Genomic DNA, 57,065 nt, shown 5'->3' with positions numbered 1-57,065 from the left:
TTGCGGCTCTTCGAGGGCTCGGTGCGGGACAACCTGACGCTGTGGAACCCGGCCGCCGACGAGGACGCCCTGCACCGCGCGCTGGACGACGCCCAGGCCGCCGAACTCGTGCGCAACCGGGGCGGACTGGACACCGGGCGGATCGAGGAGGACGCCCGCAACCTCTCCGGCGGTGAGCGCCAGCGACTCGAACTCGCCCGTGCACTCGCCCTCGACCCGGTGCTGCTGGTGCTGGACGAGGCGACCTCGGCGCTCGACGCGCACACCGAGGCGGTCTTCAACGCGAACCTGCGGCGCCGCGGCACGACCTGCCTGGTGCTGGCGCACCGGTTGAGCACCATCCAGGCCGCGGACCGGGTGGTGGTGCTCGCGGACGGCCGGATCGTCCAGCAGGGCGCGCCGGCCGAACTCGCGGCAGTCCAGGGCCCGTACCGCACGCTGCTCGCCGACCGCGCGGCCGCCGTCGGCACCGCCGTCCCAAGCGCAGGCGCAGGCGCCATTGCCACCGCCACCGAGGAGGAGGCATGACCCCCACGGCCACGGCCGCCCCCGTCACCGTCCCTGACGCCGTCACCGTCCTTGACGCCGTCACCACCCCCGACGCCGTCACCACCACGAACCGGCCCACCCCGGCCGACACCGCTGCCGCGAACCGCGTCGCCCTGGCTTCCGTCGTCGGCGAACTCCAGCACGGCCGCCCCGGCGGCCCCCGCCGTCGTGGTGCGGTACGGCCCGATCCGGCCACGCCGGCCGACCGGGCCCGTGCGGTGCTGGCCGCGCTCGGGGTGGAGCTGTCCGCGGAGCTGCCGTCCGCGGTGCGGACCGCCTGTGACCCGCTGACCGTGCTGCTGCGGTCGGCGGGGATCCGGCACCGCCCGGTCACCCTGCCGGACGGCGACCCGTCCGGAACGGCCGGGCCGATGGTCGGGTTCGCCGCGGACGACGGCCGTCCGGTGGCGCTGGTGCCGCGTCCGGCGGGCGGCCACCGCCGGGTCGATCCCGGGGGCCCGCCGGGGGCCCGCCGGGGCCCCGTCCTGCAGTCGCGCGCGCTGCTGCTGTACGCGCCGCTGCCGGCGGGGGAGCTCGGCCCGGCCGCGCTGGCCCGGTTCGTGCTGGCCGTGCCGGGGGCGCGCCGCGATCTGGCGCGGCTGACCGCGGCGGGTCTGGTGGCGGCGCTGCTGGGCCTGCTGGTGCCGTTGAGCACGGGTGTGCTGCTGCCGCAGCTGCTGGCGGCGGACCGGCACCCGGTGCGGTGGCTGGCGCTGCTGCTGGCGTCGGCGGTGGTGGCGTCGTGGCTGCTGGTCCTCGTCCGCAACACGGCAGCCGTCAGGCTGACCGGGCGGGTGCAGAGCGCGTTGGAGCCCGCCGTCTGGGACCGTCTGCTCGGTCACGACGCGCGTTTCTTCCGCGATTTCACGACCGGTGACCTCGTGCACCGGGCGAACGCGGTGGCGCAGGCGCGGCAGGCGCTGTCCGAGGTGCTGGTGGGGGCGGTGCTGGGGGCGGTGTTCGCGACCTCCGGGCTGACGGTGCTGCTGCTGGTCGACCCGTGGCTCGGCGGGCTGCTGCTGCTCGCCGTGCTGGCCGTGACGGGGCTGCTGCTGGCCCTGGGGCGGCGCCGGCAGCGGCACGAGAGCACGGTGTTCGAGTTGCACGGGCGGCTGCACGGCGTGCTGTACGGGCTGCTGCTCGGCATCGACAAGGTGCAGACGGCGGGCCGTGAGGTGCAGGCGTTCGCCCGGTGGGCGGTGCCGTTCGCGGCGCAGAAGCGGGCCGACGCGGCCGCGCAGCGGGCGGACGGCGCGGCCGCGGCGCTGACGGCGGCCCTGCAGCCGATGCTGCTGGCGGTGCTGCTGGCGGGGGCGACGGCGGCGGGTGACACCCCGTCGGGGCACCTGATGGCGGCCGGTGTGGCGGCGGGCCAGGTGGCGCTGGCGCTCGGCCAGGTCACGCATGCGGCGGCGAGCGCGTACGGCATCGCACCGGTGCTGGACAGGCTGCGGCCGATCCTGGCGGACCCGCGGCCGCAGGACCGTCCGGAGGTGCTGGCGGATCCCGGTCCGCTGCGCGGCGGGCTGGCGCTCGACGCGGTGTCGTTCCGCTATCCGGGCACGGCCGCGCCCGCCCTGGAGTCCGTGTCGCTGCACGCGGCGCCGGGGGAGATGGTGGCGGTCGTGGGGCCGTCCGGGGCCGGCAAGTCGACGCTCGTCCGGCTGCTGCTCGGGTTCGAGCAGCCGTCGTCGGGCGCCGTCCGGTACGACGGCCGGGACCTCGCGACCCTGGACGCCCGGCTGGTGCGCCGCCAGCTGGGTGCCGTCCTCCAGCACGGCCGCATGCTGCGCGGCTCGCTGCTGGAGAACCTCGCCGGCACCGACACGGAGGTCACGGAGGAGCAGGTCTGGGCGGCCGCCGGGCTGGCCGGGATCGCCGACGACCTGCGGCGGCTGCCGCTGGGCCTCGGCACCCGGATCGGCGAGGACGCCCAGGGCTTCTCCGGGGGCCAGGTGCAGCGCCTGCTGCTGGCGCGCGCCCTGGTCCGCCGTCCCGCCGTGCTGCTGCTGGACGAGGCGACGTCCGCGCTCGACAACGCCACCCAGCGCCGGGTCGCCGAGGCCGTCGCGGGTCTCGACACCACCCGGGTCGTGATCGCCCACCGACTGAGCACCATCCGCACGGCCGACCGCATCCTCGTGCTCTCCGGCGGCCGGGTCGCGGCCACCGGCACCTACGACGAACTTCTCGGCACCGACCCGTTGTTCACCCGCCTCGCCCGACTCCAGGAGATGTGAGATGTCGCTCGACCTGCAGACCTGGCTCCTCCCCGCCGACCCCGACGGCGACGGCGCCTCCGCCGATGCCACCGCCGGCGGCACCGCCCGGCTGCTCCCCGGCACCCCGCGGGGCGACGAGCGCCTGCGCGCCCTGGTGGCCGCCGCCGCGTCGTTCGACGACCGGGCCGCCGCCCGCCCGGACGGCAGTACGGTCTTCGCCCCCGATCCGGAGGAGGACCGGCGCGGCCGGGCCGCCGCCGTCGACACCTGGCTGCGCCGGGCCGCCGGCGAGCACGGCGGTGCCGGCGTGCTGCTGGAGCACCTCGCGGAGACCGGCCGTCCGCTCGGCGACGGGCTGCGCCCGGTGGTGCTGGCCGACCCGGCGAAGCTGCCGCCGTGGGCGCTGGCCCTGGTGGCGTTCCTGCGGACGCTGCCGGCCGCCCCCACCCCGGAGTCGGCCGCTCCCGGCGCGCTCACCGCGGCCTTCGCGGCCTCCGCGACGGCCCTGCTCCCGGACGGCCCCGGCGGCATCCTGGGCGTGCCGGTGACGGACCGGGCCCGGGCGGACCTGGCGGGCACGCTCGTCGCGCGGCTCACCGAGGCGTGCAACCTGTCGCTCTGCCACGAGCTGCAGGCGACGACCGGGCGCCCCCGGGCGACCGACTGGGACGCCGCCGGCGGCCTGGACACCTCCGCGGACGGCTGGCTGGCCCGGCTGGAGCGGCTGCCCGCGCTGGCGTACCTGGTCGGCACGGTGTGCCGGCAGTGGCAGCACGTGCAGACGGAGATGTTCGCCCGGCTGGCGGCCGACCGCACGCTGCTCGTGGACCGGCTGTGGGACGGCGTCGACCCCGGCCCGCTGGAGGAGGTGCGCGGCGACGCCGGCGACCGGCACGCGGGCGGCCGTTCGGTGTCGCTGCTGCACTTCGCGGGCGGGCAGGCCGTGGTCTACAAGCCGAAGGACATGCGCCACGCGACGGCCTACCTCGACCTGGTGGCCCGGCTCAACGAGGAGCTGTCGCTCGACCTCCCGCTGCGCACCGTGCTGCTCCGCAGCGACCGCGGCGACGACGGCCACGCGGCCTCGCTCGCGGCCGACTGCGAGAGCGACTACGGCTGGGAGGAGCTGGTGCCGCACCGTCCGTGCGCGGACCGCGGCGGCTTCGCCCGCTTCTACCGCCGGCTCGGCATGACGATCCGGCTGGTGCAGCTGCTGGAGGGCCGCGACCTGTGGGCGGACAACCTCCTCGCGGACGGCGAGCACCCGGCGCTGATCGACCTGGAGTGCCTGCTGTACCCGCGGGTGCAGGCGCCGCCGGTGATCAGCGCCGAGCAGCACGGACTGCTGGACGACCTGGAGTCGACGGTCGTGCGCACCGCGATGGCCTTCCAGGCGTGGACGCCGGCCAAGCACAGCGGCGCCCTCGACATCGGCTGCCTCTCGCGGATCGGCGGCCTGGAGGCCGCACCGGGCGTGCCCGCCCTGCCGCTGCCGCCGTACCGGCCGGTGCACGACGGGGAGACCGCGGACCCGTGGCAGTACACGGACGAGCTGACCGCGGGCTACCGCGAGATGCACGCCGTGCTGCACGCGCTGCGCGGCGAACTCGCCGCCGCGGAGGGCCCGCTGGCGCCGTTCCGGGGCATCTGGGTGCGCTACATCTGGCGGCACACCTGGGACGGCTACAAGATCCTGCGGGCCTCCACGAGCCCGCTCGCCCTCGACGACGGCGCCACCCGGGAGACGGTCATCGCGGGCGCCCTGCACGGGGCGGTCACGGCCCGCGCGGGCGACCCCGGCCGCGGCGACCTGCTGGAGGTCGTGCTCGCCGAGCTCGACTCGTACCGCGTGATGGACATCCCGTTCTTCCGCTCGCTCACCACCTCCTCGTCGGTGTTCACCGCGGACGGCCGGGAGATCCCCGGCCACTTCCAGGGCACCGGCTGGCAGCGACTCCAGCACCGGGTCGCCGAACTGGACGGCTTCGACCTGGACGCGCACCTGGCCGTGCTCACCGGCTGCATCGACGCGGCCCGGGCGGGCACCGAGCGGCCGCTGCCCGCGTCCGCCACGGACCGTCCGCGCAGCTCCGCCGCGCCCGCCGCCGGGGAGCTCCTCGGCCACGCCGTGCGGATCGGCGACCGCATCCTCGCCGACCGGCGCGGCCGGGGCTGGCTCGGCCAGAGCTGGTACCCGGGCACCGGCCTGCGACAGGTGGAGGTGCTGGGCCTCGACCTGGTCACCGGCACCCCCGGCATCGCCCTGCTGCTCGCCGAACTCTGGGCCGCCACCGGCGAACCCCGCTTCCACCGGGCCGCGCTGCAGACCCTCACCGCCGCCGCCGACCTCATCGACCCGGACGCCCCGCGCGGGTTCGCCTTCGCCGCCGACAGCCGCCTCGCGGCCGGGGCACCCGTGCCCGGCGGCATGGCCGGCCCCGGTTCGTTGATCCACGCCCTGGCCCGGGCCGGGGTGCTGCTCGGCGAGCCCGCCCTGCTGGGCCGCGCCCAGGCGCTGGTGCCTGGCGCCCTCGCGGTGGCGACCCCGGCGCCGGCCCGGCCCGGACGCCCGGTGCGCGCCCCGCAGTCCGACACCCCGCTCGGCTCGGCCGGCCTGCTGCTCAACCTGCTGCGGCTGCGCCGTGCGACCGGCGCCGGCCACGCGCCGACCGAGGACGGCATCCGGGCGCTGGCCGCGGCCGCCGTCGAAGCCCTCGGCGCCGCGCCCGACGAGGACGCCGCCGACAACGGCTTCCTCGACCTCGTGCCGGCCGGGCCGGACGCGATCGCCGCGGCCCTCGCCCGGACGGTCGCCGAGGCGCCGGGCCTGCTCGCCGCGCCCGACACCGTCCGCGAGCGGCTGCGCGGCCACCGCTTCACCACCGCCACCCGGGCGGGCCGGCTCGCCTGCCTCGACACCGCCGTGTCGCTCGGCGCGGGCGCCGTGGACCCGGCCGAACTCGGCGCCCTCACCCCGCCGGTGGGCGCCCGGCAGATCACCGGCCGCACCACCCGTGACCTCGTGGCGACCGCGGGCGAGGCCCTCACCGCCGCCGAGGCCGGCCTGCTGCACACCCTGCCGGAGTCCTCCGACGCGCTGCTCGCCGGGCCGTTCTACGACGGCCGGGAGGCCGCCGGGCTGCTCGTCGGCGAGCTGCTCGCCCGGCACGCCGCCACCGGCCGCTGGTACCCGGACCGGGCCGCCGACGACCGCGTCAACCTCGGCGCCCTCGACGGCACCGCCGCCGTCGGCCTGCTGCTGCTGCGCCTGCTCGACCCCGCCACCGCCCCGCTCGCGACCCTGCGCTGACCGCCCCGACCACCTGAGGACCTGCCATGTCCGACTCTCCCGCGATCGGCTTCAAACGCCACTACACCCCGTACGTCGTCGACGGCGAGGCCGTCTACCTGGTCTCCGAGCGCGGTGTCTCCGTCGTCGACGGCGGGCTCGCCCAGGCGCTCGCCCCGCTGCTGGACGGCACCCGGACCGCCGAGCAGATCGGCGCCGAACTCAGCGGCACCGTGCCGGTGGAGAAGGTCATCGGCGCCGTCGACCGGCTGCGCGCCGGCGGCTACCTGGCCGCCGCGGGCCCGGTCGACGACCGGGCGGGGGCCGCCTACCTGGAGATGGCCGGCCTGGACGGCGCGGCCGCCACCGCGGCGCTGCGCACCGCACGCACCCGGGTCGAGGTGCACGGCGACGTCGACCCGCAGCCGTTCCTCGCGGCGCTGGCCGCGGCGGGCGTCACCGCCGACGACGAGGCCGAGTTCACGGTCGTCCTCACGGACGACTACCTGCACCCGGGGCTGGCCGAGCGCGACCGCCTCGCCCGGGAGAGCGGCCGCCCCTGGCTGCTGGCCCGGCCGGTCGGCTCGATCGTGTGGGTCGGCCCGGTCTTCGTGCCCGACCCGGCGGGGCACACCGGCGGCCCGGCGGAGGGCGCCACCGGCTGCTGGGAGTGCCTGGCCCACCGGCTGTCGGCCAACCGCCAGTCGCTGAGCTACCTGCGGCACCGGCTCGGCCAGGACGGGCCGATCCCGACGTCCGGCGCGCACCTCGCGCCGAGCCTCGGTGCCGGTGCGCAGCTGGCGGCCCTGGAGGCCGTCAAGTGGCTGGCCGGGGTGCGGCCCCCGGAGCCGGTGGTGCTGACGCTGGACACCGTGCTGCTGGAGACCGAGCGGCACCGCCTGGTGCGGCGCCCGCAGTGCCCGGCGTGCGGCGACGCGGGCCTGATGGCGGAGCGGCAGTCGGCGCCGGTGCGGTTCGAGAGCCGGCCGAAGGCGTTCACGGCGGACGGCGGCCACCGCTCGGCCTCGCCGGAGGACATGCTGGAGCGCTACCGTCCGCAGCTGTCGCCGGTCACGGGCGTGGTGACCTCGCTGGTGCCCGCCGCCCGCACCCCCACCGGCCTGCGGGTCTACGTGTCGGGGCAGAACCTCTCCCGGCAGAGCGGCGACCTGCGCCAGCTCCGCAACGGGCTGCGGTCGGTGAGCTGCGGCAAGGGCCGCACCGACGTGCAGGCCAGGGCCAGTGCGCTCGGTGAGGCGATGGAGCGGTACTCCGGGGTCTTCCAGGGGGACGAGGCCCGCCGCCGGGCGAGCTTCGCCGAGCTGGGCGACGCGGCGATCCACCCGGCGACGACGCTGCTCTACAGCGACCGGCAGTTCGAGGAGCGGGCCCGCTGGAACGCCCGCCGTTCGATGTTCAACACCGTGCCCGAGCGGTTCCGCGAGGACGAGCGGATCGAGTGGTCGCCCGCCTGGTCGCTGACCCAGCAGCGCACCCGCTGGCTGCCCACCATGTCGCTGTACTACGGCTACCGGCACCGCGACGGCTTCTTCGCCGCGGGCGACTCCAACGGCTGCGCGGCCGGCACGTCCTTCGAGGACGCCGCGCTCCAGGGTTTCCTGGAGCTCGTCGAGCGCGACGCCGTCGCCCTCTGGTGGTACAACCGGGTGCAGCGGCCCGCGATCGACCTCGACGCCTTCGGCGACCCGTACATCGACCGGCTGCGCGACGTGTACCGGGGCCTGCGCCGCGAGATCTGGGCGCTGGACCTCACCGCGGACCTCGGCATCCCGGTGGTCGGGGCGTTCTCGCGGCGCACCGACAAGCCGGCCGAGGACGTGCTGATCGCCTTCGGCGCGCACCTCGACCCGCACATCGCGCTGACCCGGGCGCTCACCGAGATGAACCAGTTCCTCGGCCCGGTCGCGGGCGACGCCGAGGGCCGGGTCACCTACGCGGGCGCCGACCCCGAGCAGAAGGCCTGGTGGACGTCGGCGACCGTCGCCAACCAGCCCCACCTGCTGCCCGACCCCGCGGCCCGTCCGTCCGGACCCGCCCGCTGGCCGGTGCTCGCCGGCGACGACCTCGCCGACGACCTGGCGCTCGCCCGGGGCCTGGTGGAGGCCCGGGGCCTGGAGTTCCTCGTGCTCGACCAGACCCGGCCGGACGTCGGCCTGCCGGTCGCCAAGGTGATCGTGCCCGGCATGCGGCACTTCTGGGCCCGGTTCGCCCCCGGCCGGCTGTACGACGTGCCGGTGGAGCTCGGCTGGCTCGACCGGCCGACGCCGGAGGAGGAGCTCAACCCCGTCCCGATCTTCATCTGACGACGCGCGGGCCGTCGCTGCTGCTGCGGCGGCCCGCCCAGCCCGGAAGAGGTACCTCGTATGACCGTGATCGACCAGCTGCCGCCCGACCTCGCGACCGCGGGCGGGCCCCTGCGCCGGATGCTGCGGCTGCGGCCCGAGGTCGTCGTCACCGCCCAGGGCGACGACCTGGAGATGAGCCACCCCTGGGGCCGCCAGCGGGTGCACGCCCTCGGCGCCGAGACCGTCGCGCTGCTCGACGAACTCACCCGCACCGAGATCGACGTCGACGACCTGCCGGCCGGCGGCCGGCTGATGCACCTGCTGCACCGCTTCCCGTACCTCGTCACCACCACGCTCGCGGACCCGTTCGGGGTGCCGCTGGCCACGGCGGTGCCGATCGCCCGGTCGGCGACGCTGCCGGGCCTGGCCCGGCCGACGGGCACGGCGGTGCTGTCGCGGTTCGCCTACCTGCGCCGGCTGCCGGAGGAGCACGCGGGGGCGTGCGTGCTGGAGTCGCCGGTGGCGCCGTTCCGGCTGACGCTGCACCGGCCGGCGGCCGGCGCGTTCGTCGCGGCGGTGACGGCGTCCCGTTCGGTGGCGGAGGCCTCGCTGCTGGCCGGGCTGAGCACCTCGGCGGGGGAGGCGCTGGCGGGGCTGCTCGCCGGGGCGGGCTTCCTCGACGAGGGCGCGCAGGGCGAGCCGCCGCTGTGGGACTTCCACGACCTGCTGTTCCACGCGCGCAGCAGGCCCGGCCGGCACGACTACCCGAGCGGCGGCATCTTCGCCCACCCGGAGGTCGCCCAGCTGCCGGCGATCCCCGGCACGGGGCCGCGCGAGGAGGGCGTCGGCATCGACCTGCCGGTGCCCGACTGGGACGAGGTGCTGGCCCGCGACCCCGCCCTGAGCGAGGTGCTGGAGGGCCGCCGCTCGGTGCGCGCGTACGCGGACACCCCGGTGACGCTCGACCAGCTCGGCGAGCTGCTCTACCGGGTGGCCCGGGTGCGCCGGGTGATCCCCGGCGATCCGGCCGACCCGCACGGCTACGACATCGTCGACCGCCCCTACCCCGCGGGCGGTGCCACCGGTGAGCTGGAGGTCTACCTGTCGGTGGTGCGCTGCGACGGCCTGGTGCCGGGCGTGTACCGCTACGACGCGGCGGCGCACCGGCTGCGGCCGCGGCCGTTCTCCGGGCCGGGTGACGAGGCGGCGTTCCGGGAGCTGATGACCTCGGCGTGGCGGGCGACCGGCTGCACGGTCGACCCGCAGGTGCTGCTGACCGTCACCTCGCGGTTCGGCCGGCTGTCGTGGAAGTACAGCCAGATCGCGTACGCGCTGACGCTGAAGCACGTGGGCGTCGTCTACCAGACGCTCTACCTGGTGGCGACGGCGATGGGCCTGGCGCCGTGCGGGCTCGGCTCGGGCGACACGGACGCGGCGGCGCGGGCCCTCGGCCTCGACTGGACGGCGGAGTCGTCGGTCGGGGAGTTCCTCATCGGCAGCCGTCCGGCGGGTGTGCCGCGCACGGCGCGCGGCTTCGCCGACATGGTCGCGCAGGCGAGGGGGGAGTAACGGCGGCGGCGGGAGCACACGCGGGTGCCCCGCCGCAGGGGCGGGGCACCGGGGTGGGGGCGGGTCAGAGCCAGCCGCGCTCGCGGGCGATGCGTATGGCGTCGCAGCGGTTGCGGGCGCGGGTCTTGGCGATGGCCGCCGACACGTAGTTGCGCACCGTGCCGGGGGAGAGCGACAGGGCCGCCGCGACCTCGTTGATGCTGGAGCCGTCGGCGACGTGCCCGAGCACGGTGAGCTCGCGCGGGGTGAGCGGCACGCCGCCGCTGCGCACCACGTCGACGACCAGCCGCGGGTCGTACACCCGTCCGCCGCGGGCGAGTTCGCGGACGGCCGCGATGAGGGCGGCCGGCGGCACGTCCTTGAGCAGCACGCCCGGCACGCCGTCGGCGACGGCCCGCTGCAGGTCGGCGGTGCGCGGCTGCCCGGTGAGCAGGAGGACGGCGGCGGCCGGGGCCCGGTCCCGGATGAGGGCCGCGGCGGCGGGCCCGCCCGGCCCGGGCAGGTCGGGGTCGAGGACGACGACGGCGGGCCGGGTGCGGGCGGCCTCGGCGGCGGCCTCCTCGGCGGTGGGCGACTCGGCGACCACGGCGAGGTCGCTCTCCCGGTCGAGCAGGGCGCCGAGGCCGGAGCGGAACAGGTGGTGTCCGTCGGCGAGCAGGACGCGTACGGCGGCGGTGGCGCCGTCGGCGGCCGTGGCCGCGGGGCGCAGCGGGCTTTCCAGGACGGTGGTCATCCGGCTACCTCGGTGGCGTCGACGTCTCGGTGGGGGCTCGGAGGTCCGCGGGCCGGTTCAGCCCCAGCCCCAGGTGTCCTGGTGGCCGGTGGGCAGCGGGGGCAGCGGGGTGGCGGTGGAGGCCGGGGCGGGGGTGCCGGGCGCGGTCGGCGCGGTGGTGGGGGCGCCGTCGGCCGTCAGGACGGTTGCCGGCCCGGTGCTGCCCGTCTGCGCGGTGGCGGCGACGCCGGTCAGAACACCGAGACCAAGAGCGACAATCGTGATGAAACGGACCTTCTGCGACATGGGGATGCCCGATCCTCTCGCGTTCGGCTGCGCCCCGGGCTGCTTCCGGGGCCTGTGGTGTGCCGTGGCGGTGGCGCCGACCGGTGCCCGGGCCCCGTGGGGGCTGCTGTCCCGGTCGTCCGGCCGGTCGTTTCCGCCGACACCATGAGAGTGGCGGCCGGGGGTGGTCCGTGTCAGTACGCGGAGCTGGCACCAGAGTGCCGTGACACCCTGAGGCCAGCTCGGTCATCGCGCCGCGCCGCGCGGGGGCGGGCCGCGGTGCGGCCGGCGGATGCGGTCAGGGCCGGGTGGGCAGTCCGTGCAGGCCGAGGGCGATCCAGGTGTCGGCCTCGCAGGTGTGCAGTTCCCAGCCGCTCAGCGTGCCGCCCTCGCCGGTGAGTTCGCCGCAGGCGTCGCGGAGCCCGTCCTCGGCCTCCAGCAGGGAGCGGGCCGCGACGAACACCACGGCGTCGAGCTCGCCGGCGCTCTGCCGGATGCGGGCGTGGCCGATCCGGGCGGGCGCCCGGAGCCCGCGCTCCAGGCCGGCCCGCACGGCGGGCGCCGCCGGGGGGCGGAGCGGGCGACCGCCCCGCGCCTGCAGGCGGACACGGATCGCATACACGTGACCAGCCTGACGGATCGACAACGCGCCCGGTGCCGGGGGCCGGTGTCAGATCAGCGCCAGGCACCAACATGCCACCCGGTTCCCCGGCGATCCGCGGTCCGTTACGGTGGGCGGCGCGCGACAGGGGCGCGTCCTTCACCGTTCATCCACGGGACCGCCTCGCTTGTCCGCAAAAGTGTTCTACCTTCGGGCGAGTGACGATATGCTCACGCCCTGTCGGATCCGCCGGTCAACTCCGGTCACAGGAGGGTGTGATGGTGTCCGCACTGCTGGTGACGTGCTGGTGAGCGGGATCCCGCCGATCGGTCTCGACCCGTTCGGGGAAGCGGTCTACCGGACGATGCTCCTGCACCCCGAGCTCGACACCGGCGGCATCGCCGAGCGCCTGGAGTCCGCCGAGGCCGACGTCCGGGCGGCGCTCGACCGCCTCGCCGACCTCGCCCTTACCCGGCCGACCGGCTCCTCGGACCGCTGGCGCGCCGTCAACCCCGAACTCGGCCTCGCCACGTTACTCGCCCGCCAGGAGGCCGAGGCCGTCCGGCGCCAGCAGGAGATCGAGCGCAGCCGGGCCGCGATGGCCGGCCTGATCGCCGAGTACGCCAGCGTCCACGCGCCCGCGAACCAGCCCGGCATCGAGCTCATCAGCAACCTCGACGAGGTGCGCGACCGGCTCGTCCAGCTGGCGTCCGACGCCGCCGCCGAGGTGCTCTCCTTCGCCCCCGGCGGCCCGCAGCCGCCGCAGGTCATGGAGGCCAGCCGCACCCTCGACCAGCAGACCCTGGAGCGCGGCGTCCGGATGCGCACCGTCTACCAGGACAGCGTCCGCAACGACCCCGCCACGGTGCAGTACGCCCGCTGGCTGCACGGGCTCGGCGGCGCCGTCCGCACCGTTCCGACCCTGCCGCTGCGCATGATCCTCGTCGACAACGCCACCGCCATCGTCCCGATCGACCCGGAGGACGCGCGCAAGGGCGCCGTCCTGCTGCGCAGCCCCGGGGTGATCGCCGCCCTGCGCGCGCTCTTCGAGCAGGTGTGGGAGCAGGCCAGGCCGCTCGGCGAGGGGGTGACGCGCGGCCCGCACGGACTGACCGCGCAGGAGCGCGAGCTCCTGCGGCTGCTCGCCGAGGGGCTCACCGACGAGCGGGCCGGCCAGCGGCTGGGCGTCTCGCTGCGCACGGTGCGCCGCATGATGGCCGACCTCATGGTGCGGATGGACGCCCGCAGCCGGTTCCAGGCGGGCATCCAGGTCGCGGCGCTCGGCTGGATCGGCGAGACGACGGCCCGCTGAGCCGTCCGGGCGCCTCGCCCGGGTCGCGCGGTCACGTGAGCAGGCGGGAGAGCCTGCGGTCGGCCAGGGTGCGCCCGCCCGTCTGGCAGGTCGGGCAGTACTGCAGCGAGGAGTCGGCGAAGTTCACCGACCGCACGGTGTCGCCGCAGACCGGGCAGGTCTCGCCGGCCCGCCCGTGCACCGCGAGGCCGGCCCGCTTCTCCGTCTTCAGCCCGTCCGCGGGGACGGCCCGGGCGTGCTCCAGGGCCTCGCCGAGCACCGCCCGCACCGCCGCGTGCAGGGCGGTGAGCTGCTCCTCGCCGAGCGAGGCGGCGAGCGCGTACGGCGAGAGGCGGGCCCGGTGCAGGATCTCGTCGGAGTAGGCGTTGCCGACACCGGCGAGCGCGGCCTGGTCGGTGAGGAAGGTCTTCAGCCGCTGCCGGGCACCGGCGGCCAGGGCGGCCAGCCGCTCCGGGGTGAGGGCCAGGGCGTCCGGGCCGAGACGGGCGACGCCGGGCACCCGCGCGGGGTCGGCGACGACGTATGCGGCCAGCCGCTTGGTGGTGCCCTGCTCGGTGACGTCGAAGCCGGAGCCGTCGTCGAGGACGAGCCGCAGGGCGAGCGGCCCGCGCCGGCCCGGCGGCTTCGCCGGGAACGACGCCCGCCGGTGCACCCACCCGGCGCGGGCGAGGTGCATCACCAGGTGCGGGCCGTCGCCGGTGGCGAGGTCGAGGAACTTGCCGTGCCGGCCGACACCGGTGACGCCGCGGCCGTGCAGGGCCTGCGGCGGCGGGTCGAAGGTCTTCAGGACCTGTACGGAGAGCACGTCGAGGCGTTCCACCGCGCGGCCCGCGCAGGCCTCCGTCATGCGCTCGGCGAGCGCCTGCACCTCAGGGAGTTCGGGCACGTCCCCAGTCTCGCCGGGCGGCGCCCGGGGGTCCATCGGACGGCGGCGGGATGCCCGGGGCTGCTGGCCGGGACCCGGCGCCGGTATCGTACGGGCGTCATCGCATCACCCAGAAGGAGCAGCTCCCAGATGGAAATCGACAAGGCCAAGGCGTCGTTCGACCGCTTCGACGTGAACGGCGACGGCTACATCACGCCCGAGGAGTACTCCAGGGTCATGGCCGAGATGGGCGACCCGTACGTCACCGTCCCGATGGCCCAGGCGCTCATCGCCAAGGCCGACACCAGCAAGGACGGCCAGCTGAGCTGGGACGAGTTCTGGACGGTCCAGCAGGGCTGACCCCGGCCCGTCGGGCCCGGCCCGCCGAGGGGTGACCCGGCGGGCCGGGCCCGACGCGTACGGCGGCGCGGGCCGGGCCGCGTCTCAGCCGTCGCGCAGCAGCCGGCCGAGGCCCTCCCTCGTCGCGGCGACCACCACCAGGTCGCCCGCGCTGAGCACCCGGTCGGCGGGCGGGTTCCAGCGCAGCTCCGGACGGACGGTGTACGGGAACGCCAGGTCGCGGGAGCGCTCGTCCGGCGAGACGGTGTCCAGCGCCAGCACCTGCCAGGCGCCGGGGCGCTGCGCCGCGGCGACGGTGCGCCCGACGAGCTCCGGGTGGTCGCCGACGTCGACGGCCGCGACGAGCAGCACCTGCCGGCCGACGGCGATCGCCCCGAGCACCTGCCGGCCCATCATCGCGGTGGCGAAGGCCGGCGCGGAGAGGAACGAGACGCTGTGGCTGCGAGTCTCGGCGTGCGGGTAGGAGTCGCGGAGCGCCCGGTAGACGTCGCCGGCGAAGTCGTCGTCGAACAGGCCCATGACCACGCGCAGGTCGGGGTTGCACTCGCGGGCCGACAGCGCCGCCTCCAGGTTGGTGGAGTCGTTGCTGGTGAGGGCGAGCATGGCCCGGGCCCGGCCGACCTTGGCGGCCTCCAGCACGCCTTCCTGGGTGGCGTCGCCGAGCACCACGGGCACGCCGTACGCGCGCGCCCGGGCGACTCCGCGGGCGGTCGGGTCGCTCTCGACGCAGACCACGGGCAGGTCGAGTTCGCGCAGCCGGTCGAGCACGCGGCCGCCGACCCGGCCGAGGCCGAGCACGACGACGTGCCCGGAGATGCCGCGAGGCGGCCTGCGGAGCGCCGAGGCGGCCCGGAAGGTGCCGAGCGCCTCCAGCGCGAGTGCGGTGAGCAGCGGCATCAGCAGCAGGCCGCTCAGGGCGGTGAGGATCTGCAGGACCTTGCGCGCGGGGGTGTCGGCGGTGGCCGGGTCGGCGATGGCGATGACGTCGAGCACGGCGAGGTAGGCGGTGTGCAGCGGGTTCTCGCCGGTGAGCGCCGAGGTGAGCCCCGCGAAGACGGCGAGCAGGGCGGCCAGCGAGCCCAGGGCGATCCGCAGCCGGGGCGAGAAGAGGGCGGCCAGCGGGAGGCCGGACAGGCCGGGCAGCCGTCGGCGCCGGCGGTTCTCCTCGGGGTGGCCGAGGAGTTCGAGCACGAGGCGGCGGCCGCCGTCGCCCGGTGCGTCGTCCGGTCCGGGCAGCAGCACGGCGGGCCGGGTGCGGTCGGTGCCGGGCAGGTGGGCGAGGGTGGCCAGCTCGGTGCCCTGGGCGCGGCCGCCCGGGGCGAGTTCGGCGGCGCGCAGCAGCCGGCCGTCCACGTGCACCACGGCGGGGTGGCCGGAGACGGCGGCGGAGACCAGGGCGGGGGCGGCGGTCGCCGAGGTGGAGAGCACGGTGGTGGAGGCCTCGGCGCCGGGGGTGCCGGGTGCGCTGCGGGCGGCCGCGGCCCGGTCGAGCAGCTGTCCGACGCGCTCGCCGAGCCGCCGGTTGTAGACCCGCAGCACCAGGCGCACGCCGGGGTTGAGCCGGCGGGCGCGGAGTGCGGCCTGCACGTTGGCCTGGTCGTCGGAGCCGGTGAGGGCGAGCGCGGCGGCCTGCCGCACCCCGGCCTCCACGAGGACGGCGGTGGTGGCCTCGGGGGCCTCCACCACGCGGACGGGCAGGCGCCGCTCGGCGGCGAGGGCGGCGATCTGCGGGCCGTGGCCCTCGCGCAGGGAGCGCACCACGACGGTGACCGGCCGCCCGTAGAGCGTGGTCAGTTCGACGGCCAGCCGGTAGGCGAGGGTGTCCTGGCCGCAGACGATCATGTGGCCGCCGGTGTCGGGCCCGTCCTCCGGTGCACCGCCGGGCGCCTCCTCGGCCCGCGGGGGGCCGGGGGCGGGCTGGGTCGGCAGGGCGGGAACGGGCCCGGTGGCGGTGGACATGCCGCCATCCTGCCGTGCGGGCCGGCGGCGCCGCGATCTTCGTCCGGCATCGTTGATGTTTCGTCACGTTCGCCGCGCCGCCCGGCGATCCGGCCGCGGCGGGGCCGGACCGGGTGCCTCAGACCGTCCCGGCGAGGGCGGCGGCGAGCCGTTCGGCGGCCACGACGAGCCGGTCGGTGCCCTCCGCGGCGCCGAAGCCCACCCGCAGGTGCGGGGCGGGCGGCTCGGCGGTGAAGTAGGCCCGGCCGGGGGTGACCGCGACGCCGGCACGCAGGGCGGCCGCCGCCACCGCGTGCGGATCGGTGCCGTCCGGGAGGCGCAGCCAGAGGTGCTGCCCGCCCGCGGGGAGCGTCGCGGGCAGCAGTTCGGGACGGAGCCGCCGCAGGGTGCCGGCGAGGGCGCGGCGGCGGTCCTGGAGGGCACCGGAGAGCGCACGCAGGTGGTGGGCCCAGGCGGGGGCGCCGACGAGTTCGAGGGCGGCCTCCTGGAGCGGGCGGGGCACGAAGAAGCTGTCGACGGCCTGCACGGCGCGGAGCCGTTCGAGGGCCGGGCCGCGGGCGGCGAGGGCGGCGACCCGGAGGTTCGGCGAGGTCGGCTTGGTCAGCGAGCGCACGTGCACCACGACGCCGTCCGGATCGTCGGCCGCCAGCGGCGGCGGCGGGGGCGCCGCGTCGGCGTGCACGAGGCGCCGGGCGAAGTCGTCCTCGACGACGAACGCCCCGGCCGCGCGGGCGATGCGCAGCACCTCGGCCCGGCGTGCGGGGGAGAGCACCGCACCGGTCGGGTTCTGGAAGAGCGGCTGGCAGGCCAGCACCCGGGCCCCGGTGGCCGCGAAGGCGTCGGCGAGCAGGTCGGTGCGCAGGCCGGCGGCGTCCACCGGCACGGGTACGGGCCGCAGCCCGGCGGCCCGGGCGACGGCCAGCAGGCCGGGGTAGGTGGGCGACTCGACGAGCACGGGGGCGCCGGGGGCGGCGAGCGAGCGCAGCGCGGTGGTGAGGGCGCTCTGGCCGCCGGCGGTCACCAGCACGTCGGCGGCGCCGATCGTGCCGCCGATGTCGCGGGCGAACCAGGCGCGGAGCTCCGGCAGGCCCTCCAGTGGCGGGCGGCTCCAGGCGCCGGGACGGCGGCCGGCACGGGCGAGGGCGGCGGACAGGGCGCGTTCGGGCTGGAGCGAGGGGTGCAGGTAGCCGCCGTTGAGGTCGACGACCTCGGCGGGCTGCAGGGCGAGCGCGCCGAACACGCCGGTGGCGTCGGCGGAGCGGGCCGGGGGCACGCCGGCCTCGGCGCTCAGCGCGACCTCCTGCCAGCTGGTGTCGCCTGCGGCCGGGACGGCGGGCTGCGGCGCCGCACGGAAGACCCCGGCGCCCGGCCGCGACACGACGAGGCCGTCGGCGGCGAGCAGGGCGATCGCCCGGGCGACGGTCACCGGGCTCACCCGGTGGCGTTCCATCAGCGCCCGGCTCGACGGCAGGCGGCCGCCGACCGGGTAGCGGTCCAGATCCTGGCGGAGGATGCTGGCGAGATCGGCCTCACTGCTACGCTCGTGCATGACGGCACACGATAGCGCTATCCTCTCCCGCCCGGTAGCGGTCGGCGGCACCGCCCTCGCGGCCCTGGGCGTCCTCTGCTTCTCCTTCAGCTTCCCCGCCACCGCGTGGGCCCTGACCGGCTTCGGCCCGTGGACGGCCGCCGGCCTGCGCGGCGTCCTGGCGGCCGCGGTCGCCGCCGCGGTGCTGCTGGCGGCCCGCGCCCCGCTCCCGGACCGCCGCTCCTGGCCGGGCCTGCTGACCGTGGCGGCCGGCTGCGTGGTGGGCTTCCCGCTGCTGACCACCCTGGCCCTGCAGACCTCCTCGACCGCGCACTCGGCGGTGGTGATCGGGCTGCTGCCGCTCGCGACGGCGGTCTTCGCCGCGCTGCGCACCGGGGCGCGGCCGTCCCGCACGTTCTGGTGGGCAGCGCTGGCCGGCGCGGCGGCGGTGGGCGCGTTCACCGTGCAGCAGAGCGGCGGCGCGGTCGGCCGCGCCGACGTCTACCTGCTCGCCGCGCTCCTGGTGTGCGCCGCGGGGTACGCGGAGGGCGGCCGGCTGGCCCGCGTGATGCCGGGCCGGCTGGTGATCGCCTGGGCGGTGGTGGCGGCGCTGCCCGTGTCGGCGCTGACCGCGTGGGTGGCGCTCGCCGCCGAACCGGTGCACGTGGGGCCGCGGGCGCTCGCCGGCCTCGCCTACACGGCCGCCGTCTCGCAGGTCGGCGGCTTCGTGGTCTGGTACCGGGGGATGGCCCGCATCGGCGTGCCGAAGGCCAGCCAGCTGCAGCTCGCGCAGCCGCTGCTCACGCTGGGCTGGGCGGTGCTGGTGCTGGGGGAGCGGCTCTCGCCGGCGGCGCCGGTGGCGGCGCTGGCGGTGCTGGCCTGCATCGCGGCCACCCAGCGGGCGCGCGGCTGAGGCGGGCCCGCCGGGCGGCGGCGGGTGGAGCGGGCCCGCCCGGCCGCCGGGGCGGGCGGGCCGGGCGGGGGCCGACGGCCGGGGTGGGCGGCCGTCGGCGGGGGGAGCGGTCTCAGTTGACCGTGATGCCGTTCGCCGTGCACGCCTCGACGAACTCGGGGGTGCAGACCTCGGAGGCCTTGTAGAGGTTGCCCGCGATGACCGTCGTGGCGACCTTCTCCTTGGTCACGACGATCGGGCTGAGCAGCATCGAGGGGATCTGCAGGCCGTTGCTCTCGGTCATGGCGCTCGCGACCGAGGTGATGTCGAGGCCCTTGACCAGGTAGACGGCCATGGTGGCGGCGGCGTCGGCCTCGGGCTTGTACGGCTTGTAGATCGTGTAGGCCTGGTCGCCGGCGAGGATGCGCTGGATGGCGTCGAGCGTGGCGTCCTGGCCGCCGACCGGCACCTTCATGCCGGCCGCCTTGAGGGCGGCGATGACGGAGGTGGCCATGCCGTCGTTGGCCGAGTAGACGGCCTGGATGCCGGACTTGCCGAAGTGCGAGATGGCCTCGTTGACCTTGGTCGCCGCGAGCTCCGGGCGCCATTCGCCGCTCTGCTCGTAGACGATCCGCTTGACCTTCTCGTCGAGGACCTTGTGCGCGCCCTTCTTGAACTGCCCGGCGTTCGGGTCGGAGCCGGCGCCGTTGATCATGACGACGTTGGCGCTCGACGCCTTGTTGCCGAGGGCGTCCAGGAGGGCCTGGCCCTGCAGTTCGCCGGTACGTTCGTTGTCGAAGGATATGTAGGCGGCGACGTTTCCGGCGGCCAGCCGGTCGTACGCGATGACCTTGGTGCCCTTCTTGGCGGCGGCTGCGACCCACGGCGCGGTGGCGCTCGAGTTGACCGGGTCGAGCAGGATCACCTTCACGCCCTTCGCGAGGAGCGCGTCGAACTGCTCCTTCTGCGCGGCCTCGTCGCCGTCGGCGTTGGCGTAGTCGACGGTGCACCGGGTGCACAGGGCCGCCACCGAGGCCTCGATCAGCGGCTTGTCGAAGCTCTCGTAGCGCGTGGACGAGGACTTCTCCGGGAGCAGCAGACCGATGGTCTTGTTCCCGGAGGAGGAGCCCGCGTCGGTGGACGAGCCGCAAGCGGCCAGTGACAGCGCCGCCGACACAGCAGCCGTGCCGGCGAGGATGCGACGCGTCAATGCGTTCATGGTGGGTGGTGCCTCCCTGACAGCGCCGCGACGTGCGGCGATCAGGAAGTCAATCCGTAACACACAGCGCCCGTCAACAAGTAAAACATTTACGCAGACTTCTCGATCACATTGTTATCTTGTTGAATTCAAGATCGCGGTGTGACCGTGCACAACCAAGTTCGACCGACAACTTCTCAACTCGGCTTCCCTGACCGGCATGCCGCGCCGCGGTCACCGCTCGGTGCGCACCACCAGGCCCACCCCGGCGACCACGATCCCGCCGCCGAGTACGATGGGCCAGGTCAGCGCCTCGGAGAGCACCAGCCACCCGAGCAGCACCGCCACCACCGGGTTGACGTACGCGTACGTCGCCACCAGCGGCAGCGGTGCGCGCTGCAGCAGCCACGCGTACGCGCTGAACGCCACGATCGAGCCGAACACGACGAGGTACGCCAGCCCCGCCCAGGACGACGCCGAGACCGCCCCCGGATCGAAGCCCCGCGGTTCCTGCCGGACGCACGCCAGCACCAGCGCGCCCGCACCGCCCGCGAGCATCTCGTACGCGCTCGCCGCCAGCGGATTCGCCGGCATCGGCAGCCGGCCGGCCAGCACCGAGCCGCACGCCCACAGCAGCGCCCCCGTCACCAGCGCCACCAGGCCCGCCGGCCGGACGTCGCCGGTGATGCCCGGCGCGCTCAGCACCACCAGGCCCAGCAGCCCGACCAGCACGCCCCCGAGCGTCGCCCCCGACGTCCGCACCCCCGTCGCCCGGCGCACCACCACGACCCACAGCGGCACGCTCGCCACCATCAGCGCGGCCAGCCCGGACGGCACCGACCGCTCCGCCAGCACCACCATGCCGTTCCCGCCGACCAGCAGCAGCGCGCCGACCAGTGCCGCCGAGGCCAGCTCCCGCGGCGCCACCCGCAGCGCGGCCGGCCCCTGCCGCCACGCCAGCAGCCCGGCCAGCAGCACACCGGCCGCCACGAACCGCGCCGCCGCGGAGAGGAACGGCGGCATGGTCTCCACCACCACCCGGATCGCCAGGTAGGTCGACCCCCACACCACGTAGACCACGGCGAGGGCGCCCCACACGGCGCCCGTGATCCGCGGCCGGGCACCGGCGCCGCCCGGACCGGCGGCACCGGCCGGGGCGGGCGCGGCGTCTGCCGGCGCGGCGTCGACCGAGGTGGCGGGGGTGACGGCGGGGGTGGCGGCGGGCTCCCTGGCGGGCCGGTGCGAAGCCGATGTCATGTGTGTCTCCCTGGTTCGCTACTGAACGTTCGTATGACACCACATCCGGGCCGCCCGGCGGGAGCCGTCGCCGGGCCTGCGCCTTCCGGATGAAGTCACGGGCCGGGCGTCCCCCCTCGGCCGTCCGGGTGCCCCGGCGGTGGTAGTCATGGACCGTCCGAGCGCCGACGGCCCCGACCCCGGGAGAGCACACGCGGTGGAGTGGTTCGCAGCACCCGAGTACTGGCTCGCCCGTGAGGTCTTCCAGCGGCTGCTCGCCCTCCTCTACACCCTCGGCTTCGTCGCCGCAGCCCGGCAGTTCCGCGCCCTGATCGGCGAGCACGGCATGACACCCGTGCCCCGCTTCACCGCCACCGTGCCGTTCCGCCGCTCGCCGAGCCTCTTCCACCTCCACTACGACGACCGCACCTTCGCCGCCACCGCCTGGACGGGAGCGGCCCTCGCCGCCGCCCTGGCCGCCGGCGCCGGCGACGCCCTCCCGCTGTGGGCCGCCATGCTCGCCTGGGCGGTGCTCTGGGCGCTCTACCTCTCCGTCGTCAACGTCGGCCAGACCTGGTACGCCTTCGGCTGGGAGTCGCTCCTGCTGGAAGCCGGCACCCTCGCCGCGCTCCTCGGCAACGGCACCGTCGCCCCGCCCGTCACCGTGCTCTGGCTGCTGCGCTGGCTGCTCTTCCGCGTCGAGTTCGGCGCCGGGATGATCAAGTGGCGGGGCGACCCCTGCTGGCGCGACCTCACCTGCCTCTACCACCATCACGAGACCCAGCCGATGCCCGGACCCCTCAGCTGGTTCTTCCACCACCTGCCCCGCCCGCTCCACCGGGTCGAGGCGGCCGCCAACCACGTCGTCCAGCTGCTCGTCCCGTTCGCCCTCTTCCTCCCGCAGCCGGCCGCGAGCACCGCCGCCGCCCTGATGGCCCTCACCCAGCTCTGGCTCGTGCTCTCCGGCAACTTCGCCTGGCTGAACTGGCTCACCATCGCCCTCACCCTCACCGTCGTCGACGCCCGCACCGCCGACCGGCTGCTCCCGCTGCCCGCCACCCCCCGCCCCGCCGGCGCCCCGCTCTGGTACGAGGTGCTCGTGCTCGCCGCCACGGCCGGCATCCTCGCCCTCGGCGTCCGCCCCGCCCGCAACCTCCTCTCCCGCCGCCAGGTGATGAACCGCTCCTTCGACCGGCTCCACCTCGTCAACAGCTACGGCGCCTTCGGCTCCGTCACCCGCATCCGGCACGAGATCGTCCTCGAAGGCACCGACACCGAACGGCCCGGACCCGACACCCGCTGGCACGCCTACGAATTCCGGGGCAAACCGGGCGAACTCCGTCGAATGCCGCGGCAGATCGCGCCGTACCACCTCCGCCTCGACTGGCTCATGTGGTTCGCCGCCATCTCACCGTCCTACGCGCGGCCCTGGTTCACGCCGTTCGTCGCCCGGCTCCTCGTCAACGACCCCGACACCCTCCGGCTGCTCCGCCGCAACCCCTTCCCGGACACCCCGCCCGCCTGTGTCCGAGCCCGCCTCTACCGTTACCGGTACAGCAGTTGGCGCCGACTCAGGTCGACCGGCGAATGGTGGCGGCGCGAACCGCTCCGCGACTTCCTGCCGCCCGTCACGCTCAGCGACGTGCGCCACCTGGCGCCGCGACGCGGGCCGTGACACGGCACAGCTCCGCAACAACCCGCCCGGTGCGTGCGCACGTCGAACGGGCACCCGTATTCTGGCCCTCCGCGCCGCAACCCGCCGAGCCGCACCAGGCGCCTTCTCCGCAAACCCCCTCCCGTCACCCGCCACGGAACCGGACTTCCACATGACAGTGCGCTACCTGAACGACGCCGACGCCTCGGTGCCGGCCCCGGCTGCCACTCCGGACGGCGAAGCCGGCCCGGACACCCGCGAGGAGCTCGGCCGCTACGCAGACCAGGGCGGATTCAGCCTCACCGCCGACGCCAACCCGTGGCTCGCCGCCACCGACACCGTCACCGGCCCCGAGGACGCCCGCGGAGCCTCGACGGTGCTCGCCGAACTCCGCAGCCTGGAGATCCGCGCCGTCGGCGCAGCCGTCACCGGCATCGCCGCCAAGGCCGAACTCGACGTCCCCGACACCCTGCTCGGCCTCGGCACCCTGCTCGACGTCCTGCAGCGCGTCCACACCGCCGGATCGACCCTCGGCGCCGGAGCCTTCGGCGCCGACCTCGACTCCCTCACCGCCGCCACCGGCAGCCGCCGCTGGCGCGCCGAGCAGGGCGTCAAGCTCTCCTGGAGCAAGCGCCGCGCCCTGCGCGCCGAGGCCCGCGGCCTCGTCACCGGCAAGAAGCCCAACCGCGTCGAGCTGCACGCCGCCCTCGTCGCCGCAGCCGCCGCCCGTACCGACTGGGCCGCCCTCGCCACCGGCAACGGCAGCCCCGCGGTACCCGCCGACGGCGCCCTGCTCGCCGAGACCGCCCAGGCCATCGACGCGCTCGGCACCGCCGTCCGCGCCCTCGGTCGCCTCCTCCCCGGCCAGGACCCCGAGCAGCTCCAGCTCGCCGACCTCGCCGACCTCGTCGACCGGCTCGCCGCCGACGAGGGCACCCTCTACCGCCTCCCGGCCCTCGCCTCCCTGCGCACCGCCCTCGCCGCCCAGGGCCTGGACGGGCTCCTGGACGAGCTGACGGAGCGTCAGGCAGACCGCGAAGCGGCACTCGCCGCGTACGACCGCCGCACCGCCGCCGCCGAGGACACCACCGAGGCCGAGGAGGCCGCCCGCCAGGCGCTCGCCGCAGGCCCGCGCGAGAGCGGCGAGCAGACCACGGAGGCCGAGGCGGAGGTCGAGACGGAGGCTGCCACTGAGGTCGAGCCGGTCGTCGAGGCTGAGCCGGTCGTCGAGACCGTGGCTGAGGTCGAGCCCGTCGTTGAGGCCGAGCCTGTGGCTGAGGTCGAGCCGGTTGCCGAGCCCATCGCTGAGGTCGAGCCGGTCGTCGAGGCCGAGCCTGTGGCTGAGGTCGAGCCGGTTGTCGAGGAGACCGTGGCTGAGGCCGAGCCCGTCGTCGAGGAGGCCGTTGAGGTCGAGCCGGTTGCCGAGCCGGTCGTCGAGGCCGAGCCTGTGGCTGAGGTCGAGCCGGTCGTCGAGGTCGAGCCGGTTGCCGAGCCCGTCGCCGAGGCCGAGCCGGTTGCCGAGCCCGTGGCTGAGGTCGAGCCCGTCGCCGAGGCCGAGGCCGTCGAGGCTGAGCCCGTGGCCGTCGAGGCCGAGCCCGTGGCCGTCGTCGAGCCGGTCGTCGAGCCCGAGCCGGTCGTCGAGCCCGAGCCCGTGGCCGAGGTCGTCGCCGAGCCCGTCGTCGAGGAGGCGCCCGCCGCCGCTCCCGCCGCCGCTCCGGCTGCCGCCCGTCGGCCGGCGAAGCCGAAGGTCGTCGCGGGCAAGGCGGTCACCGCGTACACCCCTGCCGAGCTGGCCGCGCTGGTGGGCTGGCTGGACGGTGACGGCACCACCCGCAGTGACGACGAGCTGCTGCGTGCCGCGATGAAGGAGCTGGGCTTCGCCCGGCTCGGTCCCCGTATCAAGGAGGCGCTGGGCGCCGCCGTGACGGAGGTCCGCGGCTGACGCCGTTCCGTAGGAGTGCCCGTGCCCGCCGGCGGATCACCGCCGGCGGGCACGGGTGTGTCGGGGGCGGGTTCAGCCGACGGTGATGGCGTCGAGTTTGGCCCGCAGGTAGTCGGTGGAGTCGACGGGGTCGTGGGCGACGCGTCCGAGCGGGGCGGGGAGCGGGGCGACCGTCGTGTGCGGGTCGCACTCGTAGAAGTACACGAGCGACACGAGCTCCTCGTCGGGGGCGTCGGGGGAGGGCGGCAGCACCCGGTGCCGGCCGGAGCGCCACCGGTCGCCGGTCCAGCGGGCCATCAGGTCGCCGATGTTGACGGTGAGCGCGGCGGGGTCGTACGGGGCGTCGGCCCAGCCCTGTTCCTCCGTCCAGACCTGGAGGCCGCCGCGGCCCTGCTGGCGGTCGAGCAGGGTGACGGTGCCGAAGTCGGTGTGGGGTCCGATCCGGTACTGGCCGGGCAGGGGGTCGCCGACGGTCTCGGACGCCGGGTACCAGTTGATGTTGCAGGTGAAGGTCGGGGCGCCGGTGTGGCGGGTGAAGAAGTCCTCGGGGCGGCCGAGGGCGGCGGCGAGCAGGCGCAGGGTCTCGTCGGCGATGGTCCGCATGCGTGCCATGTACGCCTCGACGAGTCGTTGCAGGCCGGGGGCGTCGGTGTCGGGCCAGACGTTGCGCCGGAACCAGAACGCGTCGAGTTCGGCGTCGCCGGTGGCGTTCTCGGCGCCGGCGGTCCACGACTCCTTGAGGTCGGGGGGTGTCTCGGTGCCTTCGGAGTAGCCGTTGGCCTCGGCGCCGGGGCCGAGCCAGCCGCGGCCGCCGACGGGGACGGCGTAGCGCCGCTTGACCGCGTCGGGCAGGGCGAAGAAGGCGCGGGCGGTGGCCCTGACCTCGGCGCGTTCGTCCTCCGTCACACCGTGGCCGGTGATCAGCAGGAAGCCGGCCCGGCCGAGGGCCTCGTCGACGCTGCGGGCGATGCGGGCGCGTTCGGCGTCCGTCCCGGTGGTCCACGCGCCGAGGTCGACGGTGGGAATGCGTACCTCTGCCATGCGTCTGCTCCTATTCGCCGATGTCCTCGAACCACAGCTCCGGTCGGGCTGCGATGAAGTCCGTCATCAACCGCACGCAGACGGGGTCGTCGACGACCGTGATGCCGACGCCGTGCTCGGCCAGCCAGTCGTGGCCGCCGCTGAAGGTGCGGGCCTCGCCGATCACCACCCGGCCGATCCCGAACTGCCGTACCAGGCCCGAGCAGTACCAGCACGGTGACAGGGTCGTCACCATGGTGGTGCGCCCGTAGCCGCGCAGCCGTCCGGCGGCCCGGAAGGCCGCCGTCTCCGCGTGCATCGACGGATCGCCGTCCTGTACGCGGCGGTTGTGGCCGCGTCCGAGGAGTTCGCCGTGTTCGTCGAAGAGTGCGGCGCCGATCGGCACCCCGCCCTCCGCGAGCCCGGCCCGGGCCTCCTCGACCGCGACCGCGAGCATGTGTCCGAGATCCACCGTCTCCACCTCCGTCTGCGAAACACCACGGCAACGAATGCTGCGTACCCTCCCTGGCGCCGCATCCCTCGGACCGACGCGCCAGGTTTTCCTCTCCCCCGTCCTGCTTCCAGCGCCACCGCACCGCCCACCCTCAGCCGCACCAGACCTGCCGGGAGATCGACATGCCCGTTCTCACCGTCCGCGAGATCCTCGCCCTCGACGTCCTCGGCCCGGCCTCCCCGCTCCTGCTGGCGGGCCGCACCTCCCTCGACCGGCCCGTCCGCTGGGTGCACTCCAGCGAGGTCTACGAGGGCTGCAACTTCCTCTACGGGGGCGAACTGCTCCTGACCAACGGCTACGGCCTGGCGCGGGCGTCCGCCGACCGGCAGCGCGCGTACGTCCGCGAGCTCGCCTCGCGGGCCGCGGCGGCGCTCTTCGTCGAGATCGGCCGCGCCCTGCCGGAGATGCCGGAGGCGGTGACCGCCGAGGCCGAGCGGCTGGGCCTGCCGCTGGTGGCGCTGCGCCGGGTCGTGCCGTTCGTCCGGATCGCCGAGGTGGTCAACACCGCGATCGTGTCGCTGTCGCTGGCCGCGCGAGCCACCCGCCGCTTCCGGGACTCCCCGCACACCGTGCCGGGCGGTGCCGACCAGGCGCGCGCCCTGCTCGCCGACCTGCTGGACGGTGTGCCGATCGGCCACGCGGAGGCGGGGGCCCGGGCCGAACTCGCCGGCTTCCGCGTGCCGGAGGGCCACCGGCTGCTGGGGCTCGCCGCCCGCGGCCTGCCCACCACGGCTCCGGGGCGGGTGGCGGCCCCCGAGCCGGGCCGGGTCGGCGGCGCGGCCATGGCGGCCGAACTCGACGGCGGGCTGCTCGCGCTGCTGGCCGTCCCGGCCTCGCCCGACCCCGTGCGGGCCGTGCGGGCCGCGCTGGAGGCGGTCGCGCCGCCCGGCGCCGTGGTGGGCCTTGGGTCCGCCGTACCGGCCGGTGCCGGCTGGCAGCGGTGCGGCGAGAGCCTGCGGGAGGCGGCCGCCACCCTCGAACTCGCCGTCACCGTGCCGCCCGCCGAGCCGCGCCGCCCCGGTCCGGACGAGCCGTACGTCGCCACCGCCCGGGCCTTCGCCCTGGAGCGCGAACTCTCCCGGTCGGGCGGGCGCGAGCGCTGGACGCGGCTCGCCGAGGACGCCCTCGGGCCACTGCTGGCCTGGGAGTCCCGGCACCCGAGCGACCTCGTCCGGACGCTGGAGGTGCACCTGCGCAACGGCTGCTCGCCGACCCGCACCGCCGGACTGCTGCACATCGGCCGGCAGTCGCTGTACCAGCGGCTGGAGCGGATCGAGCGGCTGCTCGGGCTCGCGGTCGCCGACCCCGAGCTGCAGGCCGAACTACTGCTCGCCGCCTGCGCGCACCGGCTGCTGCAGGCCGGAGCCGCGGACCGTCCGACGGCGCGGCGCACCGTGCCGCCCGCGCCGCCCGCTCAGCGGGTCGGCGCGAGTCCCGGCACCCGGCGCAGTGCCGCGTACAGCGCGGCCGTGAGCACGAACCCGGCGACGCAGGTGAGGTCGCCGATCGCGGGTTCCGCGCGGACGAGGTAGCCGCTGAAGTCCTCCTGGTTGGAGAAGAGCAGCACCGACACGACGGTGCCCACCAGCATGGCGACCGGGCCCGCCCACACCTCGTAGCCGCTGTCCGCCATCCGGGCCGAGGTGTCGGCGTCGCTCGTACCGGCGCGGTGCCGCAGCCACTGGTCGGTCAGCACCACGGCCAGCCAGGGGGCCACCCAGTAGGCGATGACCAGCAGGAACGCCTCGTAGGAGTGGCCGGCGTCGTCGAGTCCCGTCCAGGCGACGAGGAAGCCGAGCACGCCGATCACCGCGGCGACGGGGCCGCGCGGCAGCCTGCGCAGACCGAGGGAGACGAAGGACATGCCGGCGGAGTAGATGTTGATGGCGTTGGCGGAGACGGCGCCGAGCATGATCGCGAGGAGGGTCAGGTCGCCCAGCCAGCCCGGCAGGTGGCCGGTGAAGGCCGCCGTCGGGTTCTTCTCGCCGGTGGCCACGGTCGCGGAGGCGGCCCCGACGACGGCGAGCAGCGATACGCCGGCGAAGACGCCGAGCGCCGGGTACAGCGCGACCTTCCAGCGGGTGGCGTCGGACGGCAGGTAGCGGGTGTAGTCGGAGGCGAACGGGTTCCAGCCCGCCGCGTAGCCGAAGGCGGTGCTGAACGCGAGCAGGAAACCGCCGGCGCTGCCCGCGGTGGACGCCGAGCCGCCGAGGTGGGCCTTGCCGAGCATCACCGCCGACGCCGCCAGGAACACCACGGTGAGCACCGGCAGGGCGTACTGCTCGAAGCGGTGCACGAAGTTGTGCCCGAGGTAGGCCACCGCCACCTGCGCCAGGACGACCAGCACCAGGCACAGCAGGGTCGGCCAGCCGGTCAGGCTCGCGAGGGCGAACGCGCCCGACACGCTGTTGACGGCGAACCAGCCCAGGCCCGCCCCGGCCGCGTTGAGCGCCGCCGGCAGTGCGTTGCCCCAGCGTCCGAACGCGACCCGTCCGGCGACCATCTGCGGCACGCCGAACCGAGGGCCGTACGCACTCAGCACGCCGTGCGTGAGCGAGCCGAGCGCGGTGCCGAGCAGCAGGGCGGCGGTGGCCGTCCAGAAGCCCAGGCCGAAGAACAGCACCGAGATCACCCCGATGTAGATCGTGGCGAACTCCATGTTGGGCGAGAGCCACGTCCAGAGCAGCCCCAACGGGCTGCCGTGCCGGGCCGGTTCGGGAACGGGCTCGGCGCCGGTGGGTTCGACCGCGAGCACGTGGGCGCCGTAGGCGGTGACCTCCGCGGCGGCGCCGGGGGCAGTGGTGGGGGCTGTCGTCATATCCACAATCTCGACCCGCCGCCACGGCCCCGGCAACGGACGTACCGCCCGCACCGCCGCACCCCGTTGCGTACAGTCCGTACGCCCGGGAGCCCTGCGGTGCGGGCGGATTGCCGCACCGTTACCCGCGGGTTTCGCGGTCGGCGGCGACGAGCCGTCCTACCGCGCGGCGGCCGCGAGACCCTCCAACTCCTTGACGCTCGGCGTCAGGGTGTTGCCGCCGAGCGGCTCGGGCGATCCGGCGGGCTGCAGGGCGTACTGGCCCTGCAGCGGCGTGATCATCGAGGCCGGTGCGTCCGGGAAGGTCGTCAGGTACAGCAGGTACGACTGCCCGGGTGTCAGCTGCTTGTCGTCCGAGGTGTACCGGGTGGTGCCGAGGAGACCGCCCAACTGCTTGATCTCGACGCGGTCGCCCGCCTTCACGGCGCCCTTGTAGACCTTGCCGACCGTGACGCCGACGACCGTCACCACGAGCGGCTTGTCCGTGGCGGTGCCGTTCGTCCCGGTGCCCGCGGCCGGGTTGAGCCTGGGGTCGTCGCCCTTCGGGATGTTCGGTGTCAGGTTGCGCACCTCGCTGCCGGGAAGGGCGACCGCCTCGATCACGAGGTCGGCCTTCCCGAACAGCTCACTGCTCGACGTGAAGGAGGGGTACGCGGCGTGGTAGGCCACCTCGGTGATCGCGGACGACTGCTTGTCGCCCGACGAGCACGCCGTGCCACCGAGGGCGAGAGCACCTGCGCAGAGCAGTGGGAGAATGAGCCTTTTCAACGCTTTCCCCGATTCCTAGTAGATGGCGTTGACGTCGTCGATGTCGTAGGTGGTCGGCTTGACCAGCGTGTTCCACGACTCGTATTTCATGATCGATGCCGCCGATGTCGACGGATTGTCGACGAGGCTGAGTCCGTGGCCCAGTTCGTGGCCGAATACGCGGGTCACCATGTTGTTCCAGTTGGTCGCGTCGCGGACGATCGTCGTCGTGTTGAGCTTGATGCTGAACGTGCGGCTGCTGTTGCGGGACCCGGTGCTGGTGTAGAGCCCGTACCAGGTGTCCGCGTACGAGGTGACGCTGAGCGTGTTCGGCGAGTTGGAGAGCGTGCCGATGGCCGCGGGTGTGGGCGTGCCGTTCCAGTTGCTGATGGCCGCCGTCAGCGGGGTCTGCCAGGTGCTGTTGTAGGAGAAGGTCCGGATGCTGAAGCTCGCGGAGGGCATGCCTCCGGACCAGTAGGTCGCGTGGGCGGCCTGGGGTGCTGTCTGGACGCCGACTCCGGCGACGGTCACGAGTGCTGCGAGCAGGCCGAGGCGGCCATTTTTCCGCACGGAATTCCACCTTCCGGATCATGGATTCTTTCCAAGCCGGAACGGCCTGCCGGCCACCGGTGCGGCAGGCATCGGCGGACTGCGGGCGACGTGGCCCGACGGCAGGTCATTTCCCCCCTGGTGCCTGCAGCCTAAGTGTCCATCGTTGACGAATCAATGCCGTTATCACTATAGGAGGGAATGTCGTTCTGGAATTGTTTTGTCTCCGTCCTCTGTGTGTGGCGTGTTTGTCTCCGTCCTCTGTATCCGGTGCCTTTTGTCGCGATGGCCGGAGGGGATTCGCCCTCCTTCGTCCGGGTCGGCGCCGCGGTTTCCGCCGCCGCGCCGGGGCTTCGACGGAGCAGGGCCCGTGGCGGTTCCACGCCCGGCGGCCGGGGCCGGGGGTGTTGCCGCCGAGCGGCTCCGGCCGCCCGGCGGGCTCAGCCGCCGAACTGCAGCGTCTGCAGGTGCTCGGGCACGATCACCCGGCCGCCCGGGACGAGCCGGCGGGCCTCGGCGACGACGCCGTCGAGGTCCATGGAGTCGTCGGCCAGGGCGGGTTCGCCGATCGGGGTCTCGAAGTTGTCCCAGTGCACGGGCACGACCGTGCGGGGCCGTCCGAGGGCGTTCAGCAGCCGCGAGGCGTACGCGTGGGTGGTGCCGGTGCGGCTGGGCACGGCCACCATGGCGATGTCGGGCCGCAGGCCGGTGACGTGGCGTTCGACGAAGTCGCTGGCGCCCGTGAGGAAGGCGGAGGGGCCGTCGCCGAAACGGATCTGGAAGGCGAGCGTGTCGCCCTCGGGCAGGTCGCCGATGGTCAGCGGGGCCCGGGCGGGAGGGGCGGTGAGGGTGCCGGGCGCGAAGTAGGTGTGCTTGGCGTTGCGGCTGTGCAGGCTGCCGACGGTCTCCACGGTGAAGCCGTCGAAGTCGAGCACCTCACCGCCCTTGACGGGGACGAGCTTCGCCCGGTCGACGCCCATCGCCGCCAGCAGGTGGCAGGTCGTCTGGGTGCCCATGACGGTCGCGCCGGTGGTCCGGGCGATGTGCGGCACGTCGTTGACGTGGTCCCAGTGGGCGTGGGTGACGAGGATCAGGTCCGCTCGGCCGGCGTGCTGCTCGACGAGGGCGGTGTCGACGGTGAGTTCGGTCGCCGGGTCGAAGGCGGGCTTGCGGCTGGTCGTGGGGAACAGTCCGGTGTCGTACCGGGTGAGGTACGGGTCGAGGAGCACCGTCCGTCCGGAACCCTCGATCCGCCAGCCGGAGTTGCCGAGCCAGGTGAACGCGGTCGCGGTGCCGGTCCGGGCCGGGTCCGCCGCGGGTGCGGTGGCCGCGGCGTGGGCGGGCAGGGCGGCGGCGGGGAGGGCGGCGGCCCCCGCGGCGGCCGTCCTCAGCAGGGTGCGTCGTGCCAACGGGTTGGTGGTCACGGGTTTCTGACGTCCTCTCGGTCGATGGAGCGCAGGCGAACTCCTGCGCCCGGTGGGAAGGACCGCATACCGACCGTTCCGGTTCCGCCGAGGCCCCCGGCGGTCCGGCCGGACCGGCCCGTAGGCTTTTCCCATGCGAGACGTTGCGGCGGGGATCGGCTATCTCTTCAAGGGCCAGCGGTGGGTGGCCCGGCATGCCCGGTGGTGGGGGTTCGGGATGATCCCGGCGCTGATCGCCCTGGTGGGGTACGTGGCGGCGATGGTCGCGCTCGTGGTCTGGTCCGGCGACCTCGCGGACTGGGCGACGCCGTTCGCCGACGACTGGACCTCGCCGTGGCAGGGCCTGCTGCGCGGGGCGCTGGCGGCCGCCGCGGTGGTGGTCGGCGGCCTGCTGTCGGTGGTGACCTTCACCGCGGTGACGCTCCTGGTCGGGCAGCCGTTCTACGAGTCGCTCTGCGAGAAGGTCGACGAGACCGAGGGCGGCGCCCCGGCCAAGCCGGACGTGCCGCTCTGGCGGGAGCTGCTGGTGTCGGCCCGCGACAGCCTGTCGGTGCTGCTGCGGGTGGTGGCGATCGGCGTGCTGCTGTTCGCGGGCGGCTTCCTGCCGGTGGTGGGGCAGACGGTGGTGCCGGTGCTCGGCGTGCTGGCCTCCGGCTACTTCCTGACGGTGGAGCTGGCGGCGGTGGCCCTGCAGCGCCGCGGCATCCCGCAGCGCGATCGGCTGCGGCTGCTGAGGTCGCGGCTGGGGCTGACGGTGGGCTTCGGCGCGCCGCTGGTGCTGCTCTTCCTGGTGCCGTTCCTGACCGTGCTGGCGATGCCGGGCGCGGTGGCCGGTGCCACCCTGCTCGCCCGCGACCTCGTTCCGGTGGACGGCGCCGAGGCGGACGGCGCCGACGGGCAGGACGCCGACGGGCAGGGCGCGGCCGGCGAGGACCCGGGCGCCGGGCCGGACGGCGCTCACGGTGGGTACGGCGGGCGCGACGGGCGCGGACCGGAGCGCGACGGCCGCGCCGGGCGGAGCATCGACTTCAGCAAGTGACACGGTCGAAGCCACGCAGTGTGACAGCGATTTGACTTTCCGCTACCGTCTGGCGGATAAAAGCCGCATGAGCGCACCGGCACGCACCCGAGTGACCGCGACCCCGCCGGCCCCGGCCGGGATCGATCTTGCGGATCCAGGCTTCTGGCGGCTCCCCGACCGGGAGCGGGCGGCGGCGTTCGCCGAGCTCCGCCGACTGGAGGGCCCGGTGCGCTTCACCGACCGGGCGTCGGGGCGGTCCTTCCTGGCGCTCGTCCGGCATGCCGACGTGGTGGCCGCGAGCCGTACCCCCGAGGTGTTCGTCAGCGGTCCGGGCGTCACCACGCCCGAACCGGCGAGCTGGGTGCGGGCGCTGTTCGGCGACTCGATGGTCAACCTCGACGACCCGCAGCACGCGGACCTGCGGCGGATCGTCTCGCGGGCCTTCACCCCGCGGCTGATCTCCCGGGTGGAGGACGACATCCGGCGGGTCGCCGCGCGGGTCGTCGACGACGTGATCGAGCGGCGGCCGGACGACTTCGTGTCGGCGGTCGCCGCGGAGCTGCCGTACCAGGTGATCTGCAACATGATGGGCATCCCGGAGCGGCAGCGCCGGCAGATCCTCGCGCTGGTCAACCACGCGTCCGAGCACACCGGCGTGGCGCGCAGCCGACTGCGGGTGCCGGGCCGGGGGCTGCGGGCGCTGGGCCGGATGCAGCTCGTCATCGCGGCGCTCGGCCGGGAGCGCCGCCGGCGTCCTGCCGACGACCTGATCTCGGCGCTGGTCACCGCGGACGTCGACGGCAGGCACCTCAACTCCCGCGAGCTGGGCGCCTTCTTCTCGCTGCTGCTGGTCGCCGGGGTGGAGACGACCCGTAACGCGCTCGCGCACGGCCTGCACCTGCTGACCGCGCACCCGGAGCAGCGCGCCCTGCTGCTGGACGACTTCGAGCCGCGGGTCGGCGGCGCGGTGGAGGAGATCGTCCGCTGGTCCACGCCGATCGTGCAGTTCCGCCGTACGGTCGCCGCCGACCACGACCTGCACGGCACCCGTCTGGTGCAGGGGGAGAAGGTGGTGCTGTTCTTCGGCGCGGCCAACCGCGACGAGGCGGTGTTCGCCGACCCGGAGGCCTTCGACATCACCCGCTCGCCCAACCCGCACCTGGGGTTCGGCGGCGGCGGCCCGCACTTCTGCCTCGGCGCCTACCTCGCCCGGCAGGAGATGAAGGTGCTCTACCGCGAGCTCTTCGCCCGGCTGCCGGAGGTGCGGTCGGTGGGCGAGCCGGTGCTGATCCCGTCCAGCTTCGACCACCGGGTGCGGTCGCTGCGCTTCACCGGCTGAGCGCGCCCGCCGCGGACGGCCCGGCCGTCCGCGCGCCGGTCCCCGCGTCCGGCCGTGCCTCCGCACGCGCGTCCGGTCTGGCGGCGGCGATGGCGAGGGCGGCGGCGCCGACCAGTCCGGCGTCGGTGCCGAGCAGCGCGGGGGTGACGGTGAGGCCCGCGGTGAAGGGCAGCGCGGCGTAGGTGGCGAGGTGGCGCCGCAGGGGTGCGAAGAAGAGCTCGCCGGCGCCCGCGACGCCGCCGCCGACGACGACCGTGTCGAGTTCGACCAGGGTGGCGGTGGCGGCGATGCCGGCGGCGAGGGCCTGGGCGGCCCGGTCGAAGGCGCCGATCGCGACGGGGTCCCCGGCGGCGGCCGAGGCGGCGACGGCCGCGGCGGAGGCGTCGGGGCCGGTGGGCCGCCAGCCGTGGTCGTGGGCGTGACGGGCGATGGCGGTGCCGCTGGCGAGCAGTTCGAGGCAGCCGCGCGAGCCGCAGGGGCAGGGGTCGCCGTCGAGGTCGACGGTGATGTGGCCGAGGTGGCCGGCGTTGCCGGTGGGGCCGGCGTGCACGGCGCCGTCCAGGACGAGTCCGCCGCCGACGCCGGTGGAGACGACGATGCAGAGGGCGTTGCGGTGCCCGCGGGCGGCGCCCCGCCAGTGTTCGCCGGCGGTCATGGCGACGGCGTCGCCGCCGAGGACGGCGGGCAGGCCGCGGGCGGCGGGGTGGGCGGCGACGTGGTCGAGGACGGGGAATCCGCGCCAGGCGGGGATGTTGACCGGGCTGACCCGGCCGGCCCGGACGTCGACGGGGCCCGCGCTGCCGACGCCCAGGGCGACCGCCTCGGGCCAGGACGGGTGCTCGGCGAGTTCGGTGAGCACCTCGTCGAGGGCCCGCGCCACCACGTCGGCGGCCTCGCGGGCGGGTGTGGGGCGCTGCACCTGCGCGAGGAGCGCGCCCTCGGCGTCGACGAGGCCGCCGGCGATCTTCGTGCCGCCGATGTCCAGGGCCGCGTAGAGCGGACGTGCCGCGGCGGGCCCGGGCCGGTGGAGTTCGGTCCGCTGCTTGCTCATGGTGGGTCTCCGGCCGGTGCGTCGGGGCGTGGTGCGGCGGTCCGGTGGGTCACCGGACCGCCCGGGACGAGTCTGGACTGACAAGACAACGTTGTCCAGCTCCACGGCGTGCGCCGACTAAACCCCGTGGCCGCGAGCATTAGTTTTAGTAAATTTTAGTTCGTAAGGCCGGTTTCGTTATCAAACCGCCTGGAAGAAAGCCTTGAACGTTCTATGGACATGGCGCTGATGTGACGTCTACGTTAAGCGTCCATCAGCCCCGGGCCTCCTCTGCGGCCCGCTGCGGGCCCTCACTGTGATCGACCCCCACGAGTCACACCAGCGCAAAGGAGCGAGCGGGTATGCGAAGAGGATGGATGGCCGTCGCAGCCGCCACGATGACGGTTCTCACCGCCTGCAGCAGCAGCGGGAGCGGCGGATCGGCCGAGGCGACCGCGCCCGGCGACCCGGCCGGGGTCACCGGTGAGATCACCGTCCTGACCAACCGGACCGACCAGATCTCCGACGGCACGCTGAAGAAGTACGCGGCGGAGTTCGCCAAGGTCTACCCCGGCGTGACGGTGAAGTTCGAGGGTCTCACCGACTACGAGGGCGAGACCAAGATCCGGATGAACACCGAGAACTACGGTGACGTCCTGCTGATCCCCAACTCCCTCTCCGTGAGCCAGTACCCGACCTTCTTCGCGCCGCTCGGCAACTCCTCCGAGCTGTCGGAGAAGTTCGACTACACCGACCACGCCACCGTCTCCGACAAGGTCTACGGCCTCGCCAACATCGGTGTCGCCAACGGCTTCGTCTACAACAAGGCGGTGTGGGCGCAGGCCGGCATCACCGAATGGCCCACCACCCCGGCGCAGTTCGTCGAGGACCTCAAGGCGGTCAAGGCCAGGACAGGTGCGACGCCGTACTACACGAACTACAAGGACGGCTGGCCGCTGACCAACTGGACGAACGCCCTCGGCTCGCCCAGCTGCGACTTCAAGGCCCACGACGCCCTGGCCACCACCGCCGAGCCCTGGGCCGCGGGCAAGGACATGTACGCCATCGACAAGCTGCTCTTCGACGTCGTCCACGAGAAGCTGACCGAGGCCGACCCGACGACCAGCAACTGGGAGCAGTCCAAGACCCTCATCGGCTCCGGCAAGGTCGGCTCGATGTGGCTCGGCTCCTGGGCGATCTCCCAGATGCAGGCCGCGGCGAAGGCGGCCGGCCAGGACCCGGCGAACATCGGCTTCATGCCGTTCCCGGCCCAGGTGGACGGCCACTTCTGCTCGGTGCTGCGCCCGGACTACCAGTACGCGGTCAACGTGCACTCGAAGCACAAGGAGGCCGCGCGGGCCTGGATCGACTGGTTCCTCACGAAGTCCGGCAGCGCGGCCGCCGAGGGCTCGATCTCCGCGGTGAAGGGCACCGAACTGCCCGCCACGCTGCAGCCGTTCAAGGAGAAGAGCGTCCGGTTCATCCCCGAGGCGCAGGAGAGGACCGCCGAGGTCAACAAGATCGACAAGGCGTCCGAGATCGGCATCACCGCCCAGGACTACCGACAGCGCCTGGTGGACGTGGCCCGCGGCAGCGCCGGCGGCGGCGCCGAGAGCTTCTTCAAGGACCTGAACAAGAAGTGGTCCGAGGCCCAGCAGACCATCGGCGGCTGACCGAAGGGCCCACGGGAGGAACCGGTACGCGGCGGACGGACCCCGCCGTCGCGTCCCGGATCCCCGGCCGACCAGCCACCCGGCCCGGATCCCCGGCCGACGCTCCGACGAGGTACACGACATGACGACCAAGACCCGCACCCGGGCCCCCGCCCCACCGGCACCCCGCCCCCCGAAGGCCCGCCGCACCGGGCGGCGCACCCGCACCTCCTGGCGGATCACGCCCTGGCTCTACCTGCTGGCGCCGCTCGCCTTCCTGGTGGCCTTCACCTACCTGCCGATCGCCGACCTGGTGGGCTACAGCTTCACGGACTGGGACGGCGTCAGCCCGACCAGCGCGTTCGTCGGCGCGAAGAACTACGTCGACCTCTTCACCCGGCCGCAGCTCTTCCGGGTGTTCTTCGTCAGCGGGTTCTACCTCGTCGGCGCGTTCCTGCAGATCGCCCTGGCGCTGTACCTCGCGACCGTGCTGAGCTTCGACACGCGGGCGCGCAACCTCTTCAAGGGCATCCTGTTCTTCCCCTACCTGATCAACGGCGTCGCCATCGGCTTCGTCTTCCTGTACTTCTTCCAGCCCGGCGGCACCCTCGACTCGCTGCTCGGCGCGGTCGGCGTGCACGGGCAGCACTTCTGGCTCGGCGACCCGGACCTCTCGAACACCTCGCTGGCCGGCGTGTCCGTGTGGCGGTTCACGGGCCTCAACATGGTGCTCTTCCTCGGCGCGATCCAGTCGATCCCGGCGCACCTCTACGAGGCCGCGGCGCTCGACGGGGCCAACCGGTGGCAGCAGTTCCGCCACATCATCGCGCCGGGCATCAAGCCGATCATCAGCCTCAGCGCCATCCTGGCGGTCTCCGGCGCGCTGTCGGTCTTCGAGATCCCGTACATCATGACCGGCGGCTCGAACAACACGCAGACCTTCGTCATCCAGACCGTCAAGCTCGCGTTCCAGTTCGACAAGGTCGGCCTGGCCTCCGCGGCCGCCGTCGTCCTGCTCGTCATCATCCTGCTCGTCACCTGGCTGCAGCGCCGGCTGGCGCCCGACGAGAGGGTGGAACTCTCGTGACCACCACCACCGGTCCCACGGCCGCCCGGCCCGCGCCCGCCGCCGCCCCCGTACGGAAGGCCCGTCCCGGCCCCCGCTCAGCCCTCGCCACCGGGCTCAAGTACCTCTCGCTGGTGGCGGCCTGCGGCGTCGTCCTGATCCCGATGCTCGTCGTCGTGCTGACGAGCCTCAAGACCGAACGCGAGGTCGCCACCACCGGCCCGCTGTCGCTGCCGCACGACCTGCTCAACTTCGCCAACTACGGCACCGCCTTCGACCAGGGCCGGATGCTGCCGGCGTTCGCCAACACCGCGTTCATCCTGGTCGTCTCGACCGCCGGCACCGTGCTGATCGGCTCGATGGCCGCCTACGCCCTCGACCGCTTCGAGTTCCGGCTGAAGAAGCTCGTGCTCGCGCTCTTCCTCGTCGCGACCCTGGTGCCGAGCGTCACCACGCAGGTCGCCACCTTCCAGGTCGTCAACGACCTCGGGGCGTTCAACACCCGCTGGGCGCCGATCCTGCTCTACCTCGGCACCGACATCGTCTCGATCTACATCTTCCTGCAGTTCATCCGCTCCATCCCGATCTCCCTCGACGAGGCGGCCCGCCTCGACGGCGCCAACTCCTTCACCATCTACCGGCGCATCATCCTGCCGATGCTCAAGCCGGCCGTCGCCACGGTCGTCATCATCAAGGGCATCGCCGTCTACAACGACTTCTACGTGCCGTTCCTCTACATGCCCTCCAGCGACCTCGGCACCATCTCGACCTCGCTGTTCCGGTTCAAGGGCCCCTTCGGCGCCCACTGGGAGGTCATCTCGGCCGGCAGCATCCTCGTGATCATCCCCACCCTGGTGGTCTTCCTGGCACTCCAGCGCTTCATCTACAACGGCTTCGCCGCCGGGTCCACCAAGTAGCGACCCGCCCGCCCGCCCGCCGCCCTCGCCGCCACACCGTCTCGCGGGCCCACCGGCCCCACCGCACCACAAGGAGCACGCATGACAGTCCGCACGCCGATCACCGACGGCTGGACGCTGCGTCTGGACACCGCCCGGCACACCCCCGACCAGGCGCCGACCGCCCTGCTGACGGACGCCGTACCCGCCCAGGTCCCCGGCTGCGTGCACACCGACCTGCTCGCCGCCGACCTGATCCCCGACCCGTACCTCGGCCTGAACGAGCACGAGGTCGCCTGGATCGGCCGCGCCGACTGGGCCTACGAGACGGTGCCGCCCGCCCGCGACACCTCCTTCGAACGGGCCGACCTCGTCTTCGACGGCCTCGACACCGTCGCCGAGGTCGTGCTCGGCGGCAGCAGCCTCGGCACCACCCGCAACATGCACCGCAGCTACCGCTTCGACGCCACCGCCCTGCTCACCGGCGACGCCCCGCTGACCGTGCGCCTCACCTCCGCCTACACCGAGGCCGAGGCCGTCCGCGCCCGGCTGGGGGAGCGGCCCAACTCGTACCCGGAGCCGACCAACTACATCCGCAAGATGGCCTCCAGCTTCGGCTGGGACTGGGGCCCGACCCTCGTCACCGCCGGCATCTGGCGCCAGGCCCGCATCGAGCAGTGGTCCACCGCCCGCATCGCCCGGGTCCGCCCCCACACCACCGTCGACGGCACCACCGGCCGGGTCGAACTCCACCTCGACCTGGAGCGCACCGCCACCGGCGCGCAGCGCGCCCTCACCGCCACCGCCCGCATCGGCGACCACCGGCTCACCGCCGCGATCCCCGCCGGGCAGGACACCGCCGTCCTCACCCTGGACGTCCCCGACGCCGCCCTGTGGTGGCCGCGCGGCTACGGCGACCAGCCGCTGTACGACCTGCACCTCGACCTCGCCACCGAGGACGGCACCGAACTCGACACCTGGCACCGGCGGACCGGCTTCCGTACCGTCGAACTCGACACCAGCGAGGACGAGTTCGGCACCGGCTTCACCCTCGTCGTCAACGGCACCCGGATCTTCGCCCGCGGCGTCAACTGGATCCCCGACGACGCCCTGCCCGTGCGCGTCACCCCCGCCCGCTACCGCGAGCGCCTCCAGCAGGCCGCCGACGCCAACATCGACCTCGTCCGGGTCTGGGGCGGCGGCATCTACGAGGACCACGCCTTCTACGACGCCTGCGACGAACTCGGCCTGCTGGTCTGGCAGGACTTCCTCTTCGCCTGCGCCGCCTACCCCGAGGAGCAGCCGCTGCGCTCCGAGGTCGAGGCCGAGGCGCGCGAGAACGTCGCCCGCCTCATGCCGCACCCCTCCCTCGTGCTGTGGAACGGCAACAACGAGAACCTCTGGGGCTTCGCCGAATGGGACTGGGAGCCCGCCCTCGACGGCGACTCCTGGGGCGAGGGCTACTACCTCGGCCTGCTGCCCCGCATCGTCGCGCAGACCGACCCCACCCGCCCCTACTGGGCCGGCAGCCCCTGGTCGGGCTCCTGGGACCACACCCCCAACCACCCCGACCACGGCACCACGCACTCCTGGGAGGTGTGGAACCGCCGCGACCACGGCGACTACCTGACGACCGTGCCCCGCTTCGTCGCCGAGTTCGGCTGGCAGGCGCCGCCCACCCACGCCACCCTGCGCCGCTCGCTGCCCGGCGAGACCCTCGCCGCGGACTCACCCGGCATGCTCCACCACCAGAAGGCCGAGGACGGCAACGGCAAGCTCGACCGCGGCCTCGCCCACCACTTCACCGCCCCCGCCGACTTCGACGAGTGGCACTACCTCACCCAGGTGAACCAGGCCCGCGCCATCGCCACCGGCGTCGAGCACTGGCGCTCCCACTGGCCGCGCTGCGCCGGCACGATCCTCTGGCAGCTCAACGACTGCTGGCCCGTCACCTCCTGGGCCGCCATCGACGGCGACGCCCGCCCCAAGCCGCTCTACCACGAGCTGCGCCGCCTCTACGCCGACCGGCTGCTGACCTTCCAGCAGCGCGACGGCCGGCTCGTGCTCGCCGTCGCCAACCAGGGCGCGGAGGCGTGGCAGGGCACGGTCACCGTCCGCCGCCGCTCCGCCGACGGTGCCGAACTCGCCTCCGTGGAGCTCGCGTTCGACGCCGCCGCCCGTACGGTCGCACTGCTCGGCGTGCCCGGCCCGGTCGCCGCCGCGGCCGACCCGGCGAAGGAGCTCTGGACGGCCGACGCGGACGGCCTCCGCGCCTGGCACTTCGCCGCCACGGACGCCGAGTTCGCCTACCCCGAGGCCGCCATGGACGTCACCGTCACCCCGGCCGGGAGCGGCGCCGACGTCACCGTCACCGCCCGCACCCTGCTGCGCGACCTCCTCCTGCAGGCCGACCGCCTGCACCCGGACGCCCGCGCCGACCGGGGCCTGACCACCCTGCTGCCCGGCGAGAGCACCGTGCTGCACGTGCAGGACTGGCCCGGCGCCGACCCGGCGGCCGACCTGTCCGAGGCCCTCCGCTGCGTCAACACCCCCCGTGCGCGGGGGCCGCGCGCATGACCACCGCCCCCGGCGGTCCGGCGCCGCGCCGCGTCACCATCAAGGACGTCGCGGCGCGCGCCGGAGTCTCGATCGGCGCGGTCTCGCTGGCCGCCAACAACCGGCCCGGCGTCTCCGACACCACCCGGGCCCGCATCCTGGCCGCGGCCGCCGACCTCGGCTGGCAGCCCAGCCAGGCCGCCAAGGCGCTCTCCGGCACCGGCGGCCGCACCGACACCATCGGCCTGGTCATCGCCCGGCCCGCCCGCCAACTCGGCCTCGAACCCTTCTACATGGAGTTCATCTCCGGCATCGAGAGCATCCTGGAGGAGCAGTCCTGCTCCCTGCTCCTCCACCTCGTCCGCGACACCGAACGCGAGATCGACATCCAGCGGGAGTGGTGGCAGAGCCGCCGCATCAGCGGCTCCATCCTCGTCGACCTCCAGGACGACGACCCGCGCATCCCCGCACTGGAGCGGATCGGCCTCCCCGCCGTCGCCGTCGGCCACCCGCACCTGGCCGGCACCTTCCCCTCCGTGTGGACGGACGACGCCGCCGCGATCGAGGAGGCCGTCCGCTACCTCGCCGCCCTCGGCCACCGGCGCATCTGCCGCGTCGGCGGCAACCCCCACCTCGGCCACACCGCCATCCGCACCGCCGCACTGGAGGCCACCACCCGCGAACTCGGCCTGGACGACGCCCGATCCGTCCCCACCGACTACTCCGGCGAACAGGGCGCCCGCGCCACCCGCACCCTGCTCGCCTCGCCCAACCCGCCCACCGCGATCATCTACGACAACGACATCATGGCCGTCGCCGGGCTCTCCGTCGCGGCCGAGATGGGCCTGAGCGTGCCCGCCGACCTGAGCCTCATCGCCTGGGACGACTCCCAGCTGTGCCAGCTCACCCACCCCACGCTCTCCGCGATGAGCCACGACGTCTTCGGCTTCGGCGCCGAGGCCGCCCGCCGGCTCTTCGCCGTCATCGACCGTGCGACACCCGCCTCCGGACCGGCCCCCCGGCCCGTCCTGGTGCCCCGCGGCAGCAGCGCCCGCGCCGCCTCCACCGGCCGCGCCGACGCACCGCCCTGACCCGCCGAACCCACGCACCGTGCCGCACCGGCGTCCGGCCGCACCGCTCGTGCCCCGACGCGCGGCCGACGACCGGCCGGGAGCCGCACGGCTCCCGGCCACCCCACCCGGTCCGCCCCGCCCTCGTGAGGGTGAGGGATGCGGGGCGGACCGGCCCGCCGAACCCCCGGAGACCCCGTGACCGCCCCGCCCCCGCCGCCGTCCCTGCTCACCGCCGTCGTCCGCACCTACGCCTGGGGCTCCACCACCGCCATCCCCGAGCTGCTCGGCACCGCACCCACCGGCGAACCCCAGGCCGAACTCTGGATCGGCGCCCACCCGTCGGCGCCCTCCACCCTCGACCGCGGCACCGGCCCCCGCCCGCTCACCGAGGTGCTCGCCGCCGACCCCCGGGCCGAACTCGGCGCCGCGGCCGACCGGTTCGGCGCGCACCTGCCCTTCCTCCTCAAGGTGCTGGCGGCCGACCGGGCGCTGTCCGTCCAGGTCCACCCGTCCGAGGCCCGCGCCCGGCAGGGCTTCGCCGCCGAGAACGCCGCCGGCATCCCCCTCGACGCGCCCGGCCGCACCTACCGCGACCCCCATCACAAGCCCGAACTCCTCTGCGCCCTCACCCCGTTCGACGCGCTCGCCGGATTCCGCGAGCCGGCCGCCACCGCCCGGCTGCTCGCCGGCCTGCACCTCCCCGTCCTCGACCGCTGGACCGCCCTCCTGCGCGGCGCCCCCGCCGAACAGGCCCTGCGCACCGTCCTCACCGAGGCACTCACCGACCCGGACGTCCCCGCGACCGTCGTCGGCCCACTGCACCGCGCGCTGCACACCGCCGCCCGCGCCGGCGGACCGTACGCCGCCGCCTGCGCCGCGTACGCCGCGGCCGGGGACGACCACCCCGGCGACCCCGGCCTGGTCGCCGCGACGCTGCTGCACCACCTCCACCTCCGGCCCGGCGAGGCGCTCCACCTGGACGCGGGCGTGCCGCACGCCTACCTGCGCGGCACCGGCGTCGAGATCATGGCCAACTCCGACAACGTGCTGCGCTGCGGCCTCACCCCGAAGCACGTCGACGTGCCGGAGCTGCTGCGCGTCGTCGACTTCCGCCCCGGACCGCCCGCGACCGTCCGGCCCCGCACCGACCCCGCCCACCCCGCCGAACAGCACTACCCGGCCGCCGTCGAGGAGTTCGCCCTCTCCCGGATCACCCTCACCGACCGGACCCACCCCGTGCCGCAGCGGCCCTGCACCGCGCCCGTCACCGGGGACAGCGCCCAGCTGCTGCTCTGCACCGGCGGTGTCGCCCGGCTGACCGACGCCCACGGCCGCACCGCCGAACTCGCCCGCGGCCAGGCCCTGTTCGTCCCCGCAGCCGCCCTGCCCGGCGTCCTCGCCGCCGCCGGGCCGCACGCCGAGGTCTTCCGGGCGACCGTGCCCGCCCCCCGCGGAGGCCACCGCGGAGGCCGCCGGTGAGGCTCGCCACCCGCACCTGGGGCGACGGCCCGCGGACCGCCCTCCTCGTGCACGGCGTCATGACCGACCACCGCACCTGGCGCCGGGTCGGCCCCGCCCTCGCCGCCCGCGGCCACCGGGTGATCGCCGTCGACCTGCGCGGTCACGGCGCCTCCCCGGCCGCCACCGGCGACCAGGGCCACCACCCCGAGGAACTCGCCCGGGACCTCGTCGACACCCTGCCCCGCGGCGCCGACCTCGCCCTCGGCCACTCCCTCGGCGCGCTCGTCCTCCTGCACGCCGCGGACCGGCTCGCCCCCGCCCGCGCGGTCTACAGCGAACCCGCCTGGCTCGACCTCCCCCGCGACCTCGACGCGCTGCGCGCCGCCCGGCACACCGACCGGGCCGGGCTCCGCGCCCTGCACCCGCGCTGGCAGGAGGCCGACCTCGACGACGAACTCGACGCCCTCGCCCGCTGGGACCCGCGCTCCGCCGACGCCCTCCGCGCCTGCCCCGGCCTGCCCCCGCCGCCGGGCCGGCCCTCCCTCGTCCAGCTCGCCGGGCCCAGCCTGCGGATCGGCCCGGACGCCGCCGCGGTGCTGCGCCGCCGCGGCTACACCGTGCGCACCGTGCCGGACACCGGCCACACCGTGCACCGGGACGACCTCGCCGGGTTCCTCGCCTCCCTCGACGACTGGACGGCGCCGCCCGCCCCGCCCGCCACGGCCCGCTGACCGCGCGGGCGGGCCGTTCCCGCCCGCCGCCCGCCGCACCCCACCGCCGGTATGCTCGCCCTCACCAGCCGTGAGGAGCCCCATGCCGCGTCAGCCGACCATGACGGACATCGCCCGGCGGGCCGGCGTGTCACGGGTGGCGGTCTCGTACGCGCTGAACGGTCGGCCCGGCGTCTCGGACGTGATGCGCGACCGGATCCTGCACATCGCGCGGGAGATCGGCTTCGACGCGAACGGCGCGGCCCGCGCGATGCACGGCGCGGCGGCGCCCGCGATCGGCATGACGATGCGGCGCGCCTCCTCGACCGCGTACAGCGTCGAGGTGTTCCGCCGGGAGTTCGTCAGCGGGGTGCAGGGCGAACTCATGGCCCGCAACACGGGGCTGGCGCTGCAGTTCGTGTCCGGTGCGGCCGAGGAGATGGACGTCTACCGCCGCTGGCACGCGGAGCGCCGGGTCGGCGGCGTCCTCGTGTGCGACCTGGAGCCGGACGACCCGCGGGTGCCCGGCCTGCACGACCTCGGGCTGCCCGCCGTGGTCGTCGGCGGTCCCGCGCCCGGCGGCCTCCTCGGCAGCGTCGGGAGCGACGACGCCACCGCGGTCGCCGAGGCGGTCGCCCACCTCGCCGGCCTCGGCCACCGCCGGATCACCCGGGTGAGCGGCCCGGCCGCCCTGCTCCACAGCAGGGTCCGCGACGAGGCGTTCCGCACGGCCTGCCGGGCGGCGGGTGCCGTCCCCGTCGTCGTCGGCGCCGACTACAGCGGCGACGCGGGCGCCCAGGCCACCCGCCGGCTGCTGAGCTCGGCCGACCGGCCGACGGCGGTCGCGTACGACAACGACGTGATGGCCGTCGCCGGGCTGGCCGTCGCCCGGGAGATGGGTGTGGCGGTGCCCGGCGAGCTCTCCATCGTGGCCTTCGAGGACTCGCCGCTCTGCCAGGCGGTGCGTCCGGCGCTGACCGTGCTGCGGCGCGACATCGTCGCCTACGGCGCCCGTGCGGCACGGCAGTTGTTCGAGGCCATGGACGGCGCGGAGCCGCGCGCGGTGCTCGACCACACCGCCCGCCTGACCGTCCGGGCCAGCACCGGACCGGTGCCCGGCCCGGCCGCCGGCGGCTGACCCGGCGCCGTGTCGCGGCGCGCGGGCCCGTGCCGTCGCGTCAGGTGCCGACCGCGGGATCCCGCGGCGGTGCGGTGCTGCCGCGCGGGGTGAGGTGGGCGGTCTCGGTGTGCAGGGCGGCAGCCGGGCGGCCGTCGATCGCGGCGAGCAGCAGCCGGGCGGCGTGGGTGCCGTACGCCGCGATGTCGCGGGTGAGCGCGGTGAGCGGCGGGTGCACGAGCCGGCACACGGGGGAGTCGTCCCAGGCGACGATGGAGACGTCGCCCGGCACGGAGAGTCCCATCTCCTGGGCCGCGGCGAGTCCGGCGATGGCCATGATGTCATTGTCGTAGACGAGCGCGGTGGGGCGGTCCGGGGTGCCGAGGAGCTCCCGGGTGGCCCGGGCGCCGTCCGCCCCGGTGTAGTCGGCGGGGATCGTCCGGGCGCTCTCCAGGCCCAGGCGGAGGGCGAGTTCGGTGAAGGTCCGGGTGCGTACGGCGGTGTGGGCGAGGTCGGGGAGTCCGCCGATCCGGGCGATCCGCCGGTGTCCGAGGGCGGCGAGGTACTCGACGGCCTCGCGCAGCGAGACCCCGTCGTCGGACCAGATGCTCGCGGGCGTGCCGCCTTCGACGGGCGGGCCGACGAGGACGGCGGGGAGGCCGAGTTCGCGTAGCGCGGGGATCCGCGGGTCGTCCTCGTGCAGGTCGCAGACGAGCACGCCGTCGACGCTGCGGTCGCGCCACCAGCGCCGGTGCAGGGTGATCTCGTGCGCGTGGTCGGGCACCATCTGGAGCAGCAGGGCGTAGGAGTGGAGCGACAGTTCGGCTTCCAGGCCGCTGACGAGTTCCATGAAGAACGGTTCGACGCCGAGCGTCCGCGCGGGGCGCTGCAGGGTCAGTCCGACGACCCTGGACGGTGCGCCGGCCAGGGCGCGGGCGGCGCTGTCGGCCCGGAACCCCAGGGTGTCGGCGGCGGCGACGATGCGCTGCCGGGTCGCCTCGGAGACGCCCGGCCGGCCGTTCAGGGCGTACGAGACGGCGCCCTTGGAGACGCCGGCCGCGCGGGCGACGTCGGCGATGGTGGGTCGCTTCAACGGGGCCTCGCAACTCGTGGACGCCGGGGCGGTGGCCGCCCGCGGCGAGGGCGGCTTTCTCGGTTCACCGATGATAGCCGTGCGGCGGCGGTGCGGTGCCGGCGCCCGGCCTGTCGGCGGTTCGTCGGCAGGCCCACTTCCCGTACAGGTGTCGCTGGTTGACGATGCCGCAGGTGGGGCGGGTTGGCGGCTCCGCCGGCCTTCCGCGGGTCTGCGCGCACCGTTGACAGGACCCCAACACGGCCGTAGGGTCTGGCCACTTACTCGGTTCAGTACACGCCCCGGCGCAGCAGCCCCGGACACCGGACCGTCCGCGCCGGCCCCGAGCCGCTCCCCGGCGCGGCCCGCGGTCCGCCACCCGGCTGCTCCACCGCGGCACCGAGGCGCGCCCCCACCCCCGCGGCGCGACGGCCGGTCCGCGCGCCACCGGGCCGGGCCGCCCCGAGAACCCCCACGACGAAGAGAGCTGATCCGGTATGCGACGAGCACGCACCTGGCTCCCCACCCTGACCGCCGTCGGCGGGCTGCTGCTGGCCACGGCCCTGCAGCCGTCCACGGCCCAGGCGTTCCCCGCGTCCTCCACCCAGGACGTCCTGGCGTACCTGAAGTCCGTCTCCGGCACGCAGATCGTGTCCGGGCAGCACAACAAGGAGCCCGCGAGCGCTCCCGCCCAGTACACCCAGCAGGTCAAGGACATCACCGGCCAGTACCCGGGCCTGTGGGGCGGCGACCTGATGTTCAACGCCGCCGACGTCGCGAACCGGCAGCGGGTCGTCGACCAGGCGAAGACCGAGTGGGCCAACGGCTCGCTGGTGGCGCTGACCTGGCACGTCTGCACCCCGACCGGGGGTGGCAGCTGCCAGTTCGACGGCGGCGTCAAGACGCAGATCTCGAACGACCAGTTCACGCAGGTCGTCACCGACGGCACGGCCCTCAACGCCGCGTGGAAGAAGCGCCTCGACGAGGCCGTCCCGTACCTCCAGCAGCTCAAGGACGCCGGGGTGCCCGTGCTGTTCCGCCCGCTGCACGAGATGAACGAGTCGTGGAACTGGTGGGGCAACCGCCCCGGCGTGAACGGCGGCGCGCGGCTCTACCGGATCACCCACGACTACCTGGTGGCGAAGGGCCTGAGCAATCTGATCTGGGTCTGGAACGTGCAGGACAACCCGGCGGGCGGATGGGCGGGTTACTACCCGGGCGACGCCTACGTCGACGTCGTCTCGCTCGACGCCTGGTACAAGAACTACCCCAGCGCCGCCGACTACCAGCAGCTCCAGGCCATCGCCGGCAGCAAGCCGATCGCCATCGCCGAGATGGGGAAGATCCCCACCGCCGACCTGCTGAACAGTCAGCCCCGCTGGTCCTACTTCATGCTCTGGTCCGAGCAGTTGAAGGGCAGCAACACCAACGCCGAGATCCAGACCGGGTACTTCCTGCCCCGCGTCCTCAACCAGGGCGAACTGACGCTGCCCACCGGCACGCCGACCCCGGCCACCCGTACCGGGCCCGTCACCGGACTGGCCGGCAAGTGCGTCGACGCCCGCGCGGCCGGCACCGCCAACGGCACGGCCGTGCAGCTCTACACCTGCGCCGCCGGCGTCGCCCAGACCTGGACGGTCGGCACCGACGGCACCGTCCGCAACCCGAACTCCGGCAAGTGCCTGGACATCACCTCCGCGGGCACCGCGAACGGCACCCGCACCCAGCTGTGGGACTGCAACGGCACCGGTGCCCAGCAGTGGCAGGCCCAGGCCTCCGGCCAGCTGAAGAACCCGCAGTCCGGCCGCTGCCTGGACGTGCCCGGCGGCAGCACCGCCGACGGCACCCAGCTGCAGATCTGGGACTGCAACGGCAACGCCTGGCAGAAGTGGACCCTGCCGGCCTGACCCGCCCCGCCCGCTCCCGGCGCCCGGACCCCGCACGCCGGGCTCCGGACCGCCGGGAGCGGCGGGCCGCAGCACCCCCGCGGCCCGTACCCCGACCAGAAGACGCCTGCCCGAACCCCGTACCCGAGGAGCGCCGACCGGATGACCACGACCACCCTGGCGAGACGACCGGCCGCACTCGCGGTCACGGCACTGGCGGCGGCCGCGCTCGCCGTGGGCGCGGCCCCGCCGGCCGCCGCCGCGGGCACCGGCCCGATCACCGGCCTGGCCGGCAAGTGCGTGGACGTGCGGGCGGCGGGCACCGCCAACGGCACGCAGGTGCAGCTCTACACCTGCGACGGCGGCACCGCGCAGCGGTGGACGGTCGGCACCGACGGCACCGTCCGGGCGCTCGGCAAGTGCCTGGACGTCGAGGGCGGGACGGCCGCGGACGGCACCCGTGCGCAGCTCTGGGACTGCCTCGGCAACGACCACCAGCGGTGGACGTACGACACCGCCGCCCGGACCCTGGTCAACCCGGCGACCGGCCGGTGCCTGGACGCGAAGGGCCAGTCCCCGACCGACGGCACCCCGCTGCAGATCTGGTCCTGCAACGGCCAGTCGAACCAGCAGTGGAACGTGCCCGGCAGCGCCGCCTGCACGCGCACGGCGGCCCCGGGCGAGCGGACCCTGCCGGTCGTGTCGGGCGGTGTCACCTACCAGGTCACCGTCTACGTGCCGGCGGGTGCCGCACCGACCGCCGTCCTGCCGCTGGTGGTCGACCTGCACGGCACCTCGGGCACCGGCAGCGGCCAGCTCGCCTACTCCGCGATGAAGCCCACCGCGGACGCCGGGCGGTTCCTGGTCGTGGCGCCGAGCGGTGCCGTCGCGAGCAGCGGCGGCTGGGCGTGGAACGTGCCCGGGGTGGGCAGCCCGCCGGCCGGGGCGCGCGACGACGTCGCCTTCCTCGACCAGGTCCTCGCCACGCTGGCGGGCCCGCTGTGCGCGGACACCTCGCGGATCTACGGCACCGGGTACTCGGGCGGCGGCCGGATGCTGTCCGCGTACGCCTGCGCCCGGCCCGGCCGGGTGGCCGCGATCGCGCCCGTGGGCGGGCTGCGGGCCGGGCGTCCCGATCCGGTCGATCCGACCGGGCCCGACCCCGCCTCGTGCACCCCGGCGCGGGCGGTGCCGGTGGTCGCCTTCCACGGGCAGCAGGACGCCACCAACCCGTACGCGGGCGGCGGCAGCGAGGTGTGGAGGTACTCGGTGCCGGTGGCGCAGCAGCGCTGGGCCGCCCTCGACGGGTGCACCGCCGGTCCGACCGTCACGCCGGTGACGGCGCACGTGTCGCGGACCGGGTTCACGGGCTGCCGGGACGCCGCCGAGGTGGTGCTGTACACCGTCTCCGACGGCGGGCACACCTGGCCGGGCAGTCCGAACGCGTCGCCCGGCAACGGCACCACCACCCAGGAGATCAGCGCGAACACCCTGATGTGGCAGTTCTTCCAGCGCTACCGCCTGCCCGCCTGACCGCCGGCGGCGCGTCCCCCGTGGCGCGGCGGCGGGCCCGCGGACCCTCCCCGGATCCCAGGAGGGTCCGCGGGCCCGCCGCGCCGGCTCCGGGGCGGACGGCTCAGCTGCCCGGGTGGGCGCCCACCGCGTCGCGGATCTGGTCGCCGAGCCCGCCGTTGGCCCGGGCGCAGCTGCCGCAGCAGAAGAACATGCCGGCCACCTCCACGCCGTGGCCGACGATCCGCACGGTGCAGTGCTCGCAGCGCGGGGCGAGCTTCTCCATCGCGCACTCGAAGCTGTCGAAGGTGTACGTGTCGCCGCTGACCGTCCTGATCTCGAAGGACAGCCAGTAGTCGTTCTTGCACACCACGCAGACCGCCATGGTCTCCACCTCGTTCCGCTCGTCCGTCGTCTCCCGGTTCTCCGAGTGTCCGGCGGGCCTGCGGGAGCGGCAATCGGTGGGGTGCCGAACGGCGCCCCGCCGCTCCTCAGGGCAGCCGTTCCGGTACGACCGGCAGGCCGGTGTCGGCCTTCACCCGCTTCATCGTCATCAGCGAGTTGACCTGGGCGATCCCGGGCAGGCCGGAGAGCACGTCCGTCACGAAGCGCTCGTACGCGGCGATGTCGGCGACGGCGATGCGCAGCAGGTAGTCCGGGTCGCCGAAGAGCCGGTGCGCCTCGACGACCTCGGGCAGCCGGGCCACCCGCTGCTCGAACTCGGCGACGGTCGCCCGGTCCTCGTGCCGCATCACGATCGTCACGAACGGCTGGAAGGCGCGGCCCACGGCGGCGCCGTCGAGCAGGGCGCGGTAGCCGGTGATCACGCCGTCCTGCTCCAGCTGCCGCACCCGGCGCAGGCACGGCGAGGGGGTGAGGTCGACCCGCGAGGCCAGCTCGGCGTTGGTGAGGCGGCCGTCCTGCTGGAGCTCGTGGAGGATTCTGCGGTCGGTGCGGTCCATGGCGCAACATTCTGCCTCTGCGGGGCGCTGGACGGCACGAACCGGTCATCGGCTGCCACGCCGCCGCCGCTACCGTCGGTCACCGACACCACCGGCCGCGGACGACACGGGACACCATGCACGCGCACACCCTGCTGCTCTTCCTCGGAGTGGACCTCCTGCTGGTCTGCACCCCCGGACCGGACTGGCTGCACATCGCCGCCCGCGGCCTCGGCCAGGGCCGCCGGGCCGCGCTGCTCGCCGTCGCCGGCGTCTGCGCCGGATACGCCGCGCACACGGCGCTCTCCGCCGCGGGCCTCGCCGCCGCCCTCCGCGCCGTGCCCGCCGCCCTGCCCGTGCTCCGCTGGGCCGGGGCCGCCTATCTCGCCGTCCTCGCGGTGACGATGCTGCTCTCGCTGCGCAGCCGGGGCGGGCGGCTGCCGCGGGCCGTCCCGCAGCCCGACCGGGTGGTGCTCCGGCAGAGCGTGCTGACCGCGCTGCTCAACCCCAAGGGGCTGCTGCTCTACCTCTCCCTCGTCCCGCAGTTCGTCGACCCCGCGGGGGCGCTGCCGGTGAGCGGGCAGGTCGGACTGCTCGGCGCCGTGAACGTGCTGACCTGCGCCGCCGTCTACGGCGCGGTCGCCGTCGCCGCCGGACGCGCGGGCGAACGCCTCGGCGCCGCCCCCGCGGCGGCCCGCCGGATGACGGCCTGCTCCGCCGTGCTCCTCCTCGCCGTCGCCGGGGTCACCGCCGGCGCCTGACCGGCCCTTCCCCGCTGCACCACCGCCGAACTGATCACACGTCATACACCTGGGGGCCGCCCGCAGGACGGGTCCGGCGCATACGATTCGCCGGTATGACGCTGGATGGGCGGGAGAGCCCGCGGGGGGACGGCTACGCCGGGCACTACATCGTGTGCGGGGGCAACGCCCTCGCCCACCGGCTGCTGCAGGAGCTCGTCGAGCACTACGAGGTGCCGGTGGTCGCCGTGGTGCCCGACCGCGAGCAGGACCACGGGCCGCGGATCGGCCGCCTGCCCGGGGTCACGGCCGTGCTGGAGGCCGCATCGGTCACCGAGGAGGTGCTGCGTGCCGCCGGCGTGGACCGCGCGGCGGGCATCGCCCTGATGGACGGCGAGGACCGGCACACCATCCACACCGCGCTCGCCGCGCAGGGCGCCAACCCCGGCATCCGCATCGTGCTGCGGATGTTCAACCAGCGCCTCGGCGAGCACATCGAACGGCTGCTGCCCAACTGCACCGCGCTCTCCGGCTCGGCCACCGCCGCCCCGGCCTTCGCCAGCAGCGCCCTGGGCCGCCCCAACTCCGTCCCGGTCGACGGGCGCTACCTCTACGTCGCGTACGACGAGGACATCCGCGAGGACGGCCGGCTGTGCCTCGCCGCCGACCGCATCGACCGGCAGGACCTCACCCGGCTGCGACTGCTGCCCGACGCGGTCGGCCCCGCCGCCGAGTTCATCGCGCTGGCGCGCCGGATCGGCGACGCCGGACCGCTGCCGCCCGGCACGGCGCCGGCCCCGGCCGAGGCCGCCGGCGGCCTCGCCGCGCTGCAGACGCTCGACAGCGAGCCGCCGCTGCGCATCCCGTGGCGGTCGAGGCTGCGCTGGGCCCTCGTCGACGCCCTGCACTCCGTCACCGGCGTGCGGATGCGCCTGGTGCTCAGCACCGCCCTGGCGGCCGTCCTGCTGAGCACCGCCGTGCTCTACCTCGGCCACCGCGACCTCGGCTGGACCCTCTACCTCGCCCTGCTCGACCTCGCGGGCGCCGCCCAGCCGGACACCCCCGGCGCGGGCGGCCCCGGCGGGCCCTGGGCGCGGATCGCCCAGGTCGTCATCACCTTCTGCGGCATCACCTTCATGCCACTGGCCACCGCGATCGTGGTGGAGGCGCTCGCCAGCGGACGCCGCGGCGTGCCGCGCGGGCCGAGCGCGGGGGTGCGCGGGCACGTCGTGGTGGTGGGGCTGGGCAGTGTCGGCATCCGGGTCGCCACGCTCGTCCACGAGACCGGGGTGCCGGTGGTCTGCGTCGAACGCGACCCGCAGGCCCGCGGCATCGCCGCCGTCCGTGCGCTCGGCATCCCCGTGCTGGTCGGCGACGCCCCGCTGGCGAGCCAGCTGCGCAGCGCCCGGATCCACCACGCCCGCGCGCTGGCCGCGGTGACGAGCGACGACGCGGCCAACCTGGAGGCCGCGCTGGAGGCCCGCGCGGTCCGCCCGGACGTGCGGATCGTCGTGCGGCTCTTCGACGACGACTTCGCGCACCACGTGTACGCGACGCTCGGCGACGTCGCCTCGCGCTCGGTCTCCTACCTCTCCGCCCCGGCGTTCGCCGCCGCCCTGATGGGACGCGAGGTGCTCGGCACGCTCTCGGTCTACCGCCACGTGCTGCTCGTCGCCGAGCTGGCCGCCGACGCGGGCTCCGGCCTGGTCGGGGCCGACCTGCACGCCGTCGAACGGCCGGGCGGGGTGCGGGTGCTCGGGGTGCGGCTCGCCCGCCGCCCCGGCGACGTGCAGTGGAACGTCGCCGACCGGTCCCGCCGCCTGGTGGCCGGTGACCGGATCGTCGTCGCCGCGACGCGCAGCGGGCTCGCCCGGATCGTCGGCCCCGCGCAGCCGGTGCCGTCCGCCGTGCCACCGGCGGTGCCGCCGTCCGTGCCGCCGCCCGCCGGTCCGCCGGACGGCGCCCCGGTCAGTCGGTGAGGACGCCCTCCGCCCGCGCCGCGGCCAGCCACGCCGGGTACGCGGCGAGCAGCCGCTCGTACAGCGCGTCGTCGGCCAGCGACCGCGGATGCCGGCCGGTGGCGCAGAACCCGGCGTTCGGGGTGGCCCGGCCGCCGGCGTCCGGCAGCGAGCGCAGGAAGCGGAAGTGCGTGGCGTCGTGCTCCCCGAACCCGAGGAACTGCCAGAAGACCGGCAGCCCCGACGACTCCCGCAGGAGCGTGAGCACCGCCTTCTTGTCGAAGGCGGCGCCGTCGGTCTGGAAGATCACGAACGCCGGGTCGGTGGCGCCGCAGCTCCGGTAGTGCGCCAGCACCGCCCGCATCGCGGGCGCGTACCGGGTGCCGCCGAACTGCGCGCCCACGGCCTTCCGCACCTGCTCGACCGCGCCGGTGTGCCGGCCGATCAGCACCTCCTGCGGCTCGTACGCGCGGTCGTTGAAGAGCACCACCGGCACGCTGCCGTCGTCGTCGAGGTTGGCGGAGAGCGCGAGCGACTGCTCGGCGAGACGCTGCACCGAACCGTCGCGGTAGAGGGCGCTCATCGACGCGGAGTGGTCGAGCACCAGGTAGACGGCGGCGCGGCGGCCGTCCAGGCCCTGCTTGCGCAGCGAGACACCGGCGGCCTTGTAGAGCGACACCAGAGCGGGCGCGGTCGCCCGGAGCTTCGTCAGGTCGATCGCCGGGCCCGCGGCCGCGACGTCGCGTGCCGGGCGCCCCGGGGCCTCGGGCGCGGCCTCTGCCGGGCGCGCCGCGGTGGCGGCCCCGGCTGCGGTGCCGGCGGTACGCCGACGACGACGGAACATCCACACGGGCAGGCTCCTCGGTCTCGTCCGGCCTGCGATCGTCGCAGCACCCGGCCCGGCGGGCAAGGGACCGCCCGCCGGGCCGGCGCACCGTCAGCGGTGGCGGAACTCCGGGGCGCGCTTCTCGGCGAAGGCGCTCATGCCCTCCTTCTGGTCCGCGGTCGCGAACGCGGCGTGGAACAGCCGCCGTTCGAAGCGCACCCCCTCGGCGAGGGTCGTCTCGAACGCCCGGTTGACGCTCTCCTTCATCATCACCGCGGCCGGGGCCGACATCGCGGCGACGGTCGCGGCGGTGGCCATCGCCTCGTCGAACAGGTCCGCCGCCGGGACGATCCGGGAGACCAGGCCGGCCCGCTCGGCCTCCTCCGCGCCCATCATCCGGCCCGTCAGGCAGAGCTCCATCGCCTTGGCCTTGCCGACCGCGCGGGTCAGGCGCTGCGAGCCGCCGATGCCGGGGATGACACCGAGCTTGATCTCCGGCTGGCCGAACTTCGCGGTGTCCGCGGCGAGCAGGATGTCGCACAGCATGGCCAGCTCGCAGCCGCCGCCGAGCGCGTAGCCGGCGACCGCGGCGACCACCGGAGTGCGCAGCCGTCCGAGGGTGTCCCACGGGCCGAGCCAGTCGTCCAGGTAGACGTCGGGGAAGCGGTTGTCCTGCATCTCCTTGATGTCGGCCCCGGCCGCGAAGGCCTTCTCCGACCCGGTGATCACCAGACAGCCGATGCCGGGGTCCCGGTCGAACGCGGTGGCGGCGTCGACCACCTCGTTCATCAGCTGCGCGTTGAGCGCGTTGAGCGCCTTCGGCCGGTTGAGCGTGATCACCCCGACCCGGTCCCTGCGGTCCACCAGGATCGTCCCGTACTCGGTCATCGTCGTTGACTCCCTTCGCTGCGCCGCTGCCCGGCGCCTGCCCTGACGGTGCCTACGATCGCCGACCGACCGGTCGGTGCGCCAGTACCGCCGGTCGAGACGGGCGTCACGCCGTGCCGAGCACCGGGCCCGCGGCGAAGTAGCGGTCGACGTCGGCCGGGGTGACCTCGGCGAGCGAGGCCGGCTTCCAGTGCGGGTCGCGGTCCTTGTCGACGACCTGGGCGCGGATGCCCTCGACGAGGTCGTGCGAGTCCAGCGCGGCGCAGGAGACCGTGTACTCCTGCTCCAGGGTCTCCGCGAGGGTGCGGTGCGCGCGGGCCCGGCGCAGCGCGGCGAGGGTGACCTTCAGCGCGGTGGGCGACTTGGCGCGGATCTCCCGGGCGGCCTCCGCCGCGCCGGCGCCGCCGTCGGCGTCGAGCCGGGCCAGGATCTCCTCCACGCTCCCGGCGGCGTAGCAGGTGTCGATCCAGCCGCGCTGCGCGGCGAGCCCGGCGGCGGGTGCCTCCGCGGCGTACGCGGCGAGGGCCTCGCCGGGGGTCAGGGCGGCCAGGGCCGCGGTGAACTCCGGCAGGGCCGCCGCGGGCACGAAGTGGTCGGCGAAGCCGCAGAGCAGGGCGTCGCCCGGGCCCATCGCGGCGGCGGTGAGCGCGAGGTGGGTGCCGAGCTCGCCGGGGGCGTGGGCGAGCAGGTGGCTGCCGCCGACGTCCGGCATCAGGCCGATGCGGGTCTCCGGCATGGCCACCGTGGTGCGTTCGGTGACGACGCGCACGCCGCCGTGCGCGGAGAGGCCGACGCCGCCGCCCATGGTGATGCCGTCCATCACGGCCACGTACGGCTTGGGGTAGCGGGAGATCTGCAGGTTCAGCCGGTACTCGTCGGCGAAGAACACCCGGGCCTGCGCGCCGCCCGCCCTGGCGTCGTCGTGCAGCGCCCGGATGTCGGCGCCCGCGCAGAGCCCGCGCTCGCCGGCGCCGGTCAGCACGACGGCGGCGACGCCGTCGTCGTCCGCCCAGGCGGTGAGGGTGTCGCGGATGCCGAGCACCATGGCGTGGGTGAGCGCGTTGAGGGCCTTCGGCCGGTCGAGGACGATCCGGCCGGCCAGGCCGTCGCGGCGGAACTTCACTGTCATGCGTTACTCCTGTCGTGCGGGCGGTCCGGCTGACACGATAGGTGCGGGGGTGGCCCGTGGGGGGCGCCGGAGGGCGTGGGGGAAGACATGGACTTCGTGGATGTCGTGGTGGCGGTCGGAGTGATCGGGCTGCTGCTGCGCGGGTTGCTGCGGCGCGGCTTCACGTCGGGGTCGGTGCTGCTGGCGCTGGTGTTCGGCGGCCTCGGCCTGTGGCGGGGGCTGGGCCCGGGGCCCGGTTGGCTGGTCTGGCCGGCCGTCGCGCTGGTGGCGGTCACGGTGATCGAGTTCGTCGCCGCCGGCATCATGGGGTCGCGGCTGCCGCGCCTGCCCATGACCGAGGTGAAGGCGCAGCTCCTCGCGGACTCCCGCAGTGCCGACGGGCGGCGGCAGTTGACACTGGCCGTGGCCCCCGGTGGCGCGGTGATGATGTTCGGTGTCTGGCCGGACCGCGCGAGCCGGGACGCCGTGATGCCGGGCGGCGGCTGCCCGGTCTGCCTCGTGGAGGAGGTGACGGCCGAGCTGGCCGGTCCGGACACGGAGGCACTGGCCGGCTACCGCCGCGACCGGGCTGCCGGGACGAACCGGCTGGTCGTGCTGACCCGCCGCGACGACGACGGCTGGGACGCGGCCCTGGAGCCGGT

Annotated in this window: 47 protein-coding genes (2 of these 47 only partly in view); 26 read left to right on the top strand and 21 right to left on the bottom strand. The window is 75.1% G+C overall.

The features are described from left to right. The 5 genes in view from OG335_RS10790 to OG335_RS10770 are tightly spaced (at most 60 nt apart) and all read left to right on the top strand, a layout consistent with a single transcriptional unit that may run on beyond the window. Positions 1-528, top strand: the final stretch of a protein-coding gene (locus OG335_RS10790; protein WP_405010852.1) for an ATP-binding cassette domain-containing protein. Its footprint begins 1,752 nt before the window's first position; only the last 528 of its 2,280 coding nucleotides appear in the window; its start codon lies beyond the left edge, outside the window; its stop codon occupies positions 526-528. Next, entirely contained in the window at positions 525-2,789 is a 2,265-nt protein-coding gene (locus OG335_RS10785) for an ATP-binding cassette domain-containing protein (protein WP_405010851.1), read from the top strand. The genes OG335_RS10790 and OG335_RS10785 overlap by 4 nt, the downstream gene beginning before the upstream one ends. A gap of 1 nt (position 2,790) precedes the next feature. Continuing rightward, the gene (locus OG335_RS10780) at positions 2,791-6,081 is read left to right on the top strand and encodes a DUF4135 domain-containing protein (protein ID WP_405010850.1); all 3,291 of its coding nucleotides are present in this window, start codon (positions 2,791-2,793) and stop codon (positions 6,079-6,081) included. 26 nt (positions 6,082-6,107) lie between these two features. Beyond that, positions 6,108-8,384, top strand: a complete 2,277-nt coding sequence (locus OG335_RS10775) for a TOMM precursor leader peptide-binding protein (protein ID WP_405010849.1) — start codon at positions 6,108-6,110, stop codon at positions 8,382-8,384. 60 nt (positions 8,385-8,444) lie between these two features. Next, positions 8,445-9,935, top strand: coding sequence for a SagB family peptide dehydrogenase (locus OG335_RS10770; protein WP_405010848.1), 1,491 nt, complete (start codon positions 8,445-8,447; stop codon positions 9,933-9,935). A gap of 64 nt (positions 9,936-9,999) precedes the next feature. On the opposite strand, the gene OG335_RS10765 is transcribed toward OG335_RS10770, so the two are convergent. The 3 genes from OG335_RS10765 to OG335_RS10755 form a co-directional block, all read right to left on the bottom strand. Next, positions 10,000-10,668: a response regulator transcription factor gene (locus tag OG335_RS10765; RefSeq protein ID WP_405010847.1), complete on the bottom strand. Its 669-nt coding sequence runs from the start codon at positions 10,666-10,668 to the stop codon at positions 10,000-10,002. A 57-nt stretch (positions 10,669-10,725) separates the two neighbouring features. Next, positions 10,726-10,953 (bottom strand): hypothetical protein, encoded by a 228-nt coding sequence (locus OG335_RS10760; RefSeq protein WP_405010846.1) that lies wholly within the window; start codon positions 10,951-10,953, stop codon positions 10,726-10,728. 277 nt (positions 10,954-11,230) lie between these two features. Beyond that, on the bottom strand, positions 11,231-11,554 hold the full coding sequence (locus tag OG335_RS10755; RefSeq protein ID WP_405010845.1) for a hypothetical protein: 324 nt from the start codon (positions 11,552-11,554) through the stop codon (positions 11,231-11,233). Positions 11,555-11,840: 286 nt separating this feature from the next. Here OG335_RS10755 and OG335_RS10750 point away from each other — a divergent pair, with 286 nt between their 5' ends. Next, positions 11,841-12,845 carry a LuxR C-terminal-related transcriptional regulator gene (locus OG335_RS10750; RefSeq protein WP_405010844.1) on the top strand — a complete coding sequence of 335 codons (1,005 nt, stop codon included), beginning with the start codon at positions 11,841-11,843 and terminating at the stop codon, positions 12,843-12,845. A gap of 31 nt (positions 12,846-12,876) precedes the next feature. Here OG335_RS10750 and OG335_RS10745 read toward each other — a convergent pair whose 3' ends face one another. Then, positions 12,877-13,731 (bottom strand): DNA-formamidopyrimidine glycosylase family protein, encoded by an 855-nt coding sequence (locus OG335_RS10745; RefSeq protein WP_405010843.1) that lies wholly within the window; start codon positions 13,729-13,731, stop codon positions 12,877-12,879. 129 nt (positions 13,732-13,860) lie between these two features. Between OG335_RS10745 and OG335_RS10740 the strand changes: the two genes are divergently transcribed. Beyond that, positions 13,861-14,070, top strand: coding sequence for an EF-hand domain-containing protein (locus tag OG335_RS10740; protein ID WP_405010842.1), 210 nt, complete (start codon positions 13,861-13,863; stop codon positions 14,068-14,070). 84 nt (positions 14,071-14,154) lie between these two features. Here the strand turns inward: OG335_RS10740 and OG335_RS10735 are convergent, their stop codons facing one another. Both OG335_RS10735 and OG335_RS10730 read right to left on the bottom strand, forming a co-directional pair. Continuing rightward, a complete protein-coding gene (locus OG335_RS10735; RefSeq protein ID WP_405010841.1) occupies positions 14,155-16,029 on the bottom strand; it encodes an NAD-binding protein in 1,875 nt (624 codons plus the stop codon). A 118-nt stretch (positions 16,030-16,147) separates the two neighbouring features. Beyond that, positions 16,148-17,578, bottom strand: a complete 1,431-nt coding sequence (locus OG335_RS10730; RefSeq protein ID WP_405010840.1) for a PLP-dependent aminotransferase family protein — start codon at positions 17,576-17,578, stop codon at positions 16,148-16,150. Here OG335_RS10730 and OG335_RS10725 point away from each other — a divergent pair. Further along, positions 17,577-18,470: a DMT family transporter gene (locus OG335_RS10725; RefSeq protein ID WP_405010839.1), complete on the top strand. Its 894-nt coding sequence runs from the start codon at positions 17,577-17,579 to the stop codon at positions 18,468-18,470. The two genes, OG335_RS10730 and OG335_RS10725, sit on opposite strands and share 2 nt — an antisense overlap. 112 nt (positions 18,471-18,582) lie before the next feature. On the opposite strand, the gene OG335_RS10720 is transcribed toward OG335_RS10725, so the two are convergent. Further along, positions 18,583-19,668: a sugar ABC transporter substrate-binding protein gene (locus OG335_RS10720; RefSeq protein ID WP_405010838.1), complete on the bottom strand. Its 1,086-nt coding sequence runs from the start codon at positions 19,666-19,668 to the stop codon at positions 18,583-18,585. 213 nt (positions 19,669-19,881) lie between these two features. Then, positions 19,882-20,904, bottom strand: a complete 1,023-nt coding sequence (locus tag OG335_RS10715) for an EamA family transporter (protein ID WP_405010837.1) — start codon at positions 20,902-20,904, stop codon at positions 19,882-19,884. A gap of 196 nt (positions 20,905-21,100) precedes the next feature. Here OG335_RS10715 and OG335_RS10710 point away from each other — a divergent pair, with 196 nt between their 5' ends. Together OG335_RS10710 and OG335_RS10705 are read left to right on the top strand one after the other, a co-directional pair. Then, positions 21,101-22,558 carry a lipase maturation factor family protein gene (locus OG335_RS10710; protein ID WP_405015354.1) on the top strand — a complete coding sequence of 486 codons (1,458 nt, stop codon included), beginning with the start codon at positions 21,101-21,103 and terminating at the stop codon, positions 22,556-22,558. Between the two features lie 151 nt (positions 22,559-22,709). After that, positions 22,710-24,479, top strand: a complete 1,770-nt coding sequence (locus tag OG335_RS10705) for a hypothetical protein (protein WP_405010836.1) — start codon at positions 22,710-22,712, stop codon at positions 24,477-24,479. Positions 24,480-24,551: 72 nt separating this feature from the next. Here OG335_RS10705 and OG335_RS10700 read toward each other — a convergent pair whose 3' ends face one another. Together OG335_RS10700 and OG335_RS10695 are read right to left on the bottom strand one after the other, a co-directional pair. Beyond that, on the bottom strand, positions 24,552-25,520 hold the full coding sequence (locus tag OG335_RS10700) for an isopenicillin N synthase family dioxygenase (protein ID WP_405010835.1): 969 nt from the start codon (positions 25,518-25,520) through the stop codon (positions 24,552-24,554). A 10-nt stretch (positions 25,521-25,530) separates the two neighbouring features. Next, positions 25,531-25,956 (bottom strand): nucleoside deaminase, encoded by a 426-nt coding sequence (locus tag OG335_RS10695; protein ID WP_405015353.1) that lies wholly within the window; start codon positions 25,954-25,956, stop codon positions 25,531-25,533. A 179-nt stretch (positions 25,957-26,135) separates the two neighbouring features. Between OG335_RS10695 and OG335_RS10690 the strand changes: the two genes are divergently transcribed. Continuing rightward, entirely contained in the window at positions 26,136-27,545 is a 1,410-nt protein-coding gene (locus OG335_RS10690) for a PucR family transcriptional regulator (protein ID WP_405010834.1), read from the top strand. On the opposite strand, the gene OG335_RS10685 is transcribed toward OG335_RS10690, so the two are convergent. From OG335_RS10685 to OG335_RS10670, 4 genes are all read right to left on the bottom strand, one after another. Further along, complete coding sequence (locus OG335_RS10685; RefSeq protein WP_405010833.1) at positions 27,428-28,831, bottom strand: purine-cytosine permease family protein; 1,404 nt, start codon at positions 28,829-28,831, stop codon at positions 27,428-27,430. The genes OG335_RS10690 and OG335_RS10685 overlap by 118 nt on opposite strands. A gap of 159 nt (positions 28,832-28,990) precedes the next feature. Then, positions 28,991-29,599, bottom strand: a complete 609-nt coding sequence (locus tag OG335_RS10680) for a hypothetical protein (RefSeq protein ID WP_405010832.1) — start codon at positions 29,597-29,599, stop codon at positions 28,991-28,993. Positions 29,600-29,614: 15 nt separating this feature from the next. Beyond that, positions 29,615-30,148 carry a hypothetical protein gene (locus OG335_RS10675; protein ID WP_405010831.1) on the bottom strand — a complete coding sequence of 178 codons (534 nt, stop codon included), beginning with the start codon at positions 30,146-30,148 and terminating at the stop codon, positions 29,615-29,617. Positions 30,149-30,567: 419 nt separating this feature from the next. Next, the gene (locus tag OG335_RS10670; RefSeq protein ID WP_405010830.1) at positions 30,568-31,551 is read right to left on the bottom strand and encodes an MBL fold metallo-hydrolase; all 984 of its coding nucleotides are present in this window, start codon (positions 31,549-31,551) and stop codon (positions 30,568-30,570) included. Positions 31,552-31,684: 133 nt separating this feature from the next. Between OG335_RS10670 and OG335_RS10665 the strand changes: the two genes are divergently transcribed. Continuing rightward, positions 31,685-32,590, top strand: a complete 906-nt coding sequence (locus tag OG335_RS10665) for an EI24 domain-containing protein (RefSeq protein ID WP_405010829.1) — start codon at positions 31,685-31,687, stop codon at positions 32,588-32,590. 67 nt (positions 32,591-32,657) lie between these two features. Further along, positions 32,658-33,911, top strand: coding sequence for a cytochrome P450 (locus tag OG335_RS10660; protein WP_405010828.1), 1,254 nt, complete (start codon positions 32,658-32,660; stop codon positions 33,909-33,911). On the opposite strand, the gene OG335_RS10655 is transcribed toward OG335_RS10660, so the two are convergent. Continuing rightward, complete coding sequence (locus tag OG335_RS10655; RefSeq protein ID WP_405010827.1) at positions 33,901-34,962, bottom strand: ROK family protein; 1,062 nt, start codon at positions 34,960-34,962, stop codon at positions 33,901-33,903. The two genes, OG335_RS10660 and OG335_RS10655, sit on opposite strands and share 11 nt — an antisense overlap. Positions 34,963-35,303: 341 nt before the next feature. On the opposite strand from OG335_RS10655, the gene OG335_RS10650 reads away from it, so the two are divergent. The 8 genes from OG335_RS10650 (at position 35,304) to OG335_RS10615 (ending at position 45,493) form a co-directional block, all read left to right on the top strand. Then, positions 35,304-36,614 carry an ABC transporter substrate-binding protein gene (locus OG335_RS10650; RefSeq protein WP_405010826.1) on the top strand — a complete coding sequence of 437 codons (1,311 nt, stop codon included), beginning with the start codon at positions 35,304-35,306 and terminating at the stop codon, positions 36,612-36,614. 121 nt (positions 36,615-36,735) lie between these two features. Further along, a complete protein-coding gene (locus tag OG335_RS10645; RefSeq protein ID WP_405010825.1) occupies positions 36,736-37,680 on the top strand; it encodes a carbohydrate ABC transporter permease in 945 nt (314 codons plus the stop codon). Next, the gene (locus tag OG335_RS10640) at positions 37,677-38,576 is read left to right on the top strand and encodes a carbohydrate ABC transporter permease (RefSeq protein WP_405010824.1); all 900 of its coding nucleotides are present in this window, start codon (positions 37,677-37,679) and stop codon (positions 38,574-38,576) included. The genes OG335_RS10645 and OG335_RS10640 overlap by 4 nt, the downstream gene beginning before the upstream one ends. Before the next feature lie 81 nt (positions 38,577-38,657). After that, positions 38,658-41,132 (top strand): glycoside hydrolase family 2 protein, encoded by a 2,475-nt coding sequence (locus OG335_RS10635; protein WP_405010823.1) that lies wholly within the window; start codon positions 38,658-38,660, stop codon positions 41,130-41,132. Further along, positions 41,129-42,202, top strand: coding sequence for a LacI family DNA-binding transcriptional regulator (locus OG335_RS10630; protein ID WP_405010822.1), 1,074 nt, complete (start codon positions 41,129-41,131; stop codon positions 42,200-42,202). Before OG335_RS10635 ends, OG335_RS10630 begins: the two co-directional genes overlap by 4 nt. Before the next feature lie 177 nt (positions 42,203-42,379). Further along, positions 42,380-43,663, top strand: coding sequence for a mannose-6-phosphate isomerase, class I (manA, locus tag OG335_RS10625; RefSeq protein WP_405010821.1), 1,284 nt, complete (start codon positions 42,380-42,382; stop codon positions 43,661-43,663). Further along, positions 43,660-44,376 (top strand): alpha/beta fold hydrolase, encoded by a 717-nt coding sequence (locus tag OG335_RS10620; RefSeq protein ID WP_405010820.1) that lies wholly within the window; start codon positions 43,660-43,662, stop codon positions 44,374-44,376. Before manA ends, OG335_RS10620 begins: the two co-directional genes overlap by 4 nt. A gap of 82 nt (positions 44,377-44,458) precedes the next feature. Beyond that, entirely contained in the window at positions 44,459-45,493 is a 1,035-nt protein-coding gene (locus OG335_RS10615; protein ID WP_405010819.1) for a LacI family DNA-binding transcriptional regulator, read from the top strand. Positions 45,494-45,533: 40 nt separating this feature from the next. Here OG335_RS10615 and OG335_RS10610 read toward each other — a convergent pair whose 3' ends face one another. Next, positions 45,534-46,565, bottom strand: coding sequence for a LacI family DNA-binding transcriptional regulator (locus OG335_RS10610; protein WP_405010818.1), 1,032 nt, complete (start codon positions 46,563-46,565; stop codon positions 45,534-45,536). A gap of 476 nt (positions 46,566-47,041) precedes the next feature. Between OG335_RS10610 and OG335_RS10605 the strand changes: the two genes are divergently transcribed. Together OG335_RS10605 and OG335_RS10600 are read left to right on the top strand one after the other, a co-directional pair. Next, positions 47,042-48,451: a glycosyl hydrolase gene (locus OG335_RS10605; protein WP_405010817.1), complete on the top strand. Its 1,410-nt coding sequence runs from the start codon at positions 47,042-47,044 to the stop codon at positions 48,449-48,451. Between the two features lie 141 nt (positions 48,452-48,592). After that, on the top strand, positions 48,593-49,963 hold the full coding sequence (locus tag OG335_RS10600) for a ricin-type beta-trefoil lectin domain protein (RefSeq protein WP_405010816.1): 1,371 nt from the start codon (positions 48,593-48,595) through the stop codon (positions 49,961-49,963). Positions 49,964-50,066: 103 nt separating this feature from the next. Here the strand turns inward: OG335_RS10600 and OG335_RS10595 are convergent, their stop codons facing one another. Both OG335_RS10595 and OG335_RS10590 read right to left on the bottom strand, forming a co-directional pair. Continuing rightward, the gene (locus tag OG335_RS10595) at positions 50,067-50,327 is read right to left on the bottom strand and encodes a Prokaryotic metallothionein (RefSeq protein ID WP_405010815.1); all 261 of its coding nucleotides are present in this window, start codon (positions 50,325-50,327) and stop codon (positions 50,067-50,069) included. 106 nt (positions 50,328-50,433) lie between these two features. Continuing rightward, a complete protein-coding gene (locus tag OG335_RS10590; protein ID WP_405010814.1) occupies positions 50,434-50,904 on the bottom strand; it encodes an Lrp/AsnC family transcriptional regulator in 471 nt (156 codons plus the stop codon). Positions 50,905-51,020: 116 nt separating this feature from the next. Between OG335_RS10590 and OG335_RS10585 the strand changes: the two genes are divergently transcribed. Beyond that, a complete protein-coding gene (locus tag OG335_RS10585) occupies positions 51,021-51,644 on the top strand; it encodes a LysE family translocator (RefSeq protein ID WP_405010813.1) in 624 nt (207 codons plus the stop codon). Positions 51,645-51,739: 95 nt separating this feature from the next. Then, complete coding sequence (locus OG335_RS10580; RefSeq protein WP_405010812.1) at positions 51,740-53,602, top strand: NAD-binding protein; 1,863 nt, start codon at positions 51,740-51,742, stop codon at positions 53,600-53,602. Here the strand turns inward: OG335_RS10580 and OG335_RS10575 are convergent. From OG335_RS10575 to OG335_RS10565, 3 genes are all read right to left on the bottom strand, one after another. Beyond that, complete coding sequence (locus tag OG335_RS10575; protein ID WP_405015352.1) at positions 53,592-54,425, bottom strand: VWA domain-containing protein; 834 nt, start codon at positions 54,423-54,425, stop codon at positions 53,592-53,594. The genes OG335_RS10580 and OG335_RS10575 overlap by 11 nt on opposite strands. A gap of 93 nt (positions 54,426-54,518) precedes the next feature. Continuing rightward, positions 54,519-55,295: an enoyl-CoA hydratase gene (locus OG335_RS10570; protein WP_405010811.1), complete on the bottom strand. Its 777-nt coding sequence runs from the start codon at positions 55,293-55,295 to the stop codon at positions 54,519-54,521. Positions 55,296-55,401: 106 nt separating this feature from the next. Beyond that, positions 55,402-56,424, bottom strand: a complete 1,023-nt coding sequence (locus OG335_RS10565) for an enoyl-CoA hydratase/isomerase family protein (protein ID WP_405010810.1) — start codon at positions 56,422-56,424, stop codon at positions 55,402-55,404. An 87-nt stretch (positions 56,425-56,511) separates the two neighbouring features. Here OG335_RS10565 and OG335_RS10560 point away from each other — a divergent pair, with 87 nt between their 5' ends. Continuing rightward, positions 56,512-57,065: the 5' portion of a hypothetical protein gene (locus OG335_RS10560; RefSeq protein ID WP_405010809.1), read on the top strand. Its footprint extends 52 nt past the window's final position; the window shows 554 of its 606 coding nt (coding positions 1-554); it begins with the start codon at positions 56,512-56,514; the stop codon falls past the right edge of the window.

The organism is Kitasatospora sp. NBC_01539, assembly GCF_045040525.1.
Lineage (GTDB): Bacteria > Actinomycetota > Actinomycetes > Streptomycetales > Streptomycetaceae > Kitasatospora.
Note: the sequence above shows the minus strand (reverse complement) of the source record. Positions and strands in the feature narration are given on the sequence as shown.

Excerpts from the sequence above, each read along its gene's own strand:
- OG335_RS10580 (WP_405010812.1), top strand. The coding sequence starts at position 51,740 with ATGACGCTGGATGGGCGGGAGAGCCCGCGGGGGGACGGCTACGCCGGG.
- OG335_RS10785 (WP_405010851.1), top strand. The coding sequence starts at position 525 with ATGACCCCCACGGCCACGGCCGCCCCCGTCACCGTCCCTGACGCCGTC.
- OG335_RS10615 (WP_405010819.1), top strand. The coding sequence starts at position 44,459 with ATGCCGCGTCAGCCGACCATGACGGACATCGCCCGGCGGGCCGGCGTG.
- OG335_RS10765 (WP_405010847.1), bottom strand. The coding sequence starts at position 10,668 with ATGACCACCGTCCTGGAAAGCCCGCTGCGCCCCGCGGCCACGGCCGCC.
- OG335_RS10780 (WP_405010850.1), top strand. The coding sequence starts at position 2,791 with ATGTCGCTCGACCTGCAGACCTGGCTCCTCCCCGCCGACCCCGACGGC.
- OG335_RS10650 (WP_405010826.1), top strand. The coding sequence starts at position 35,304 with ATGCGAAGAGGATGGATGGCCGTCGCAGCCGCCACGATGACGGTTCTC.
- OG335_RS10630 (WP_405010822.1), top strand. The coding sequence starts at position 41,129 with ATGACCACCGCCCCCGGCGGTCCGGCGCCGCGCCGCGTCACCATCAAG.
- OG335_RS10600 (WP_405010816.1), top strand. The coding sequence starts at position 48,593 with ATGACCACGACCACCCTGGCGAGACGACCGGCCGCACTCGCGGTCACG.
- OG335_RS10590 (WP_405010814.1), bottom strand. The coding sequence starts at position 50,904 with ATGGACCGCACCGACCGCAGAATCCTCCACGAGCTCCAGCAGGACGGC.
- OG335_RS10725 (WP_405010839.1), top strand. The coding sequence starts at position 17,577 with ATGACGGCACACGATAGCGCTATCCTCTCCCGCCCGGTAGCGGTCGGC.
- OG335_RS10720 (WP_405010838.1), bottom strand. The coding sequence starts at position 19,668 with ATGAACGCATTGACGCGTCGCATCCTCGCCGGCACGGCTGCTGTGTCG.
- OG335_RS10770 (WP_405010848.1), top strand. The coding sequence starts at position 8,445 with ATGACCGTGATCGACCAGCTGCCGCCCGACCTCGCGACCGCGGGCGGG.
- OG335_RS10740 (WP_405010842.1), top strand. The coding sequence starts at position 13,861 with ATGGAAATCGACAAGGCCAAGGCGTCGTTCGACCGCTTCGACGTGAAC.
- OG335_RS10660 (WP_405010828.1), top strand. The coding sequence starts at position 32,658 with ATGAGCGCACCGGCACGCACCCGAGTGACCGCGACCCCGCCGGCCCCG.
- OG335_RS10665 (WP_405010829.1), top strand. The coding sequence starts at position 31,685 with ATGCGAGACGTTGCGGCGGGGATCGGCTATCTCTTCAAGGGCCAGCGG.
- OG335_RS10715 (WP_405010837.1), bottom strand. The coding sequence starts at position 20,904 with ATGACATCGGCTTCGCACCGGCCCGCCAGGGAGCCCGCCGCCACCCCC.
- OG335_RS10705 (WP_405010836.1), top strand. The coding sequence starts at position 22,710 with ATGACAGTGCGCTACCTGAACGACGCCGACGCCTCGGTGCCGGCCCCG.
- OG335_RS10605 (WP_405010817.1), top strand. The coding sequence starts at position 47,042 with ATGCGACGAGCACGCACCTGGCTCCCCACCCTGACCGCCGTCGGCGGG.
- OG335_RS10595 (WP_405010815.1), bottom strand. The coding sequence starts at position 50,327 with ATGGCGGTCTGCGTGGTGTGCAAGAACGACTACTGGCTGTCCTTCGAG.
- OG335_RS10585 (WP_405010813.1), top strand. The coding sequence starts at position 51,021 with ATGCACGCGCACACCCTGCTGCTCTTCCTCGGAGTGGACCTCCTGCTG.
- OG335_RS10655 (WP_405010827.1), bottom strand. The coding sequence starts at position 34,962 with ATGAGCAAGCAGCGGACCGAACTCCACCGGCCCGGGCCCGCCGCGGCA.
- OG335_RS10575 (WP_405015352.1), bottom strand. The coding sequence starts at position 54,425 with ATGTTCCGTCGTCGTCGGCGTACCGCCGGCACCGCAGCCGGGGCCGCC.
- OG335_RS10685 (WP_405010833.1), bottom strand. The coding sequence starts at position 28,831 with ATGACGACAGCCCCCACCACTGCCCCCGGCGCCGCCGCGGAGGTCACC.
- OG335_RS10700 (WP_405010835.1), bottom strand. The coding sequence starts at position 25,520 with ATGGCAGAGGTACGCATTCCCACCGTCGACCTCGGCGCGTGGACCACC.
- OG335_RS10645 (WP_405010825.1), top strand. The coding sequence starts at position 36,736 with ATGACGACCAAGACCCGCACCCGGGCCCCCGCCCCACCGGCACCCCGC.
- OG335_RS10565 (WP_405010810.1), bottom strand. The coding sequence starts at position 56,424 with ATGACAGTGAAGTTCCGCCGCGACGGCCTGGCCGGCCGGATCGTCCTC.
- OG335_RS10760 (WP_405010846.1), bottom strand. The coding sequence starts at position 10,953 with ATGTCGCAGAAGGTCCGTTTCATCACGATTGTCGCTCTTGGTCTCGGT.
- OG335_RS10735 (WP_405010841.1), bottom strand. The coding sequence starts at position 16,029 with ATGTCCACCGCCACCGGGCCCGTTCCCGCCCTGCCGACCCAGCCCGCC.
- OG335_RS10775 (WP_405010849.1), top strand. The coding sequence starts at position 6,108 with ATGTCCGACTCTCCCGCGATCGGCTTCAAACGCCACTACACCCCGTAC.
- OG335_RS10635 (WP_405010823.1), top strand. The coding sequence starts at position 38,658 with ATGACAGTCCGCACGCCGATCACCGACGGCTGGACGCTGCGTCTGGAC.
- OG335_RS10690 (WP_405010834.1), top strand. The coding sequence starts at position 26,136 with ATGCCCGTTCTCACCGTCCGCGAGATCCTCGCCCTCGACGTCCTCGGC.
- OG335_RS10695 (WP_405015353.1), bottom strand. The coding sequence starts at position 25,956 with ATGCTCGCGGTCGCGGTCGAGGAGGCCCGGGCCGGGCTCGCGGAGGGC.
- OG335_RS10570 (WP_405010811.1), bottom strand. The coding sequence starts at position 55,295 with ATGACCGAGTACGGGACGATCCTGGTGGACCGCAGGGACCGGGTCGGG.
- OG335_RS10730 (WP_405010840.1), bottom strand. The coding sequence starts at position 17,578 with ATGCACGAGCGTAGCAGTGAGGCCGATCTCGCCAGCATCCTCCGCCAG.